The sequence below is a fragment of the Gelidibacter gilvus genome (assembly GCF_004115975.1).
Taxonomy (GTDB): domain Bacteria; phylum Bacteroidota; class Bacteroidia; order Flavobacteriales; family Flavobacteriaceae; genus Gelidibacter; species Gelidibacter gilvus.
In genome coordinates this window covers 230,685-288,355 of the sequence record NZ_SDDZ01000005.1, presented here as the reverse complement: position 1 = coordinate 288,355, position 57,671 = coordinate 230,685, and the positions used below count along the sequence as shown (strand labels likewise).

Annotated in this window: 44 protein-coding genes (1 of these 44 only partly in view); 41 read left to right on the top strand and 3 right to left on the bottom strand. The window is 39.2% G+C overall.

Annotation, left to right across the window (positions count from 1 at the left end; translation table 11 throughout):
- Positions 1-1,219: 1,219 nt before the first annotated feature.
- The 18 genes from ESZ48_RS11050 (at position 1,220) to ESZ48_RS10965 (ending at position 18,282) form a co-directional block, all read left to right on the top strand.
- Positions 1,220-3,019, top strand: a complete 1,800-nt coding sequence (locus ESZ48_RS11050) for a cbb3-type cytochrome c oxidase subunit I (protein WP_129017542.1) — start codon at positions 1,220-1,222, stop codon at positions 3,017-3,019.
- 13 nt (positions 3,020-3,032) lie between these two features.
- The gene (locus tag ESZ48_RS11045; RefSeq protein WP_129017541.1) at positions 3,033-4,040 is read left to right on the top strand and encodes a cbb3-type cytochrome c oxidase subunit II; all 1,008 of its coding nucleotides are present in this window, start codon (positions 3,033-3,035) and stop codon (positions 4,038-4,040) included.
- A 3-nt stretch (positions 4,041-4,043) separates the two neighbouring features.
- Positions 4,044-4,313 carry a hypothetical protein gene (locus tag ESZ48_RS11040; RefSeq protein WP_129017540.1) on the top strand — a complete coding sequence of 90 codons (270 nt, stop codon included), beginning with the start codon at positions 4,044-4,046 and terminating at the stop codon, positions 4,311-4,313.
- Positions 4,314-4,317: 4 nt separating this feature from the next.
- Positions 4,318-4,740: a cytochrome C gene (locus ESZ48_RS11035; RefSeq protein WP_129017539.1), complete on the top strand. Its 423-nt coding sequence runs from the start codon at positions 4,318-4,320 to the stop codon at positions 4,738-4,740.
- Between the two features lie 2 nt (positions 4,741-4,742).
- Positions 4,743-5,132: a group III truncated hemoglobin gene (locus tag ESZ48_RS11030; protein ID WP_129017538.1), complete on the top strand. Its 390-nt coding sequence runs from the start codon at positions 4,743-4,745 to the stop codon at positions 5,130-5,132.
- A gap of 232 nt (positions 5,133-5,364) precedes the next feature.
- Positions 5,365-5,709: a cupin domain-containing protein gene (locus tag ESZ48_RS11025; RefSeq protein ID WP_129017537.1), complete on the top strand. Its 345-nt coding sequence runs from the start codon at positions 5,365-5,367 to the stop codon at positions 5,707-5,709.
- 136 nt (positions 5,710-5,845) lie between these two features.
- The gene (locus tag ESZ48_RS11020) at positions 5,846-6,262 is read left to right on the top strand and encodes an OsmC family protein (protein ID WP_129017536.1); all 417 of its coding nucleotides are present in this window, start codon (positions 5,846-5,848) and stop codon (positions 6,260-6,262) included.
- 25 nt (positions 6,263-6,287) lie between these two features.
- Entirely contained in the window at positions 6,288-6,932 is a 645-nt protein-coding gene (locus tag ESZ48_RS19735) for a carboxymuconolactone decarboxylase family protein (RefSeq protein WP_317127988.1), read from the top strand.
- 101 nt (positions 6,933-7,033) lie between these two features.
- Positions 7,034-7,360 carry a 2Fe-2S iron-sulfur cluster-binding protein gene (locus ESZ48_RS11010; protein WP_129017535.1) on the top strand — a complete coding sequence of 109 codons (327 nt, stop codon included), beginning with the start codon at positions 7,034-7,036 and terminating at the stop codon, positions 7,358-7,360.
- A gap of 566 nt (positions 7,361-7,926) precedes the next feature.
- Positions 7,927-8,397, top strand: coding sequence for a plastocyanin/azurin family copper-binding protein (locus ESZ48_RS11005; protein WP_129017534.1), 471 nt, complete (start codon positions 7,927-7,929; stop codon positions 8,395-8,397).
- Positions 8,398-8,648: 251 nt separating this feature from the next.
- Entirely contained in the window at positions 8,649-9,185 is a 537-nt protein-coding gene (locus ESZ48_RS11000) for a DUF4142 domain-containing protein (RefSeq protein ID WP_129017533.1), read from the top strand.
- 10 nt (positions 9,186-9,195) lie between these two features.
- Positions 9,196-9,594, top strand: coding sequence for a plastocyanin/azurin family copper-binding protein (locus tag ESZ48_RS10995; protein ID WP_129017532.1), 399 nt, complete (start codon positions 9,196-9,198; stop codon positions 9,592-9,594).
- Positions 9,595-9,975: 381 nt separating this feature from the next.
- Entirely contained in the window at positions 9,976-10,455 is a 480-nt protein-coding gene (locus ESZ48_RS10990; protein ID WP_129017531.1) for a carboxymuconolactone decarboxylase family protein, read from the top strand.
- Between the two features lie 2 nt (positions 10,456-10,457).
- The gene (locus ESZ48_RS10985; RefSeq protein WP_129017530.1) at positions 10,458-11,174 is read left to right on the top strand and encodes an SDR family oxidoreductase; all 717 of its coding nucleotides are present in this window, start codon (positions 10,458-10,460) and stop codon (positions 11,172-11,174) included.
- Positions 11,175-11,581: 407 nt separating this feature from the next.
- Positions 11,582-14,848, top strand: coding sequence for a SusC/RagA family TonB-linked outer membrane protein (locus ESZ48_RS10980; protein ID WP_129017529.1), 3,267 nt, complete (start codon positions 11,582-11,584; stop codon positions 14,846-14,848).
- A gap of 11 nt (positions 14,849-14,859) precedes the next feature.
- Entirely contained in the window at positions 14,860-16,362 is a 1,503-nt protein-coding gene (locus ESZ48_RS10975) for a RagB/SusD family nutrient uptake outer membrane protein (RefSeq protein ID WP_129017528.1), read from the top strand.
- Positions 16,363-16,840: 478 nt separating this feature from the next.
- On the top strand, positions 16,841-17,746 hold the full coding sequence (locus ESZ48_RS10970; RefSeq protein WP_129017527.1) for a dihydrodipicolinate synthase family protein: 906 nt from the start codon (positions 16,841-16,843) through the stop codon (positions 17,744-17,746).
- 77 nt (positions 17,747-17,823) lie between these two features.
- A complete protein-coding gene (locus tag ESZ48_RS10965) occupies positions 17,824-18,282 on the top strand; it encodes a YhcH/YjgK/YiaL family protein (RefSeq protein WP_129017526.1) in 459 nt (152 codons plus the stop codon).
- On the opposite strand, the gene ESZ48_RS10960 is transcribed toward ESZ48_RS10965, so the two are convergent.
- On the bottom strand, positions 18,263-18,982 hold the full coding sequence (locus tag ESZ48_RS10960; RefSeq protein WP_129017525.1) for a FadR/GntR family transcriptional regulator: 720 nt from the start codon (positions 18,980-18,982) through the stop codon (positions 18,263-18,265). The two genes, ESZ48_RS10965 and ESZ48_RS10960, sit on opposite strands and share 20 nt — an antisense overlap.
- Positions 18,983-19,112: 130 nt before the next feature.
- Between ESZ48_RS10960 and ESZ48_RS10955 the strand changes: the two genes are divergently transcribed.
- From ESZ48_RS10955 to ESZ48_RS10905, 11 genes are all read left to right on the top strand, one after another.
- Complete coding sequence (locus ESZ48_RS10955) at positions 19,113-20,279, top strand: AGE family epimerase/isomerase (protein ID WP_129017524.1); 1,167 nt, start codon at positions 19,113-19,115, stop codon at positions 20,277-20,279.
- Positions 20,280-20,281: 2 nt separating this feature from the next.
- Entirely contained in the window at positions 20,282-21,055 is a 774-nt protein-coding gene (locus tag ESZ48_RS10950) for a creatininase family protein (protein ID WP_129017523.1), read from the top strand.
- Positions 21,056-21,075: 20 nt separating this feature from the next.
- Positions 21,076-22,200, top strand: coding sequence for a sialidase family protein (locus ESZ48_RS10945; RefSeq protein WP_129017522.1), 1,125 nt, complete (start codon positions 21,076-21,078; stop codon positions 22,198-22,200).
- Positions 22,201-22,341: 141 nt separating this feature from the next.
- On the top strand, positions 22,342-22,743 hold the full coding sequence (locus ESZ48_RS10940) for a CidA/LrgA family protein (RefSeq protein ID WP_223266422.1): 402 nt from the start codon (positions 22,342-22,344) through the stop codon (positions 22,741-22,743).
- Positions 22,736-23,431, top strand: a complete 696-nt coding sequence (locus tag ESZ48_RS10935) for an LrgB family protein (protein ID WP_129017521.1) — start codon at positions 22,736-22,738, stop codon at positions 23,429-23,431. Before ESZ48_RS10940 ends, ESZ48_RS10935 begins: the two co-directional genes overlap by 8 nt.
- A gap of 33 nt (positions 23,432-23,464) precedes the next feature.
- Positions 23,465-25,555, top strand: coding sequence for a GDSL-type esterase/lipase family protein (locus ESZ48_RS10930; RefSeq protein WP_129017520.1), 2,091 nt, complete (start codon positions 23,465-23,467; stop codon positions 25,553-25,555).
- Between the two features lie 16 nt (positions 25,556-25,571).
- Positions 25,572-26,753, top strand: a complete 1,182-nt coding sequence (locus tag ESZ48_RS10925; protein ID WP_129017519.1) for a glycoside hydrolase family 27 protein — start codon at positions 25,572-25,574, stop codon at positions 26,751-26,753.
- Between the two features lie 99 nt (positions 26,754-26,852).
- Positions 26,853-29,156: a family 20 glycosylhydrolase gene (locus ESZ48_RS10920; protein WP_223266421.1), complete on the top strand. Its 2,304-nt coding sequence runs from the start codon at positions 26,853-26,855 to the stop codon at positions 29,154-29,156.
- A gap of 38 nt (positions 29,157-29,194) precedes the next feature.
- A complete protein-coding gene (locus ESZ48_RS10915) occupies positions 29,195-30,337 on the top strand; it encodes a sialate O-acetylesterase (RefSeq protein ID WP_190246238.1) in 1,143 nt (380 codons plus the stop codon).
- 211 nt (positions 30,338-30,548) lie between these two features.
- Positions 30,549-33,668, top strand: coding sequence for a SusC/RagA family TonB-linked outer membrane protein (locus ESZ48_RS10910; RefSeq protein WP_129017516.1), 3,120 nt, complete (start codon positions 30,549-30,551; stop codon positions 33,666-33,668).
- A gap of 44 nt (positions 33,669-33,712) precedes the next feature.
- Entirely contained in the window at positions 33,713-35,626 is a 1,914-nt protein-coding gene (locus ESZ48_RS10905; RefSeq protein ID WP_129017515.1) for a SusD/RagB family nutrient-binding outer membrane lipoprotein, read from the top strand.
- Positions 35,627-36,330: 704 nt separating this feature from the next.
- Here ESZ48_RS10905 and ESZ48_RS10900 read toward each other — a convergent pair.
- Both ESZ48_RS10900 and ESZ48_RS10895 read right to left on the bottom strand, forming a co-directional pair.
- On the bottom strand, positions 36,331-37,041 hold the full coding sequence (locus tag ESZ48_RS10900; RefSeq protein WP_129017514.1) for a LytR/AlgR family response regulator transcription factor: 711 nt from the start codon (positions 37,039-37,041) through the stop codon (positions 36,331-36,333).
- 39 nt (positions 37,042-37,080) lie between these two features.
- Positions 37,081-38,151, bottom strand: a complete 1,071-nt coding sequence (locus ESZ48_RS10895; protein ID WP_129017513.1) for a sensor histidine kinase — start codon at positions 38,149-38,151, stop codon at positions 37,081-37,083.
- Between the two features lie 207 nt (positions 38,152-38,358).
- Between ESZ48_RS10895 and ESZ48_RS10890 the strand changes: the two genes are divergently transcribed.
- The 12 genes from ESZ48_RS10890 to ESZ48_RS10835 all read left to right on the top strand — a co-directional run.
- Positions 38,359-40,629 (top strand): GH92 family glycosyl hydrolase, encoded by a 2,271-nt coding sequence (locus ESZ48_RS10890; RefSeq protein WP_129017554.1) that lies wholly within the window; start codon positions 38,359-38,361, stop codon positions 40,627-40,629.
- Between the two features lie 6 nt (positions 40,630-40,635).
- The gene (locus ESZ48_RS10885; protein WP_129017512.1) at positions 40,636-42,513 is read left to right on the top strand and encodes a sodium:solute symporter family protein; all 1,878 of its coding nucleotides are present in this window, start codon (positions 40,636-40,638) and stop codon (positions 42,511-42,513) included.
- A gap of 156 nt (positions 42,514-42,669) precedes the next feature.
- The gene (locus tag ESZ48_RS10880) at positions 42,670-43,635 is read left to right on the top strand and encodes a glycoside hydrolase family 130 protein (RefSeq protein ID WP_129017511.1); all 966 of its coding nucleotides are present in this window, start codon (positions 42,670-42,672) and stop codon (positions 43,633-43,635) included.
- Between the two features lie 312 nt (positions 43,636-43,947).
- Positions 43,948-45,009, top strand: coding sequence for a carbohydrate-binding family 9-like protein (locus ESZ48_RS10875; RefSeq protein WP_129017510.1), 1,062 nt, complete (start codon positions 43,948-43,950; stop codon positions 45,007-45,009).
- An 88-nt stretch (positions 45,010-45,097) separates the two neighbouring features.
- Complete coding sequence (locus ESZ48_RS10870; protein WP_129017509.1) at positions 45,098-46,264, top strand: glycoside hydrolase family 18 protein; 1,167 nt, start codon at positions 45,098-45,100, stop codon at positions 46,262-46,264.
- Positions 46,265-46,288: 24 nt separating this feature from the next.
- Positions 46,289-47,404, top strand: coding sequence for a family 10 glycosylhydrolase (locus tag ESZ48_RS10865; RefSeq protein WP_129017508.1), 1,116 nt, complete (start codon positions 46,289-46,291; stop codon positions 47,402-47,404).
- A 6-nt stretch (positions 47,405-47,410) separates the two neighbouring features.
- Complete coding sequence (locus ESZ48_RS10860) at positions 47,411-49,657, top strand: GH92 family glycosyl hydrolase (protein ID WP_129017507.1); 2,247 nt, start codon at positions 47,411-47,413, stop codon at positions 49,655-49,657.
- A 12-nt stretch (positions 49,658-49,669) separates the two neighbouring features.
- Positions 49,670-50,689 (top strand): isoaspartyl peptidase/L-asparaginase family protein, encoded by a 1,020-nt coding sequence (locus ESZ48_RS10855; protein ID WP_129017506.1) that lies wholly within the window; start codon positions 49,670-49,672, stop codon positions 50,687-50,689.
- A 357-nt stretch (positions 50,690-51,046) separates the two neighbouring features.
- On the top strand, positions 51,047-53,380 hold the full coding sequence (locus tag ESZ48_RS10850) for a glycoside hydrolase family 20 protein (protein WP_129017505.1): 2,334 nt from the start codon (positions 51,047-51,049) through the stop codon (positions 53,378-53,380).
- Positions 53,381-53,382: 2 nt separating this feature from the next.
- Positions 53,383-54,729 (top strand): alpha-L-fucosidase, encoded by a 1,347-nt coding sequence (locus tag ESZ48_RS10845; protein WP_129017504.1) that lies wholly within the window; start codon positions 53,383-53,385, stop codon positions 54,727-54,729.
- A gap of 215 nt (positions 54,730-54,944) precedes the next feature.
- Complete coding sequence (locus ESZ48_RS10840) at positions 54,945-57,278, top strand: GH92 family glycosyl hydrolase (protein WP_129017503.1); 2,334 nt, start codon at positions 54,945-54,947, stop codon at positions 57,276-57,278.
- A gap of 20 nt (positions 57,279-57,298) precedes the next feature.
- Positions 57,299-57,671: the start of a GH92 family glycosyl hydrolase gene (locus ESZ48_RS10835; RefSeq protein WP_223266420.1), read on the top strand. It continues 1,829 nt past the right edge of the window; 373 of the gene's 2,202 nt are visible here — the first part of the coding sequence; it begins with the start codon at positions 57,299-57,301; its stop codon lies off the right edge, out of view.

The window sequence follows — 57,671 nt, the reverse complement described above, 5'->3', positions numbered from 1 at the left end:
GGAGACGAGAAGTTTACCCTGAGCTAGGTCGAAGGGAGTCTCCCCACCTGTACAGATTAAAGAAGCTTCAACAAATGTTGAGGCTTTTTTTGTGGACATATGTTATGATCCGTACTGGGGAGACGAGAAGTTTACCCTGAGCTAGGTCGAAGGGAGCCTCCCCACCTGTACAGAAACTGAAGCTTCTCTTTTTAGAGGGGCTTTTTTTTTTGAAGTAGGTTCGTTAGATTTAGTATCTATTTAAAGGTTAAAATGGATCAATTTCATTGTGGCTGCTAGTTTCTATAAATGTTTTAGTCACGAACCTGCACGTCCGTCCAGGCAGGTACAAGAATAATTTTGTGTTTTTTTGATATTCTTTACCAGTTGTTTCACGAAGGAGACTTTCAATCTGCCAATATTAAACCATGGATTTACAATCCATAAGGGTTTATTTTGAAAGGTAATATTACTGTTTAATTCTTCTTCAAAACCATGAATATTTATGGTGGTTACTTCTAGATTTACGGTTATTTGATCTTAAATAGCATATCTCTACAGAGATATAGTGATGACAAATAATAGGCTGTTTTTCTATTTAAAAAGTGATTACATCAAGACATCATTGCTGGGCAGTCTTTTTTAACTTTCAAATTCTTCTTAAGTCGTGCTTGTGTTATGCTTGGTTCGGTTGGAGATTATATTGGGAATAACTGGAAATATAAAAATCTTTATTTAATATCGGATAAATTTGTCTGATATGAATTCCGCACGTATATTTGTATAAAATTATGTAGATAAATTTGTTGACTTGCCACTGGGTAAAATGAAGTGCTAGCATTCGCATTTCAGAATGATATTTAAATCTGCAAAAATTGCAGACAACCATGGAATCCTTTATGGTTGTTTTGCGTAAAATGACCTTCATGTTTAAGATGGCGGAGTAGCCTCTTAAATATACCTTTTCCAAAGGCAAGAAACGCCTGGTAGAAGGTAAAATATAATACTTATTAATATTGATTTCTCCTCATGCGCATGCATATGGCCGCGGCTTTGTGTGTTTGCAGTCGGTCCGGTTCATCATGAGCCTTGGCTGTTAGGTCTTGGCTTTGCGTGCCGAAGGTCGAACCAATATGAATTCAGGATGATCTTGCTGTTTAATTGGCAATTCTTCTTTTGGGAGGTGGACATTTTGAACGGTTGAACTATTAAATGATAAAAAAGCAATAAATAAAACTTTATGAAAAATTGTAAGATAGGAATCTTGTTGTTTTTAATGGCAATCCCAAATTTAATAAGTGCCCAAGAGAAGATCACCACAGATAATTGGCTTTCCAGTCCCGGAATTATTGGGACTTTCATCTTGATAGCCATTGTGATGATTGTTGCCATCATCATATTATTCATAAAATTAAATGGCTATATCGATACGATGAAACGTCGTCAACTCGATAAAAACCGAATGGCTTTTGATGATGAATTGGTAGCGATGGATGGGGCAGATATTGATGCCATCCTTGAAAAACGTAAGGCGGCCTTAACCTATAAGTTAAAAGGGAACGAGCTATCTGGAGACAATGCAGCCATTGATGACAAAGGTTTGATCCAGCGTGTGGAAAAGGATCCGAACAATGCGTTTTTTGATGAAAAGAAAAAGACTTCGCTAAGTCTTGAAACACCTCAAGAATTAAAGAAAATAGTCATTTATTATATTGGAGCAGCGGCTTTCTGGCTCGTGCTGGGCACTTTGATCGGGCAGTACTTAGGAATGAAGTTCCTTTGGCCTGAAATGGACCACCAATCTTGGTTAAGTTTTGGTCGTTTGCGTCCCGTCCACACCAACATGGTGTTTTGGGGATGGTCATCTCTAGCGATGATCGGTCTTGGTTATTTCGTGATTGCCCGGACTTCAAACAATAAAATATACAATTATAATTGGGCGTGGTACGGCTGGCGACTTATCAATCTTACTGTGCTATTGGGAAGTTTATTTCTGATGGCAGGTATCAATAACGGTGGCGGTGAATATAGAGAGTATATCTGGCCGGTGATGTTGCTGTTTGCCATTGGCTTAATAATCACCTTTTATAATTTCTATAAAACCGTCGCCACACGAAAAATATCAGAAATATACATCTCCAATTGGTTTATACTGGCAGCGCTTATCTGGACCATTGTTTTGGCCACCATTGGCTATTTACCATTTTATCAAGATGGGTTGGGCGAAACTGTCATCCAAGGCTATTATATGCACCAAGGTGTTGGGATGTGGTTTATGACGTTTACATTAGGTTTGATTTATTATTACTTGCCATCGGCTTTGAACAAGCCTATTTATTCCTATTCTTTAGGTGTTTTGGCGTTTTGGACCCAGATGCTTTTCTATACCATGATTGGGACCCATCACTTTGTGTTCAGTCCTTTGCCGTGGTGGTTACAAACCATTGCCATTGTGTTTAGTGCAGGAATGGTAATTCCGGTTGTGGCAGGAACTACCAACTTTTTAATGACCATGAAAGGAAGTTGGAGCCATATCTCAAAAAGTTATGTGTTGCCCTTCTTTTTGGTGGGGACCATATTCTACTTTGTAGGCTCTATGCAAGGAAGTGTACAGGCCTTCCGATTCACCAATTTTGTCTGGCACTTTACCGATTTTAACGTGGCCCATTCCCACATGACCATGTACGGCATTATTGCTTTTTTCTTGTGGGCTTGTATTTATGCCATCTTACCAAAATTGACCGGAAGGGAACCCGCACAGGTATTTGTCGGTGCCCATTTTTGGCTCGCATTTATCGGTCTTTTTGCCTATATGATGTCACTTATGGCCGGAGGAACCTTCAAGGGTTTAAGTTGGATCGATGGGGAACCATTTATTGAGTCGGTCATCCTAATGAAACCTTATTGGGTCTGGCGTGCCGTTGGTGGGTCGCTCATGTTTGTGTCCCATTTGGTATTCGCTTATAATTTTTACTATATGGTAAAAGGCTATACCAAAAAACCGTCTGTAACACAAAAAGTAGAAGAAATAACTGTTTAATAAAACGTATAACATGCTTAATTTTCATAAAGAACATAAAAACTTAGTGCTTACGGCGGGCGGTGTGTTTATTGCCTTAAGTATTCTTATCGCCATATTGCCAGCGTTTCAGATGCAGGGTACAGAACCAATTCCCGATGAGCAACCATTGACGGCCAACGAACGGGAAGGACTTCACGTTTATGTTGCTGAAAACTGTATGGCTTGCCACACCCAACAGGTGCGTAATATTGAAATGGACAAGGTATGGGGCGATCGACCCTCAATTCCGTCCGACTATTTTTATAGTAAAAAACGGATGGATGTTTGGAGGCAATCGCCATCAATTTTAGGAAGTGAACGTACAGGACCGGACCTTACCAATATTGGGAAACGTCAACCTAGCGAAGATTGGCATTTACTGCATTTGTTCAATCCAAGAGCAGTGGTTCCGGCATCGGTCATGCCATCCTATCCATGGCTTTTTAGAGAAGTGGATAGCGCTTATATGCCAAAAGATGCTAAGGTGGTCGCTGTTCCTAAACAGTATTTCAATAAACCGGGTAAAAAAATAATAGCCTCTTATGATGCTTTGCGTTTGGTTGATTATTTAAAATACCTCAAGCAAACCGATATGCCAAGTGGTGATATAAATGATTTTATTCCTGCGTTGAAAAAAATCCAGGCGGCAAGAACGGAAGGTGGAGCGCAATCCTTGGATGGTGCAAAACTATATTCTCAAGTTTGCGCGGCCTGCCATCAAGATACGGGAAATGGTATTGTTGGCGCCTTTCCGTCTTTGGTTGGAAGCTCAATTGTGAACGATGACAATACGGAAACACTCATTAAGATTGTCATACAAGGGTATAATGCACGTACGGATTATGGCGTTATGCCACCCTTTGGCGACCAACTTACCGATGCAGAAATTGCAGCCATCCTCACCCATGAACGAAGTAGTTGGGGTAATGATGCGGCTCCGGTCACGGAAGACGATGTGGCAAAAGTGAGACAATATGTTGAAATGGAACTAAATAAATAAGCGATGAAAAAGAGATTTTTATTATTTACTTGGCTGTTTTTCTTGGGACAGTTTATCACATTCGCTTGCGATCTTTGCAAGGAGAATCAGCCCAAGGGATTTGAGAACATTACCCATGGCACCGGACCATCGGGAGATTTGGATTATTACATTATTTGGGGCGCTGTAATTATTGTTGCGTTTACGCTTTTCTACAGCATTAAATATCTTATCAACCCGAAAGAAAATAATCCTGATCATATAAAGAACATTGTTAGAAACGAAGGATTTTAAGATTATGGAAGACAACAGGAACATCACCGTTTTTTTGGACGACGATCCGAAACCGTTCGCATCATTTGCGCCACCGGTGAAAATTGTATTGGATACGACCAAAATCCCCGATGGAAAACATACGTTAAAGATCGTTGCAAAATCCTCGAATAATGTGGAGGGCGTTCGTGAAATTCCTTTTATAGTGCGAAATGGGCCGGAAATCTCAGTTTTGGGATTAAAGGAGAACGAAACTGTAGACGCTCAAATACCCATTACGATAAATGCCTATGGCAGTGAGACCTCCGAATTTTTTATCATTCGTGGTTCGGAAACGCCAAAAGCGATACCTGCTTGGGTATGGGCGCTTTTGATCATCGTTTTTGCTTTTGGTTTGTTTTATCTGATTATGTACTGGAATGCGGATCTTTATAAATCGTTCGTTTAGGGATGGAGAACGCTATTTTACACCTTGATGACATAAAAATTTTGGTAGATTCTTTCTACGACAAAGTGCGGCAAGATGCATTGCTTGCGCCAATTTTTAATCGAGTGATTCAAGACCGATGGCCAGAACATCTGGAAATAATGTACACGTTTTGGCAAACTGTTTTACTGGGCGAACATACCTATACGGGCAGTCCCTTTCCGCCACACGCAAACCTGCCGGTAACAAAAGCGCATTTTGACCGCTGGTTGGAACTGTTTTTTAACACCATCCATGAAAATTTTGAAGGTGAAAAAGCAGAAGAAGCCAAATGGCGTGCTTCAAAAATGGCCGAAATATTTCAATTCAAAATCGACAGATACCAACAAACTGGTTCGAGACCGCTGTTGTAATGCCACGAAATAATCGATGGATTTAAATTGTTTTATTGACTAAAATAGCGATATCTTTTAAGAAAACTTTAATTCGGATAGTTTTGTCCTACTTAAAAATAAATGTAACTTTACCGTAGGAGTTCAGAGTTCAGAATTAATATTTTAAATAGAACACTCCCGTAATAATTAGTAAGCATAAAACGAGAAACAAGAAACCACAAACAAAAAACTACAAACAAAAAAACCACATATGAAAACAGCATCATTAATAAACAACATTCAATACCACGAAACGCGACCAACCATTCAAGTGTTGTTAGATACAGAAAACGGCAAGGAAATTAGGATCGCTTTTAAGAAAGACCAAGTCATGAAAGAGCACAAAACGCCCTTTGCCATCGTGGTTGAGATTTTTGAAGGTTGTATTGATTTTGGCGTTAACGGAGAAGTACACACCTTGAATAGAGGCGATTTGATTTCACTTAGCGGTGGCGTGCCTCATGATCTAACGGCAGTTAAGGATAGCATCGTTAGATTGAGCTTAAACAAAGGCGATAGTGCCCAGCGTGTGGAAGATGTGGTTAAGGGGTCATAATAATAGAACATAGAATCAAGAACCAAGAATCAAGACAGAATAACCTGCGAGAATTAGAGGACATAAAAAAGGAATAAGCCTCCCTTTTGACAGGCAGAAAATAAAGAATAAGAATAAACAATAAAAATTAAATATCATGAAACGGACCGCTAATGCCGTATGGAACGGCTCTTTAAAAGAAGGAGAAGGAAAAATAACCACTCAAAGCAAGGTATTGGATAAGGCACAATATTGTTTCAATTCCAGATTTGGAGATGGCAAGAGTACTAATCCAGACGAATTACTTGCAGCCGCTCATGCGGGATGCTTTGCGATGGCTTTAAGTCTTATTTTAGGAAAAGAAGGCTATACGCCAGACGCGCTTGACGTGTCTTCAGTAGTGACCATGGATGCTGATAAATTAGAACTTACCGAATCTCATTTAACGCTCAAAGCCAAAATTCCGAATATCAAACAGGATAAATTCATGGAATGTGCCAATGCCGCCAAAGACAATTGCCCGGTGAGCAAAGCCCTGAGTTTAAAGATCACCATGGATGCACAACTTCAATAGTTTAACACTACTAATACATTAGAGAATGAGCAATGCAACAGAGTTAGCCCATAAAAAAGCAGATTTAGCACCTAAACAAATAGAAGCCTGGCGGAATTTCAGCAAAACGGTTTTTGAGGCCGGTGCTTTGGATGAAAAAACGAAACAATTAATTGCGGTTGCCGTGGCACACGTTACGCAATGTCCGTATTGCATTAAAGCGCATACCCCGCAAGCCATGCGTAAAGGCGCCACCAAAGAGGAAATCATGGAAGCTATTTGGGTAGCCGCTGCAGGCAGGGCAAGTGGAGCATACACACATGCGAGTATTGCCGTAGACGCCATGGAAGGCAACGCCGAAGCAGGACTATATCCAACTTCGACTCCAGAAATGGCTAGGAAAAAAGCAGATCTGGCTCCGAAACAGGTGGAGGCGTGGCGACCTTTCAGTAATGCTGTATTTACTGCAGGTGCTCTTGACGAAAAAACAAAGCAGCTGATTGCTTTGGGAGTTTCACATGTCACGCAATGTGCGAATTGTATAAAAGGCCACACTAAAACCGCAAAATTGAAAGGCGCTACTAATGAACAAATGATGGAAGCCATTTGGGTCGCTGCTGAAATGCGTGCTGGTGCAGCTTATGCCCACGCCTCTATTGCGATGGAAGAAATGTTAAATCTAGATCAGTAAATAAATAGATAAAACCCATTTTGCAAATGACCAAAACGATGTCTTCTATTTTATGAAGCATCTGTAATGATAAAAACCTTAGTGTTTAAATAATAGAGCTTATGGTATCAGAACGCTATGTCCTTACCTATATCAATGAGTTTGATGAAGAATGCAAGGCACAATTCGAGACCAACGAATATCACAGCTTAATGGAACTGCTTTTTGATAAATACTTTGAAGATTGGGGCGACTGCAAGGGCAGGGCTTGGTGCGGAACCTGTCATATACAAATTTTGGAAGGCCATCTTTCTGAATCCATGGATGCTGACGAAAGGAACACACTATCGAAAATTTCAGATGCCTCAGAAAAAAGTCGCTTGGCCTGCCAAATTCCAGTCAATGCAAAACTGCATAATTTGGTTTTTAAGATCATGGACCGTACCTAAATGTGAGTTTTTTCTTTAAGGTTTGTCACTCGTTGTCGTTTTATTTAAGTGAGCTTACGCATTTAAGAATTGTATATTATTTTGTAAGATAAGTTGCATCTGAAAAAATATACAATCTTATATGCCTTGCGAATGGATCACCTTACAGAAAGACTAAAAGAATATTCATGATGCGCTGCGAACCTTATGTTAAATATTGTATAAAGAGCTGTTTTTAATTCCGATAAATGTCTCCGAGATGGAAATTATTATTTACCTTTATATAGGATTTACATCTTTTCTAAAAGATAAATAAACCATGGTTGGGCTTTATCTGGTACGATAAAACAAGACTTACCTCTTTAGCTTAATAGATTTATTAAAAACAAAAATACCGAGAAAGCTCTTTTCAAGGTAGATTTAAGCATAGCCTCGTCGCAAATACTCTAAAGCGATTATATGCTGAAGACTGGACCGTCTTAATCTTCCGGTCGAAAAGAAATTTGCGTTTACAATTTTTAAAATCTTTCAAGTATTAGTCCTTTTGGATGTTGATCCGAAAATCAATTTTATAAAATTCTTAAATCATGAAAAATTTAAAAAATCACCCGAAAACGGCATTCGTAATGCTCAGCATTTTATTTTTATTTATTTCAGCGAACGTCCTTGCCCAAAGTACAAAAGTTGTTGCCATGAAAGGAACTGATCAACTTAAGTTTTCTGTTCAAAACATTCAGGCCACACCTGGGCAAAAGATTACCGTCAAATTAACCAATGACAGTAAATTTCCTGCTGCTGCAATGTCACACAACTTTGTGTTGCTGAAAGAGTCCACAGACGTAGAGGCTTTTGATAAAGCAGGACTTAAGCACGCCGACAACGGTTATATTGATCCGAAATTGAAAGATCAAATCATTGCCCATACAGGTATGGCCGGTGGAGGACAAACCGTAGAGGTGACTTTTAATGCGCCTAAAAAACCTGGAAAATACATATATATCTGTACGTTTCCCGGACACTATGGCGGTGGTATGAAGGGGACGCTTACAGTGAAGTAAAAAGTCGGTTATAGATGATTGGGATGATTTTGAGTGAATTCATTCAGTAATTATAATCTTGTGATTTGAAATCATCATAAGGCTGTCTAAGACTTTAAGCATCATCATCAATATCATCATCATTGAAAGAAAAATCATTTATGGCAGAATTTTAGCCAATCAATAGGTCGCCGAGCGATTGTATTTTTTTTAATTGAACAAGCGATCCAGTTAAGCAGTAATGAATGTATTATTAATTAAAACAAAATATTATGAAAACAATTAAGTTTACCTCAGTGGCGCTTCTCTTTGTTGCAGCCATGATTTCAACGCCGATTATGGCACAGAACGCAATCACCCCAGAACTTACCGATCCTGAAATTGCTTCGGTTGCCGTTACGGCCAACCAGATTGATGTGGATTATGGGAACATCGCCTTAAATAAAACGCAAAATGAAGATGCTCGTAAATTTGCACAAACGATGATTGCCGACCACACCTCCATTATTGATCAGGCCGTAGCTCTGGCAAATAAATTAGGGGTAACACCTAAAGACAATGCCGTTACTCAAAGTTTGACCGCAGGTGCCGAAAAAATGAAAAACGAATTAAATGGCAAAACTGGGACAGTATTTGACAAAGCTTATATAGACAATGAAGTGAGCTATCACGAAGCGGTTATTTCTACCATCAAAAATGTGCTGATTCCACAAACACAAAATGCAGAATTAAAAGACTTGTTGCAGAGTGTGATGCCATTATTGGAACATCATTTGGAAATGGCAAAAATGGCACAATCCAAACTGTAAAACGCACATCATGAAAATCCGAAGACTATGGAACGTGTTACTCTTGTGTTCAATTGGAGTAGTGTTTGTCATGCACAGTTCTTTCGTTGAAACTAAAACGGAAGAAGGTCATTTGAGTTCGAGCACTTTATTGCCGATTGATCAGGGCAAGGTTTTTAAGGTTGTGGATACCATAATCATTAAAAATATGGTATTTACTCCTAGTGAGCTGCACGTTCGTAAAGGAGAAACAGTACTCTGGATAAATAATGATATCGTAGCCCATAATGTGACGGATTTTCCTGAGGATAAATGGACCTCCGGTACTCTGGCAAGGCACGGAGCATGGGAAATGAAGATAGACGAAACCTTCGATTATTATTGCAGTATCCATCCCACCATGAAAGGAAAGATCATTGTGGATCCCTAAACAGATTGGGATAACGATCGGTTTTTTTATGGCAGCTTAATGCGACCTTTTTCTGCAAAAATCGGAAAGGGTCGTTTTTTGTGAGAACATAAATCCAAACGGAACATAAGATAAAAATGAGATGGTTATCCTCTTAGTAATATTGGCAGGAAATCAGTCAATGTCATTGCTCTATTTCAGTGTTCACTATATTTTGTAAGCATTCCGTTTATTTAAATGGTTTTTTTCCATCGATGTTGTAAATTTAGTCAGCCATTTATGACACCAATAATGTCGTGACAATGAGGTATGAGGTTTTCAGAAACAATAGTCAACTTCTTCTTTCCTGCAAAAAATATTATAGTAGAAAACTTAGTTATAAACTACATAATCTAAACAGTCATGAAAAAACGATTGGATTACCAAACCGTAGCCCCCGAAGCTTTAAAAGGAATGCTGGAATTGGAAAAGTATGTGGCTGGTTCTGGATTGGAACACAGTCTATATGAACTGGTCAAACTGCGTGCCTCACAAATAAACGGGTGCGCCTATTGCCTGGATATGCATAGTAAGGATGCGCGCAAAGCCGGGGAAACCGAGCAGCGTATTTACGCTTTATCTGCTTGGAAGGAAACGCCGTTTTATACAGGACGCGAACGTGCTGCACTGGCTTGGACGGAAGCCATGACCCTCATTTCTCAAAACGAGATGTCAGATGCCTTATATCAAGAGGTTACCGAACATTTTAGTGACAAAGATGTTGTGGCCTTAACCATGGCCATTGTTGCCATCAATGGTTGGAACCGATTGGCCATTGGCTTTCGGGTAGAGCCAGGAAGCTATAATCCGAATAAAACCGTATCATCTTCATTAAAAACTTAACTATGGATCTTCATAATAAAACGGCAATAGTAACGGGAGCAAGCGGTGGGCTTGGTGCCGCAATTTCAGAAACTTTAATTCAGAATGGAACAAAGGTCTATGGTCTTGCGCGCAATACACAGGCACTTCATACACTACAAAAAAGGTTGGGAGCCCAATTTATCCCTGTTCCATTGGATATTTCCAATTATGAAGCAGTAAAAAGTTGGGTCAGCGAGACGTTTTCAGAAAACAATGGCCCCGATATTCTTATAAATAATGCTGGAGCGGGTTCGTTTGGTAAAATAGACGAGATGCCAACGGAAGAATGGGCTGCCATGATCAATACCAACTTAAATGGACTGTATTATATCACTTCTCAAGTAGCCAGTCTGCTGAAAAAGAAAAAAGAAGGGTCTCATATTATAAATATTGGTTCCATTTTAGGAAGTATGGGCAGGGCAGAAGGTGCTGCTTATTGCGCTACAAAATATGGCGTTCAAGGATTCACCGATGCGCTGTTTAAGGAACTTCGGTTTTTTAATATCAAAGTCACCTGCTTTAATCCTGGTTCTATCGATACCCATTTTTTTGAAAGCTCAGGCATCGCGGCACATACAAATATGTTACAACCTCATGATTTGGCAAATACTGTGGTGCACCTTCTACAGACGCCGGACAATATGCTGATTAGCGATATTACGATTCGTCCGTTAAACCCTAAGGATCCTGAAAAATAACCAAGGGGGATAGTTCTCGTTATTTTTTTCTTCACCTAATACAATGCTGGTCTATGGCTTGTACTTCTAAAGCTGTTTTTGGTTTCAGGCAAAATTTGGAATCAGTAGGCATTTCAATTTCACATGCTTCGGTTAAATAGGTCACTTTAAAGACTTACCCAAAGATCTTGAATTTATTTTAAAATTTTCGAGGATTTCCATATTGACAAAATAAAGTGCCGTATGCTTAACAATTCGGGCTTTTACTGCAGTTTCTCAAGTAAATGAGCAAATTTTAACGCTTCACGTTAAAACTTTCTTAAATAAATTCTTTGTTAGATGAAATTAAATTAATAATATTGCATTATGTATAACATAATACTTTTAGACATTAACGATCCAATTTTAACTAATTCAAATTGTTTAATATGAGAAAAAGAGATTCCAATATCATTTATATGATATTTATTTTGCTTTTTGCTTTGCCAACTTTAAGTTTTGGCCAGGAGAAAGCAATCACGGGAACGGTAATTTCATCCGGAGATCAATTGCCGTTGGCTGGAGCCACGGTCATTATTAAAGGAACGAGTACCGGAGTTACCACAGACTTTGATGGGGTTTATTCCATTAATGCAAATACGGGAGCTGTTCTTGTATTTAGTTTTGTGGGGTTCAAAACGAATGAAGTTACTGTAGCCAACCAGACCACAATTAATGTATCGTTAACAGAAGATACTGCAATGTTGGACGAAATTGTTATTACAGGTTATGGTAAACAGAGCAGATCGCAATTGACCACGTCAGTTTCAAAGCTGGATACGCAAATTTTAGAAACGTCAACCCGTTCTAACGTAGCAACGGCCCTTCAAGGAACAATTGCAGGTTTAAGAGTAACAAACCAGACTGGTCAACCAGGTTCTACACCACAAATCATTTTGCGTGGAGGTACTACTTTTGACGGTAAAGGTGAACCATTAATACTAATAGATGGTATTCCGGGCTCATTTTATGCTTTAAACTCAGACGACATTGAGTCCATTGAAGTATTGAAGGATGCTGCTGCAACCGCCATTTATGGAGCAAGGTCTGCCAATGGTGTTATTTTGGTAACTACCAAATCAGGCAAGGTTGGGAAATCTTCTATCAATTACCGCTATAAATACAGCTCTAACCACGAAAGAAACGACCAAAAATATCTTGGTGCTAAAGATCATATCAACTATAACAGACAAGCTATCGGTTGGTACCGACAAGCTGTAGGCGATCCAAATGCTTTTGGAGCATTTTTAACGGGAGCAAATAGTATGGGAACTGGTAACAATGCCACCAACGATCCTTTTACCACACAAATTTTATCATCAGCCAATAGCTATCTATTGAATCAACCAGGATGGCAATCTATTCCAGATATATTAAATCCAAGTCAGGAAATTTTATTTTATGACGCTACGGAAATCGCCGATCGTATTTATCAAAATAGTTCTTCAAAAGATCATTATTTGTCTTTTGATGGTGGAAACGAGAATGGAACCTATTACTTAGGTTTGGGAGCATTGGATAACGACGGTTTGACTCTAGGTTCTGGATTTCAAAGATACTCGGGCAAATTTACTGGTTCTTATAAAATCATGGATAACTTTAAAGTTAATTCAAGTATTTTGTACTCACACTCCAGCCTAAACAGAGGACCTTTAGGAGGCGATGATACTGTGTTTAGACGGTTTCAAGGTCAAGCACCAACGTCAAGAACTTACGATAGTAATGCTGATGGTACTTGGTCAGATCAATATGCACCGGGTCAAAATCAAGGGTTTGGAAACCCACTTTATTACCAAGATAAATTTATCAGAGAAAACTTAGAGCAGCGTTTGTCGGCCTCTGTTGGGATTGACTGGGAACTTTTTAAAGACTTGACCTTATCCATCACAGGAAGCCACTTTGCAGTGAACAATCATTATGAGAATTTCAATAAAGCTTACCGCACCGGAAGCAATACAAGTGTATTGAGAACGACGCGTGAAGCATCGGTAGAACTTCAAAGAACTCTAAGAAATCAATTGACTGGGACTTTAAATTATATGAAAAAATTTGGAGACCATAACTTTAATGTCTTGGTCGGTGCAGAGTATTTTAAGGACAACTATTTTAATAGCAAAGCTGGCACCAGAATTTCTCCGTCAGATTTAATTTATACGCTCAACGTCGCAGCAGAAGCAGATGGTGTTCCGTCTAGTTTTGAAACAGAATATGTGATTGTGTCCACATTTGGACGTGTGCTATATGACTATGATGACCGCTATTTATTTGGTTTTACTTATAGATATGATGGATCTTCAAGATTAGGAAATAATAAATCCGACTTTTTCCCGGGAGTTTCTGCGGGATGGAATGTACACAACGAAGAGTTTTTTAAGGGTTCTTCAATTAACAATATTATAACTAGATTGAAACCAAGATTAAGTTATGGAGTCAACGGTAACCAGGATGTATTAACGAATTATGGTGTTTATGGAATTTACGGGCAAGATCCAAATGTTCCTTATATCTACAATGGTCAAACTGGATATGCTAAAACACTTTTGCCAACGCCAGATTTGGTATGGGAAAAATCAACCACCTTGAACGTTGGATTGGATGTGTCGTTTTTTGATAATAGACTTTCTATAATTGCCGATGTGTATTCGAGAGACATTAAAGATAAATTGGCCAATTTGACCTTGCCTTACTATACTGGATTTAGTAGTATCCTAACAAATAACGGAACCATCAGAAACAAAGGTTTTGAGATGCAGATAAATGGAGATATTATTAGAAATAATGATTTAACCTGGAATGTGGGGACTACTTTTTCAGTCAATAAAAATTATGTCATCAATCTTCCTGAAAATGATAACCCTTTAAACAGACAAGGTGGTACACTCATTTGGAATCCAGCAACTGGCCAGGAAGAATGGGTAGGTGGTTATCAAGAAGGCCAACGATCAGGTCATGATTTGGTAGTGGCTTTTGAACAGCAAGGTATTTACGCCACTCAGGCGGAAGCCGATGCTGATAATGGCATTACAGACAGTTATATGCCAGTCGCAAGCCGCAACAAACGCTGGGCTGGAGATGTGAAGTGGAAAGATCAAAACGGCGATGGGGTTATTGATGGTCTCGACAGAAAAGTGATCGGACGAACTACTCCTGATTTTGTTGGAGGGATCACCACGAGTCTAAAATATAAAGGCTTTAATCTATTTGTGAAAACAGATTTTGCAACCGGACATTTAGTATGGAACCATATCAACAATAAAGGCTACGGTCAAACCCAAGGTAACTTGGCCCAACCAGTAGTAGTTGGAGATTCTTGGACGCCAACCAATACCAATACCGATTGGCCTCGTTTTGTTTTCGTTAACGGAACAAAGAACGTATGGAGAGGTGCGGAAGATTTTGCTGGTCTTCAGAACTATGGAAACGAAAAATTCTGGGAAAAAGGAGACTACTTAGCATTGCGTGAAGTCACCCTGAGCTATGACTTACCAACTGAATATTTTAAAGGTGTTTTTCAGAGATTCAGCATCTTCGCAACGGGTACTAACCTACATTACTTTAAGAGTATGACCGGTGATACACCTGAAATCGGTGGGGTACAGTTTGGAGCATTCCCAGTGCCAAGAACATTTACATTAGGTCTTAACGTAACGTTTTAAATTTTTAGAAAATGAAAAAGTATATATACATATTGATAGTTGTAATGACCTTCAGTGCGTGTTCGGACGTACTTGAATTGACAAGTCCAAGCGAATTAACGGCACAAGGATTTTGGAGTACTGAAGAAGGTGCTAAAACTGCACAAACAGGCTTGTATGCCAATATAAGAGCATCAGCAAGTAACTTATGGTTACTAGGAGAGATGAGAAGTGATATTTGGGGAGGACGTACTTTTGAGTCGCCTTTTAACGAAAACTTGATCGAATCCAATATAACGGTTTCCACAGCCCCATTTGGTGGCTGGGGTGGGCTCTATCTTAGAATTCATAGAGTTAATGATTTTATTGTGAATGTGCCAGATGTACCATTCACTAACGAATCTCAAAAGAGTCATTTAATGGGCCAAGCTTACGGATTAAGAGCTTTTTATTATTACACCCTTTTAAAAACATGGGGCGCTGTGCCAATTATTTTAGAGCCATTCGAGGAAATAGACCCTGCTGGTCTAAGTAAGCCAAGATCACCTCAAGCCGACGTCATGGCGCAAATCAAGTCTGATTTGGCAGCGTCTTTAAGCGCATTCGGATCGGATGATAGCTTTTGGGAAGGTAAAAAAATATTTTGGTCAAAAGCGGCAACTTTAGCACTTAAAGGTGATGTTTATATTTGGTCTGGAAATTTACTTGGAGGTGGCACTGCTGATTTTACCGAGGCCAAAACGGCTTTACAGCAAATCGCTTCCTTTGGAATAAGCTTGGAGCCTAGTCTTTCAACATTGTGGGGTGTAGATAATGAAGGCAATAGCGAATTTATTTTTGCCTTAGATTATAAACAAGATGAAGCTGAGAATTTTTATAATAGTTTGACGGGTAGAAGTACAGAAGTCAATCCACAATTTAATGACGCAGGCCAAGCGATGACCAATTTTATTATTGATGGTGCTAACCGCTATGGACAGTCTGAAAAAACCATTTTGTTGTTAGATGATAATAGGGACAGTAGAAAAGATGCCTCTTTTATCAGATTGTATACTGACAACAATGGCGGCTTAGGATATCCTAATTATAACGCGAACAAATACTTTGGTTCCATATTTAATAAGTTTTTTGGAAGAGTAGATGGTTCAACACGTATTTTTGAAAATAACCTTCCTTTATATAGATATGCAGATGTGCTCTTATTATTGGCAGAAGCGAAAAATTTCTTAGGTGAAGATCCTTCAGGAGAGATTAACCAAATTCGCGCAAGAGCTTTAGGAACAAATTATACTATTGCAGATGCCTACGTTAACAGCACACCAACAGCCAACGCCAACGCTATTTTAAATGAGCGTTACAAAGAATTTATTGGAGAAGGTAAAAGATGGTGGGATTTACGACGCGCTGGAAATAGTTTTGTCTTTGATAACATTAGTTTTTTAAATCCTGGTGATGAGTATAAATTAATTTTACCGATTACCCAGGATATGATTGGAAGAAACCCATTGTTGGACCAATCTCCGGGTTATAATTAAGTTGAGTGAATTTGTTAGAGTTAGCCGAAAAAGAGGGTTTTGTTAAAAAACTCAACCCTCTTTTTTTTTAGTGAAACCCAAAACTCAAAAGCGAAGCGCATTGAGTTTTGATGGTTGAACTAATCCCGCTTTTTAGCGGGATCTAAACCCCTGTCTGCCGACAGGCAGGCAAAACTCAAAAGCGAAGCGCATTGGGTTTTGATGGTTGAACTAATCCCGCTTTTTAGCGGGATCTGAACCCCTGTCTGCCGACAGGCAGGCAAAACCCACAACCGAAGCGCATTGAGTTTTGATGGTTGAACTAATCCCGCCTTTTGGCGGGATCCAAACCCCTGTCTGCGGACAGGCAGGCAAAACCCACAACCGAAGCGCATTGAGTTTTGATGGTGGAACTAATCCCAATCGCGATTGCTATCGGAATAACAAGTTTTACTAATTTCACCAATTTTAAAATAAAATCTACGACAAATTAGAAAATATGAAGATAAAGAATTTAATAGCAGCTACTTATGCGCCTTTGCACCCTGATGGTTCATTAAACACAAGTATCATCTCGGAGTATAGTAAGTTTTTGGTCAGAAATAAAGTCGCGGGCGTCTTTATGAATGGCTCCACTGGAGATTTTGTATCATTATCTACAGAAGAACGGAAAGAAATAACCACAGCTTGGTCTCAAAATAAAACGTCAGATCTTTATCTCATCGATCACGTTGGCGACCCAAGTTTGAAAGTGTCCATGGACTTGGCAACCCACGCCGCTGATAAGGTGGATGCCATAGCGGTTTTGGCACCGTATTACTTTAAACTGAACACTATAGAAAAGTTGGTTCACTATTGTAAGGAGGTCGCCGCATGTGCACCTAACTTACCGTTTTACTACTACCATATTCCAGTTTTAAGTGGTGCGAACTTAAATATGCTCGACTTTCTAAAAGTGGCATCCAAAGAAATCCCGAATTTGGAAGGTATCAAGTTCACCAATAACAATTTAATTGATTTCATGCATTGCAAACATTTTGAAGATGGAAAGTTCAATATCCTATTCGGATTTGACGAGATTTTCCTTGCGAGTTTGCCATTGGGAGCAGATGGATGGGTAGGAAGTACTTACAATCACATGGCACCTTTATACTATAAAATAAAAACATTGTTTGAAGCGGGGAAAATGACCGAAGCAGCAGAATTACAAAGAAAAGCCATTCGTTTTGTTGAAATTTTGGATGCCCACGGCGGGTTTAACGGCGTTGCAAAAGGCTTTATGAAAACCTTTGGGATTGACTGTGGACCGAGCAGATTTCCGCATACAACTTTAGGAGACGATGCTTACAATGGCATTAAAAAAGAATTGGATGCCCTAGGATTATTAGAGCATTTGAGTGGTTAGTAGCAGTTTTTAACTTTGAAAGAAACCAAGCTTGAATTAATATTTGAGCTTGGTTTTTTATCTTAAAACATAGTATTATGATACTTGACAAAATTGAAAATGCAAACCTTTATAAAGGCATCCATCCTGGGATTGAAAAGGCTTTAAATTATATTGAAAAAACCAATTTCAATGATTTGCCTATGGGCAAACACGAGATTGAAGGACATAATCTTTTTGTCATTTTTAAGGAGTACTTGACCAAAAAAGTAGGTGGGGATCTTTTGGAATCACATCGTGAATATATTGATGTTCAATATATTGTTGAAGGTGTCGAGCAGATGGGGGTCACGATGCATACCGGTCAAGCGCCTAAAAAAGAGTATGATGCTGTTGACGACTATATGTTGTTTGATGAACGGTATGACATTATTACGGTGAATAAAGGCATGTTCGCTATCTTTTTTCCAGACGATATTCACATGCCGGATATCACTACTGGCGAGCCTTCAAATGTGAAAAAAGCAGTATTTAAGGTTAAAATTCAGCATTCTTAAGCACCCTGTCAAAATGGGGTTCTAAGTGTCGCGCCAATCCCTTTCTGAATTTTTCCTTATTTCCTTCTTTAAGATAGTTCAACAGTTCACGATGCGTTACAAATTTCTTTTTGTACATATACGTTTTAGCATCATCCAATTTGTGGTCATGAACATACTGAAAAACCGGAAGCAAGATGTTTTGAAGTCTGTGTAGGGTTTTATTTCCCGACATCTCGTAGAGCTTACCATGAAAGGCAACCTCGTTTTTCAGGCTAAAAACGTGAGATTCTGTTTTGCCTTTTTCCATTTGGTCAACAATTTCACCAAGCTCCACGAGGTCTTCGTCTGTTTTTCGTGCAAAAACCAAATCGACCATGCCCATTTCCATAATTAAACGCAGCTCAAAAATATCCTTTAAGGTATCATCACCCACCAAATTGGTCTCCATTATTTTTGCGAAATTTTCAATAAAATCGGGCTGTGAAAGGACCATGCCTTTGTGTTTTTTGGAATCGATGATCCCAATGGTGCGAAGTCTGGTCAATGCTTCCCTAACCACCGTCCGGCTCACCCCAAGTGCCTCAGCAAACTCCATCTCTTTCGGGATTGTGTCGCCCACTTCAAGCTTGTTGGATTTGATATATTCTGTAATACTTATTTCTACCTTGTCAACTAAACTTAAATTGGTTAACGGTTTGAGGCCTACGCGGTTTTTCATGCTAATTTAATTTGTGCAAATGTAATTTATAATTCTAATTTCATTAAGTTTGTATTATGTATAACATATTACGTAAATATAATTGTTTACGAGAATAAAATGCGTTTAATTTTTAAGAAATATTATTTAAATGAAATATGCATCACTCTACAAAAATACACTTCTAAATGATATTGTTCCATTTTGGGAAAAAAACGCCATCGATTTAGAACATGGCGGCTATTTTACCTGCTTGGATAAAAATGGGAAAGTTTATGACACGGATAAGTTCATGTGGCTCCAAGGCCGACAGGCTTGGACATTTTCCATGCTTTATAATACCGTTGAAAAGAATGAGAATTGGTTGAAGATTGCCAAACATGGCATTGATTTTATTATCGAACATGGTATGGATAAGGATGGCAACTTCTATTTCTCAACTACAAAAGAAGGAAAACCTTTAGTGCAGCCTTATAATATTTTTTCTGATTGTTTTGCGGCTATGGCTTTTAGCCAGTACGCCATTGCTTCTGGTGATAAAGATGTGAAGGCACTCGCCAAGCAGACCTATCTCAATATTTTGAAGAAGAAGGATAATCCGAAAGGATCTTATGAAAAATCGACCGGAGAAAGACCCTTAAAAAGTTTTTCCCTACCAATGATTTTATCTAATTTAGTATTGGAACTTGAAGGTGTTTTAGATGAAGATGAGGTTAATAAAACCATCGATTTCAGTATTAATGAAGTCATGAATGTCTTTTTGGATAAAAAATCGGGTCTTATCTATGAATTTGTCCGTCCTGATGGCTCACACGAGGATAGTTTTAATGGACGTTTATTAAATCCGGGCCATGGCATTGAGGCCATGTGGTTTATGATTGATATTGGCGTTAGAAGAAAAGATTCCAAACTTATTGAAAAGGCTGCAGATACCATTCTGCGGATTTTAGAATATAGTTGGGATGAAAAACATGGAGGTATTTTTTATTTCATGGATGCCCTTGGGAAGCCGCCACAACAATTGGAATGGGATCAAAAACTCTGGTGGGTGCATTTGGAAGCCTTGGTGGCATTGGCTAAAGCTTATGAACACACAGGAAGAAAAGAGCTTATGGAGTGGTATGAAAAAGTTCATAACTATGCTTGGTCAAATTTTTCAGACCCTGAAAACGGCGAATGGTTTGGCTATTTAAACAGACAAGGTGACGTATTGTTAGATTTGAAAGGTGGGAAATGGAAAGGCTGTTTCCACGTTCCAAGAGCAATGTACCAATGTTGGAAAACTTTTGAACGTATAGAAAATAAATCAAATCAGTAAAAATGAAAAAAGCCTTAAGACCGTACGTTTTGGCAGAAACCAACTGGAAATCAGTTAAGGAAACAATTTTTACTGTTGCCGTTTTACCTTGGGGCGCTACTGAAGCCCACAATTATCATCTACCGTATGCCACTGATAATTTTCAAGCAGAATATGTCGCTATTGCCGCTGCAGAAAAAGCTTGGAACAAAAAGGCGAAAGTCATCGTATTGCCAACCATTCCTTTTGGTGTCAATACAGGTCAAATGGATATTTCGTTATGTATGAATATGAACCCCAGCACACAATATGCGGTTTTAAAAGATATTGTTGAGGTTTTAAACGTGCATGACATTAGGAAATTAGTCATTATCAATTCCCACGGGGGCAACAATTTTAAACAAATGATCCGGGAATTAAGTTTAGAATTTCCAAAAGTTTTTGTGTGTTCAATTAATTGGTGGCAAGCGGCCAATGCATCTGCTTATTTTGATGAACCGGGAGATCACGCCGGAGAATTAGAAACCTCTGCCATGCAACATATTGCACCGCATTTGGTGATGCCCTTGGATCAAGCAGGAGATGGAAGTGCAAAACAATTTAAAATCAAAGGTCTTAAAGAAGGTTGGGTGAGTGCACAACGCCAATGGACACATGTCACTGAAGATACAGGTGTGGGAAACCCAAAGCTGGCCACCAAAGATAAGGGCGCAGCATTTTTAGAAGTGGTGACCCAAAATGTGGCTGAATTTTTTGAAGAATTGCATCATGCAGACCTTTATAATATGTACGAATAAATAATTTAAAGTCTATAAATATGAAAAACCTAATCGTAGTACTCATTTCAGTATTCCTTCTTAATTGCGGTATAAAGACCCAAAATACAGCTGCCACCGATGGAGCACCGGTATTTCAAGATTTGTTCAATACCTCTATGACTGAGGGCGTAGAATGTTACCGCATCCCGGCCATCATAACCGCTCCAAATGGCGATGTTATCGCAGCTATTGACGAGCGTGTTCCAGGTTGTGGCGATTTAAAATGGAGTAGAGACATCAATATTATCATAAGACGAAGCGCTGACAATGGTAAAACTTGGTCCAATATAGAAACGGTAGTGGATTTCCCTGATGGACAATCGGCGTCCGATCCTTCCTTGATCGTAGATCACGTGACCAATGAAATCTTCCTGTTCTACAATTTTATGAATTTGGACACCGAAAAAGATATTTATTATCTACACGTTGTAAAAAGTGCCGATAACGGTAAAACTTGGAGCAAGCCCGAAGATATCACCTCTCAAATTGCAAAACCTGAATGGCATAAGGACTTCAAATTCATTACGTCGGGTAGAGGCATTCAAACCCGTTCAGGAAAATTATTGCACACTATGGTGAATTTAAATAGCGGACTGCATTTGTTTGGAAGTGATGACCACGGTAAAACTTGGTATTTTATTGACACGCCTATCCAGCCTGCAGATGAATCAAAAGTCATCCAGCTTGCTGATGGAAGCTTAATGATCAATGCAAGAGTCAACGGAAAAGGCATGCGTTATGTGCACACCTCAACTGATGAAGGCAAAACATGGACCACTAAAGAGGCGCCAGAATTAATTGATCCAGGATGTAATGCCAGTATCATTCGATACACAGATACAAAAGATGGTTACGACAAAAACAGACTTCTTTTTTCAAATGCCAAATCTGAAAAAGGTCGGGTCAATATGACGGTACGCGTTAGTTACGATGAAGGTAAAACTTGGACCGAAGGTAAAACCATTTACGAGGGTTCATCAGCCTATTCAGACATGACCATTCTTGCTAATGGCGATATCGGTTTGTTTTTTGAACAAGACGAGTACACAAAAAATCCGTTTGTAAGCTTTTCTTTGGATTGGTTAACGGATGGCAAGGATAGTTATAAGAAAGCTAAAAAATAAGTTCTGAAATCTGGACCTTTTTAGACCTGACAGGTTTTTACCTGTCCGCCGAAGGAGGAAAACCTGTCAGGTCTAATCATTCCCAAACCAGATGAATCCAAATCAAAATTAATCTATACTTGAAAATCTCAAAAGTTTCAAATGACTATTAAATCATTTAAGGTTAATTTCAAAAATAAGCGTGTACTCCATACAGGTATAAAATTGCTCAAAGCTTTCTTGATCTTGTTTTTATTCCTTGGATTGGGGGAATTGATAAAATATTTTATTGAAATCCCTATCCCTGGGAATATTCTGGGAATGGTTTTGATTTTTATTGCGTTGAAATTGAAACTCATAAAACTGGAATGGGTAAAACCAGCCTCTGATACCTTATTGAACTATTTGGTGTTGTTTTTTATTCCTTTCGGTGTTGGACTCATGTCTTATTTTGATTTTATAAATTTGTATTGGGTCATTTTGTGTGTTGCTGCGGGATTAAGTACGTTGATTACTTTATATGTGACCGCGCTCATTCAACAAAAACTAGAGAAACATGACTGAGCTCTATAAACTTCCAGTTTTTGGGATTGTCATTACTTTAATAGCTTTTTTTAGCGCACGAACTTTAAGAACAAAAATAAAATTTGTTCTATTTAATCCAGTTTTAGTAGCTATAGCCCTCATTATTTTGTTCTTGGTGGTCATGGACATTAGTTTTGACGATTACAACAAGGGCGGAAAGGTTTTGAGTTTTTTCTTGGGACCATCCATTGTGGCGCTTGGCGTTTTGTTTTTTGAGAAATACCAATTGATCAAACACAATATCTATCCTTTTTTATTGGCAGTTTGTTGTGGCGGAATCATAAGTATTTTCTCGGTGTCATTAATTACAGTGGTCATGAACGCTCCTGATGTCATCATCAAATCGATCGTCCCACTGTCCGTTACAACACCTATTGCCATTGAAATAACGAAGATTACACAAGGTATTCCATCCATAACGGCCGGGGTTGTGATTGCGGTGGGTATTTTTGGAAATGCCTTCGGTCCGGGGTTTTTAAAACTTGTGGGGATTAAAAGCGAGACCGCAATGGGGACTGCTTTAGGAACAGCAGCCCATGGCATCGGAACCGCTCGAGCGTTGGAAGTAGGCCATTTGTCCGGGGCTTATAGCGGATTGGCCATGTGCGTCAATGGTATCCTGACCACGCTGATTGCGCCGTATGTCGTAATTTGGATCTTAGGATGAATTTAGGAATCCCATTTATAATACCGTTTTAAAATGAAGTCAACTTTAAAAGTTCTCCAGATTTTGCTCCTCTCCTTGATGTTGCTTTTTTCGGCATCAATCCATTCGCAAAATAAAATAAAAGTCGCCTGCGTAGGAGATAGTGTCACTTTTGGTGCTGGCATTCAAGATCCGGAAGAACATAGTTATCCGGCGCAACTGCAACTGTTATTGGGCACCGATTATGAGGTTGGTAATTTTGGACATTCTGGTGCGACCATGTTAAGAAACGGTCATAAATCCTATTGGGATACAACGGAATTTAAGAAATCTCAAGACTTTGCGCCCAATATCGTCATCATCCATTTAGGCTTGAATGATCAAGGGAATAATAACTGGCCAAATCATAAAGATGAATTTGAACAGGACTACCTCGATATGATTGCTGTTTATAAAAGTCTGCCTTCAAAACCAAAAGTCATCATTTGTAAAATGACCCCTACTTTTTCTGGGCATCATTGGTTTGAAGAAGGCATGCGCGAAAATTTTAAGGAAATTCAGTCGAAAATTGAAACTATTGCTAAAAAGGCATCTGTCGACTTGATTGATTTACACGAGCCTTTATATCGGTTTCCGGAATATTTCCCTGATAATTTACATCCCACTAAAGAAGGCGCACAGATTATCGCCAGTAAAGTGTTTAGTGCAATTACTGGAGATTATGGCGATTTAAATCTGCCGTTGCTTTATGGCGATAACATGGTGCTACAAAGACATGATACCATTAGTTTTAATGGAACCGCCAATTATAATGACACCGTAACCGTTCAATTTAACAACGACACGAAATTGGTAAAAGCCGATTTTAATGGCCAGTGGAATCTGAGTTTTCCGCCTATGGAAGCTGGCGGTCCTTATCCGTTGAAATTTTCCACACCTACCAAATCCGTTGAAATAGAAAACGTATATCTGGGTGAGGTTTGGCTCGCTTCGGGACAGTCCAACATGGATTTTATGGTACGCGATATGGAAAGTGCCGCTACCGTACTAAAAGATTCTTTAAATGATCAGGTGTTTTTGTTTTCTATGGACGGAAAAACACTGTCAGGAGAGAAGTTTAGCGCCGATGAACTTAAAAATTGCAATGCGGCAGATTATTTTGAATCTTCCGGATGGACCACTTCCAATGCGAAGGATCTCGAAAGCTTTTCAGCTGTGGCCTATGCCTTTGGGTATACACTTCAGAAAAAATTGAATGTTCCCGTGGGAATTATTTGTAATGCCATTGGCGGTTCCCCTACACAAAGTTGGATCAGTAGGGAATCTATGGAAAAGCAACATGAAACTGTTAATCTGCTAAATGATATGCGTTTAAATCCGATGGTAGATACTTGGGTTGCTGAAAGAATTGAGCTCAATATGGAAGATCATTCCAAAACTAAAATCAAAGCTAGGCATCCTTATCAGCCCACCATTTTATTTGACGCGGGGGTGATGCCCATCAGGGATTATAACATTAAAGGTCTGATTTGGTATCAAGGAGAATCCAATGCCGACCACATGGATCTGCACTCAAAACTTTTTAAAATGTTGGTCGCCGATTGGCGTAGTCATTTTCAGAATGAAAATCTGCCATTTTATTACGTTCAATTAAGCAGTCTTAACAGATCAACTTGGGGGCGTTTTCGGGATTCGCAAAGACGCTTGTTGGACATTCCAAATACGGGAATGGCGGTGAGCTATGATGTTGGCAATGAAAAAGACGTACATCCAATAAAAAAGTGGATTGTTGGGCAGCGTTTATCAAAAATAGCACTTCATAACGATTATAATTTTGAGATTGGCTATTCTGGACCGCTTTTGGATTTTGTGAACGTCATTGGCAACACGCTTGAAGTTCATTTTAAATATGGCGAAGGTTTAAAAGCGCTAAACAGTCCATCAGTAAAAGATGTTTTTATCGCCAACGCCGATAAAGTATTTGTGCCTGCCCAAACAAAAATAGTAAATGGAACTTTACAGGTATGGTCACCAGAAATTAAAAATCCCAGATACGTAAAATATGGGTATACGCCTTTTTCGAATGGAAATTTAGTCAATAGTTATGGCTTGCCTGCATCAACATTTTCAAATTGTATAGAATAAATAAAAAATCAATGTTATGAAAACAAACCTCCTCTTTCTCTTGGTCGCGTTCTTTTTCTCTAAGGAAATGGCCGCTCAAAAATTCGATAATTTGGCAATGACGCCGCCCATGGGTTGGAATAGCTGGAACAGTTTTCAATGCGACGGCGTGAATGAAACCGTTATAAAGGAAATGGCAGATGCTATGATTACCAGCGGATTTAAGGACGTTGGCTATGAGTATATCGTGATCGACGATTGTTGGCAAATAGGCCGTGATGAAAATGGGTATATCCTAGTGGATAAAGAAAAATTTCCGTCGGGGATAAAAAGCTTGGTGGCTTATGTCCATTCAAAAGGCTTGAAATTTGGAATCTATTCTGATGCGGGAACTAAAACTTGTGCTGGCCGACCGGGAAGTAAAGGTTTTGAACGTCAGGATGCTGAAACTTACGCAAAATGGGATGTTGATTATTTAAAGTACGATTGGTGCTTTACAGAAGGCCAAGATGCCATAACTTCCTATACATTGATGAGGGATGAGCTTTTTAAAGCAGGGCGGCCAATTGTTTTTAGCATTTGCGAGTGGGGCGAAAATAAACCTTGGGAATGGGCAAAAGATGTAGGTCACCTTTGGAGAACGACTTTGGATATTGATATGGAAGCTAGATACGATGGTAATATTTGGGGCAATCTTTATGGATGGTCAGACTTGGTGGATATGCAGGTAGGTTTGGAAAAATATGCGGGTCCTGGACATTGGAACGATCCGGATATGTTGGCCGTTGGGAATAACAATATGCCAGAAAATGAAGCCAGGGCACATTTCAGTATGTGGTGCATGTTGGCAGCGCCTTTAATGGCGGGCAACGATTTGAGAGACATGACTGAAATTGATCAAAAAATCTTAACCAATAAAGAACTGATTGCCATAAATCAAGATGTTTTGGGCAAGCAAGGGTTTAAGATTGAAGATTTTGGCAACTTTGAAATTTGGCAAAAGCCATTGGCCAATGGAGATATGGCGATTTGCTTTTTTAATAGAGAAATTACAAATAAAAATTTTGAAATTAATTGGGCTAACATCAAGATCAAGGATTTTGAAGGCGACTATAAATTAAAAGATCTTTGGACGAATGAGGTTGTTGGTTCTACGGATGCTTCAATGACGATAGATGTGCCATCTCGTGATGTGATCGTTTTCAGATTGTCAAAATAACAGCACTAAAGCCAAGCAAGATCTAACAGGTTTTCCTCCTTCGGCGGACAGGTTAAACCTGTGAGGTCTACAGAATCAGTAAATTAAAATCTTATGAAATTGGGTCCTATAAAAAACAATTTTAAATCGGTCATTTATTTTATGACTTTGAACCTCTTGTTTGTTTTCAATGGGTATGCAAATCCTCTCGAAAATAAATACCCCATCATTCCCGGACCACAAGAAATAAGTTACGGCAAGGGAGAATTGACTTTCAAAACCATTCATATGGGTAGGTCCGATTTTAAAAACGAATCCGATCTTTTGAGGACATTCTTCAAAAATGAGGGTATGAAGGAATCCTTAAAAGGGTTGAATATTCAAATTATAAAAGAACATCTTTCGGTCGATAATCCTGATGAAGCTTATAGATTGAGTATTGATAACGACATCAAAATTTGGGCAACTACAGAAAGAGGCGCCTACTACGCTATAAAAACACTCCAACAAATATTTAGAAAGCACGCTAAAGAAGGCGTATTCCCAAAGTTAGAAATCACCGATTGGCCCGCATTTAAAATCCGTGGGTTCATGCACGACACTGGGCGGAATTTTCAATCGGTGGCCCAACTGAAAGAGCAAATTGAAGTCATTTCCCAATACAAATACAATGTGTTCCATTGGCACTTAACCGATGATCCAGGATGGCGATTGGAAAGTAAGTTGTATCCGCAGTTGCAATCTGAAGATGCCACGTCTCGAGGTAAAGGGAAATTTTATACTCAAGAAGACTTTAAGGATATCGTTGCATTTTGTAAAGCACGTCATATCACGGTCATTCCAGAATTTGATATCCCTGGACATTCCGAAGCGTTTAGGAAAGCCATGGGTTTTGAATCGATGAAAGATGAAAGGGCATTGCCTACGCTATTGAATTTGTTTGATGAGTTGTGTACGTTGGTGAGTGCTGAAGACATGCCATATATCCATATTGGCACGGATGAGGTTAGGAACCGCGAAGAATATGTGGAAGACGGATTTGTAAAACAGATCATGGACCGCGTAAAATCTCATGATAGAGAACTCATCGTTTGGATGGAAGGCATTGACGTAAAGGGAGATTCTACATCTATCAATCAGCTTTGGGCGCAATTTAATCCCCGAGAAGGGCATCGTTTTATAGATTCACGCGCCAATTATATCAACCATTTGGATCCTTTTGCAGGGATGTCGCGATTGTTTTTTCAGCAACCCTGCCGACAACCAAAAGGCGATGCATTGGCATTAGGTGGGATATTATGTGCATGGCCTGATAATAATGTGGCCAATGAACGTGATATCTTGAAACAGAACCCGATTTACCCTTCTATCGTTTTTTATGCCGATGCGATTTGGAAAGGAAGAAAGGAGAATAAATTGGACTATTGGGCAAAATTACCCCCAGTAAATACCACCGATCTTCAGGAATTCAAAGCTTTTGAAGACAAGGTCATCGTCCATCGGGATCTCTTTTTTAAAGGCAAGGAATTTCCGTATATCAGACAAACGGATATCCAATGGAACGTGATTGGTCCATTCCCAAATCATAACGATGTGTCACTGAATTTCCCTGTTGAAGATTCTTTGGTTGCAGCGTATGCTATTGATGGGAAAAATTACAAATGGTCTGAGCCTAAAGTTGGCGGCACGCTTCATCTGAAACACTTTTTTGGTTTTCCGGCATTGACCACTGAAAAAACCGGTACTTTTTATGCAACTACTGAGATCTATTCGCCCGATGATCGTGTTCAAGATTTTTGGGTTGGTTTTCAAGGCTGGTCGAGATCTGGCGGACGACGTGTAGGCCCTTTTCCAGATCAAGGCCAATGGCATACTACCAATCCGAAAATCTGGGTCAACAATCTTGAAATAGCACCTCCGGTTTGGAAACAACCTAATTTAGGAACCAAAACAGATGAAATTCCGTTTATCGACGAAGATTATTTTTACCGATCGCCCACAAAAATCCAGCTTAAAAAAGGGTGGAATACCGTATTGTTGAAAATTCCACAGGATGACAATTCCTGGAAATGGATGTTTACCTGCGTGCCGGTCGATATCAAAAACAATGAGGTAAAAGAAGTCAGCGACTTGATTTTTAGACCAATGTTCAATGTAGTTCCCAAGGTAACTCTTAAATCTTTTCCTAAAGATTATCAACTTTACGCAAGAGATAAGAACAATAAAGCGCGCATTGAAATCTCTGGAACTGTAGAATCTTCAGTGGATAGCTTAATCACAAAAGTACATGGTGTTAAAGACATGCAGATTAGAAGTGCTATTGCGGTAAATGGGCCGTTTTCCATGCCAATAGAAATTGAAGCCCTAAAACACAATTATACGATTGAGTTGTTCGTAAAAAAAAAGATGAGACCGAAGTCCTGATTAAAACCGCAACCCACGTCACGGCAGGAGATGTTTATGTGATTAGCGGACAGTCCAATGCTTGGGCTATAGATTATAACCATGCCTATAATGATGACGATTTACCTGCTGATGCGCAATGGGTACGCACCATTGGAGCGATGCATGTGTATAATAAATCGGCTATATACCCAGAAGCCACAAACACCAATTGGTATTTGGCACGTGGCAAAGCACCCGATGTTCGTGGTGGTACCCAACTTGTGGGCAATGGCATGATTGGTGTTTTGGGACTGAATATCGGTATGAATTTGATCGCTTCAGAAGGCGTGCCCATCGCCATTATTAACGGCGCTGGAGGTGGTGGTGCTATTTCTTTTTATCAAAAAACAAAAAATGTCGATTTAGATAGTCCTTATGGGCGTTTGCACTACCGATTGGAAGCTTCGGGTTTTAAAAATAAAATCAAAGCTTTTATTTGGAACCAAGGTGAAGGGAATGCTGACGATTCGGTTTTAGACTATCAAACGTCATTGAACCAATTGTATAAGGATTTTAAAACCGATTATACCTTTGAGAAATTTTATCTGATCCAAACACCTCCCGGTTGCAACTCCAAAAATGGCCATCAAAACGTTAGAGAAGCCCAAAGGCAGTTTGCTAAAACCCAAGAAAAGGTAAAGATACTAACCCGACATGGCTTTCCGTCAAATCCAAAATCAGAAAACGGAACTTACTTTTTATCAGACGGATGTCATTATCATGCCGTCGGTTATGAAATATTGGGGAAATGGATTTCTAATATGGCAAAAAATGATTTTTACGGGGCATTAGTCGATTTTGAGGCGCCTCAATTAATTGGTGTCACATTGGAATCTTCTACATCTTTAGTTATTGAATTTGATAAGCCTATCGCCATTCAACCAGAACTTATAATAGGGGAAATTAAGTATGATTTAAAAGATTATGCCTTCGCCATAAATAATAAAAGAACCACTGCCATTTCCAATTTAGAAATCGATCCGAAAAACCCAAAACAACTTCGTTTAAATTTTTCAAAACAAACAATTTACAAAGGTGATACGCTTACTTATATTTTGACAGATAATTATCCGGAATCTTCCATCCCGTATCAAGGACCTTGGCTTACAGATTTTTCTACTGGAGTGGGAGCGATCGGATTTACAGAAGTGGTAAAATAGTCGAAAAATTTCGCTATTTTTAAGGTCAATTCGGCGTGTTGATTTTACTGGAATTCAAAGTATAATTTAACTCAAATTTGGCGAAATAATCCATACTACAAGGTTATATGACGCCCTACTCCTTTCTAGAAACGTCATTAGTCGAAAATATTTAAATTTGACCTTAATTTTACATTCATTTAAGAAATCAAATTAAACTTATAATAAAATTATGACAAAAAAGGTACTTAAATTACTGTTTGTGTTTGGTATTCTATGCACTTATGGTATGCAGGCGCAAACAACGGTAAAAGGAGTTGTTGTTGACGCTGCAAGCAGTTTGGGACTTCCGGGAGTTAGTGTCCTTGTTAAAGGAACTACCACAGGGGTAACAACAGATTTTGATGGTAATTACAGCATTAACGTACCAAGTGAGGGCACTTTGCATTTCTCTTACGTGGGCTTTACTACACAAGAGATTGCTGTTAATGGTCGGAGCACGATTAACGTTTCTCTCGTAGAAGATGTGAGTCAATTGGACGAAGTGGTAGTTACTGCACTTGGGATTAAAAGAGAACGTAAATCTTTAGGATATTCCGTTCAAGAGGTAAAAGGTGAGTCTTTAACTGAGACAAGAGAGACCAACGTAGCCAACGCACTATCTGGTAAAGTGGCCGGTATTCAGGTTATTAAAGGAAGTAATGGTCCTGCCAGTTCTTCAAAAATTGTTCTTAGGGGAAATAGCTCGCTTACTGGCGACAACCAACCGTTGATTGTTGTTGATGGTGTTCCTATGGATAACTTCACAGGAGCTGACAACAACGACTTCTGGAACCCTTCACCAGATATGGGGAATGGTTTGGGAGATTTAAATTCTGAAGATATTGAAACCATGACGGTTCTAAAAGGCGCTTCTGCGGCGGCCCTATATGGTTCACGTGCAGGTAACGGTGTTATTTTGATTACCACCAAAACAGGTAAATCAAGAAAAGGATTAGGAATTACTTTTTCTGCAACTACAGGTTTTGAAAGATTATTTATAGAACCAGAACTTCAGAGCCAATTTGGTCAAGGTGATTTGGGAGTGTATAATGAACGAAGCAAATTAAGTTGGGGTCCTAAAATTGAAGGCCAATCAGTTGTTGATTGGGAAGGTAAACCTACAACTTTAAGAGCATATGATAACCTTGGAAACTTTTATGATGGTGGATTTAATCAAACTTATAGCTTATCATTCCAACAGCAGGTATCAGATGGAACCTCATTATACACGTCTGCTAGTTATTTAAATGACGATAGTAATATTCCAGGATCAACATTAGAAAGATTGAATTTAACCACGAGAGCGGTTACAAAATTCGGCGAGTCTAAAAAATGGACTTCAGATGTGAAAGTTCAGTACATCAATACAAAAGCTGGTAACAGACCTTTGAACGGAAATAATAACAATAACGCTTTCGGTACGGTAGCTCAAATGCCAAGATCAGTAGATATTACTCAATTTAGAAATACTACGGATGAATTCGGTAAAATGAGATGGTTCGTTTCTGAAAATGCTGAGAACCCTTACTGGTCTGCTGAAAATAGATTGAGTAATGATGCAAGAGATCGTTTCTTACTGAATGGATCTATTAAATATGATATTACAGATTGGTTGAGCGCTGAAGCAAGAGCTGGTGCTGACATTTATACAACTACTACCGAATCGAAATTATACTCTGGAAGCCCAGGAAATAATACGGGAATGTATAGTTTTGGAAAGGAATCCTTTATTGAGAAAAACTTCAGTTTCTTATTGATGGCTGCTCAAGACAATATCGTTGGAAAGTTTGGTGGTTCTGCAACCCTTGGTGGGAATATCATGGGAAGAAGCTCTAATTATATTAGTGGAAGTTCTGGAGAACTTGTGGTGCCTAACTTATTCTCATTGAATAATGGTGTCAATAACCCAAACGTAAATCAAGGTTCAACAGAACGTAGAACCAACTCCTTATATGGAACATTCCAAATCAACTATGATGGGTTCTTATTTGTTGATTTTACAGGACGTAACGATTGGTCTTCTACATTAAGTAAAGAAAACAGATCGTTTTTCTACCCTTCTATCAGTACGTCATTCGTGGTTACTGATATGATCAGAAAAGCAGGCTCTGAGTTGCCAGGTTGGTTAACCTTCGGTAAAATTAGAGCGTCTTACGCAACTGTAGGTAATGACCTTGGACCTTACCAACTTTATAACAGCTATTGGATTGGTAATAACGCTAATGGAAATACAACTGCAGGAACAAATAATACACTCTTTAACCCTGATTTAAAAAGTGAGTTGATCAAATCGCAAGAAGTTGGTTTTGAAGCACGATTCTTCAACAACCGATTAGGATTGGATTTTGCTTGGTACAAATCTAACGCCACCAACCAATTAATTGCATTGCCATTAGATCCATTGAGTGGTTATAACTCTAAGATGGTTAATGCCGGAGATGTTCAAAACAAAGGTGTTGAGTTATCCATCAACGGAAGAATATTTGACAATCCTGATGGTTTCAGTTGGGATGCCAATATTAATTATTCCAAAAACAAAAATACTATTGAAAGGTTAGCGGATGATGTTACCCAATTTGGATTGGGCGGATATGACAACTTAGCAGTATTAGCTGTTGAAGGCGGTGGATATGGTGAAATTTGGGGTACTAAGTTCTCAAGAGTTGAAGATCAAGCAAGTCCTCTATTTGGTAAAATTATCACTGATGGAGGTGGATTGCCAGTTGCTACCAGTGAGAAATTTAAACTAGGAGATCAACAGCCAGATTATATGATTGGTTTTACAAATAACTTTACATACAAAAGCCTTTCTTTCGGATTTCAGATTGATGCGCGTGTCGGAGGAGAGATTTTCTCAGGTACCAACCGTGCACTTCAAGAGGCTGGAACCGCTGCAATAACTGTTGTGAATGGTGAAAGAGCTGACATTATTGTTGATGGTGCGGTTAGTGATGGAAGTGGCGGTTACGTTGCTAATACAACTGGTGTTTCTCCAAGACTTTACTGGGAACGTATCACTAACGCCTCAGGAAACTTAGGAATAAATGAAGCCAATATTTACGATGCAACCAACGTAAGGTTAAGAAACATCAATATTAACTATTCGATTCCAAAAGAATGGTTAGGAGATTCTGGGATTCAAAATCTTAAATTAGGACTTTCTGCGAACAACGTATGGATGATGAAAAGTCACTTAAATGGCGTTGATCCGGAGTCGGTTTTTGCAACTGGTACTAATGCTACAGGGTTTGAATATCTTTCACCTCCAACAACAAGCAGCGTGTTTTTAAACCTATCTTTAAGTTTCTAAAATTAATGTATCTATTAAGTTACAAAAATTATAATATATAAGTTATGAAAAAAATATTTAATAAAACAAGCTTAGTTGGTGGAGTGCTGTTAGCGTTTCTATCCTGCTCTGAGTTTGAAGAAATAAACGTAGACCCTGTGGCGGCGAGTGCCGACCAGGTACAAATAGAGTATTTTATTAATAATTCTATTGGTAGTGCACAAATGGATCCACATATATCAGAACGTATGTTTGCTCTGTATTGGGATCGTGTAGGTGGAATGGCAAGGCCTGCTGGATTAGCTGTAGGTAGTCCAAACGATGGTTGGTCAAGTGACTATTACAATGGTTATGTGTCTTCTTGGTTGAGAACTATTAACGCAGGTATCAAAGTTGCAGATCAACAAATAGAATCCGGAACTGCCAGAGAGCATGTTCCAAATCTTAGGCAAGTTGCAAGAATTTGGCGTGCCTACATCATGAGTGAAATGTCTGACAACTTTGGACCTATTCCAATTGATGGATTTCAAGGAGTTAACCCTGAGTATACAGATGTAAAATCGGTGTACTACTATATGCTTGCAGAATTAGAAGAAGCTACCAATGCGTTAAATCTTGAGGTTTCAGCTCCAGACGATGCTTTGAAAAAATTGGATCCAGCGTATTCATATGATTATTCAAAATGGAAAAAGTATGGAAATTCTTTAAGAATGCGTTTAGCAATGCGTTTGTCAGAAGTAGATCCTGCTAAAGCACAATCTGAGTTTGAAGATGCTGCATCTGGTGTATATATTACGGATGCAAGTGATAATTTTGCAGTCGAAGAAGTGCCAGGATGGAATGAATTCACAGGTGTTATGACAAGAGAGTGGAATGCCTTTGAATTGTCTGCAACACTTAACAATTTAATGATTGGATTGGGTGGTGTGCCTTCTGCAGATGTGTTATCGGCAGATAAACATGGTTATATTAAGCCAGCAAATTACATGGGACTTAAATTTGATAATCATTTCACATCTAAAACAAATGATCCATCTGCAGGGTTCTTCTTTGATGGTTTGCACAATACGATTGATCCAAGAGCTTATGACTTGTATGCAATTCCTGGCGATTTTTCAAACCCAGAATTCAATGGATACCCTTCTTGGGATAATGACGCAGAAACTACCAAAAGAACATTAATAGATGCCGCTGGTGGTGTGGTCAAAGAACTTGAATCAGCATATACTTGGAACGCATACCCTGGTGGTGATTGGGGCGATAAAGGATCTGTAAACAGAGTGCGCGGTCATATTGGTGCGTTACCACGTTTAGTGAATAAGTATAGAAATAGTAGTAACGAAAGAATCTTCTTTGCGTCATGGGAATCACACTTCCTAATTGCTGAAGCAGCTGTTAGAGGTTGGGCAGTACCTGTGAGTGGCCAAGTGGCTTATGAGCAAGGGATTTCTGATAGTTTTGCTTATAATGGTGTATCAAGCCAATTAAGCGATTATTTGACTTCAGAGGACTATAATAGAGCTGGAACTTCAGTAAGTTGGGGGCATGTTGCTGAGCCATCTGCAACAGTTGCAATGACTTATAAAGATGGTTATACCGGTGCTGCAGGTACCCACAATATGAAATATGCTGAAAACACAATCTATAAAAACGGGAATGTTAAAAATGATCTTTTGACAAAGATTATTACTCAAAAGTTTATCGCACAAACGCCATGGTTACCATTGGAAACTTGGAACGATCGTAGAAGACTTGGGTTGCCATTCTTTGAAAACCCAGCAGTTGAAAAGCCTTTAACTAATATGCCGGCCTTAACTGATGGAAATTATATGACCAGTAGCATTAAGTTCTTTGCTCAAAGGTTAAAATACCCAGCTAACTTCGGTAGCAATATCCCAGGTGGATATGCGCAAGCTGTTGATAAATTAGGAGGTCCTGATGATGTTTTTACGCCATTATGGTGGGCAAAACAGCAATAGGAAAGTAAATTTTCATTTTTTCATTTTTATGTTTAGTCAGAAGGGAGCACTTTTATAAGTGCTCCTTTTTATTTAGTGAAACCCAAAACCCAAAAGCGAAGCGCATTGGGTTTTGCTGGTTGAACTAATCCCGCCTTTTGGCGGGATCTTTAAATTCTTGTGATGTTTTTTATTTCCCGAAACCCAAAAGCGAAGCGCATTGGGTTTTGTTGGTTGAACTAATCCCGCCTTTTGGCGGGATCTTTAAATTCTTGTGATGTTTTTTATTTCCCGAAACCCAAAAGCGAAGCGCATTGGGTTTTGTTGGTTGAACTAATCCCGCCCTTTGGCGGGATCTCTAGATTCTTGTGATGTTTTTTATTTCCCAGAACCCAAAAGCGAAGCGGGGATTGGCGTGATCTTATAATTGAAAAATGATTTCTTTAAGATGTCTATTGCGCTTTGAATAATTCTCTGCTTCAAGTGAGGGTAGAAAAAAATGTTCATAAGTCAAAAGAATTAAATACATACGAATCGGATGTTCAGAAATGATTTGATGTTGAAGTATGACGTCAATAGTCCTTCTTTTAAAAATCATTCTTGTTCGGAATGGTAGGACTTTTTGGAAATGGTAAGTGTGTGTGCTTTTGTTCGGAAGGATCAGAGATCTCCGATATCCGAAGTGAGGCTATTATGTCTTAATACTTAATTCTTCGTACTTAATACTAAATCGAAGAATTTAAAATCTTGTCCTTGACTTCCTCAATATAAGATCTGCCAATAACATAACGCATCCCGTCAATTTCAATGCTATTACCTTCAACGGCATCTATTTTATTGATGGATATGGTGTAAGATCTGTGGATCCTTATAAAATCTGTAGTCGGTAATAGATTAGTGAAATCTGATAGTGTGCTATGGATCAAAAAGCGGCCATTGGTCGTGTTGATTTTTAAATAATCCTTTAAACTTTCCACCACTAATATTTCGTCTAGAAAGACTTTTTTCATCTTTTTCTTATCAATTTTGATGAAAAGGTAAGGGCGTGATTTACTCGTTTCTGCAGAAGGTTGATTGATATTCATTCGTCTATAAACCTTATTTAACGCATTCATGAACCTTGGGAATTCAATGGGCTTGACCAAATAATCGAGAACGTCAAGTTCATAGGTCTCAATGGCATATTCGGTATAGGCACTGGTAATGATTATTAAAGGAGGCTCTTTTAAGCTTTTGATAAAATTCAGGCCGTCCAAAACCGGCATGTTAATATCCAAGAAAATAACATCAACTTTATGGTGCTTTAAATAATTTAGTGCATCAATAGCGTTGTTGAAGGTATCGGCCAATTCGATGTCTTCAATTTTCTGTAAATAATTTTTAATTACATTAACAGCTAATGGCTCGTCGTCAATAATTAAACATTTTATTTTCATGTCTTTTGTTTTAGTACTAAGAGATTTTTAGGATAAAATCTAAGGCTGTAAGTCAGTCACTTTAATTTTAAGACTTACGGTAAAGATATGGTTGTCGTCATTTATCTTGAGTTCATAATCATTCTTATCATAACCTAAAGTCAATCTTTTTTTCACATTTTCTAAGCCTATGCCACTGGAATAATTGATGTCATTCTTATAGTCGGTTACAGCAGGCAAAGGATTGGTGATGGTAAAATAAAGAAATTCTTCTTCAATAGTGAAATCAATATCAACTTTAACGATGCCAATGTTCTTGCTAACACCATGCTTAAAGGCATTTTCTACAAAAGTGAGCAATAAAATAGGGGCTATTTCTTTGTCTTCGAGATCTCCTGAAATGGACATATTTATTTCAAGTAAATCGTCATGACGAATCTTTTCCAGATCTAGATAATTTTGAATGCAGATGATTTCTTTTTCCAAAGATTGACGTTTCGACTTGGTTTCATAAAGCAAATACCGCATTAATTCTGAAAGCCTTAAGATGATTTTGGACGTCTTGTTCGATTTTTCCAAAGCCAAAGAATGGATGTTATTTAGCGTATTGAAAAAAAAGTGCGGTGAAATCTGCGATTTTAAAAACAACAATTCGGTTTCCAATTGGTTTTTTTCAAGGTCGGTAACCCTTTTTTGTTCTTTTAAAAAGTCTAAAGTCACTTTAATGGCCGTCACAAATGTGATTACGTAAAGCTCCCCAATCATCATATCAACCGTATAGTTAAGGGTCAAATGATTTATAGGTTCAGGACCTTCCGGCCAAACATTGTTACTGATCAAAAGATAAGTGAGATTGAACTTGGCCAAAACCATGACATAGATGGCTGAGATAATTAGGATAACATAGGGGAGGTATTTTCTTTTAAACAAAAATTTTGGCATCAAGAAGTAAATATTAAAATAGCATAAAGCAATATGGATAGGAAAGCCTAAAAGGTTCGTTTTTAGTGAATATAGGTAGTCATTAAAATAGCTTCCCCAACGGAATGTGTTGAATAAAAAATAGACCACCCAGAAAATAATATGGTGCCAAATTGATATTTTATAGATGCGTTTGGAGGTAAAGTTCATTTAAATAAAAAATTTGATGATGTTCAGGAGAGTTAACGTGTTGTCCGTCTAAATTAATTTCAATTGTGGTTAAATTTATGAAAATTTATGGAGTGAACTCCATTTGAAAATTTTGTTTTTAATTGGTAAGATGAGAGGCTCCTGAAATCTAGTGCACATTGCCAGATCCTGAAAACACGATCCCTATTTGATAATTTGGAATATAATATAAGCATGAAAAACAAATACCTAATTATTCTCTCCACTTTTTTGATTTTAAGCTGTAATAAGCAACCTGAAACTGCAAAAAGCGAGACCGCAATTAACAGTTATGTAGATCCGTTTATCGGGACGGGTGGCCATGGTCATACTTATCCAGGTGCAACCGTGCCTTTTGGAATGTTGCAGGTAAGTCCAGTTAACGGCATCAGTGCTTGGGATTGGTGCTCAGGATATCATTATTCTGATGATACTGCCATTGGTTTCAGTCATTTGAGTTTGAGTGGAACAGGAATTGGCGATTTGGCAGATATTATTTTTATGCCCATCAATAAGGCCGTCGATTTAACCGTAAATCCAATCTCCAGAGATAGTATTGCTTATAGGTCTACCTACAATCATAACAACGAAACTGCATCACCTGGATATTACCAAGTCTTTTTGCAAGACCATGATATCAATGTAGAATTGACCACATCAGAAAGAACAGCGTATCATAAATACACTTTTAAAGAAGGCGATGAACAGTCGGTGGTTATTGACTTAGGTTTCGCCATTAACTGGGATAAAGCCGTAGCGACGTCGTTGAAAGTTGAAGACCGATACACCATAAGTGGCTACCGCCATAGTACAGGTTGGGCGCACAATCAGAAAGTGTTTTTCGTTGCGAAATTCTCAAAGCCAATTTCGGATTATAAGATCTATGTGGATGGAGAAGTTTTTCAAGAAGGCGAAAATGAAGGTATAAAGACTTCCGCTCAGCTGTTCTTTGATCCCGCCGAAAAAAGTGCCGAATTATTTGCCAAAGTGGCCTTGTCATCTGTAAGTATTGAAAATGCAAAAGACAATATGGGACTTGAAGGTTTTGATTTTGATAAAACTAAAGCTGACGCTGAAAAATTATGGGAATCAGCATTATCAACTATTGTTGTTGAGACACCAACCGATTCCTTAAAAACTATTTTCTACACGGCCCTTTACCATGCCCAATTGGCACCAGTGACCTTTAGCGATAAAAATGGCCAATTCCGAATGGAAAACGACAGCATTGTTACCGCCAAAAATTATACCGCCTATTCCACTTTGTCGCTTTGGGATACCTTTAGAGCAGAACATCCGCTTCTGACAATTATTGCCAAAGATCGGGTTTCTGATATGATCAACTCTATGCTGGCGTATTATGAGGTCAGAGACATATTACCTGTTTGGACTTTATATGGGAATGAAACAAATACCATGACCGGCTACCATTCTATTCCTGTGATAGTGGAAGCCTACAAAAAAGGCATTCGTGGTTTTGATGTTGAAAAAGCCTACGAAGCAATGAAAAACACCATGATGCAGGACGAACGCGGCTTGGATCATTATAAAAAATACGGCTATATTCCTTACAGTTTATTGGACGAATCCGTGACCATCACTTTAGAATACGCTTATGACGATTGGTGCGTGGCCGAAATGGCTAAGGAATTGGGGAAAGAAGAAGATTATCATTATTTCTTAAACCGATCAAAAGCCTACCAGCATTTATTTGATGTCGGATCCGGATTTATGCGTGGAAAATCGGTAGATGGCAAGTCATGGAACGAACCTTTTGATGCCAAACATTCCAACCACAGAGAACAAACTGATTATACCGAAGGTAACGCCTGGCAACACAGTTGGTTTGTGCCTCAAGATGTTGATGATCTGATCAAAATCCACGGCGGAAATGATGCCTTTACAAAACGACTGGAGCAATTATTTACGGAAAGCTCTGAAATTACAGGCGATAATATTTCCGTAGATATCACCGGACTTATCGGTCAATACGCACACGGAAATGAACCAAGCCATCATATTGCCTACATGTTCAACCATGCCAATCAGCCGTGGCGTACCCAATATTGGGCGCGCCATATTATGGACACCCAATACAACACCACGCCTAACGGCCTGAGTGGAAATGAGGACTGCGGACAAATGAGCGCATGGTACGTCTTGAGTTCAATAGGGTTGTATCCTATGAATCCGGCATCGGCAGAATACGAAATTGGAACGCCAATTTTTGAAAAAGCAACCGTTAAGCTTTCAGATAATAAGACCTTTGTCATAGAAGCAGAAAACGTTTCGGATAAAAACTTCTATATCCAATCCGCAACCTTAAATGGAAAAGCTTTTAATCAGACAAGAATCTCACACGAGACTATTTTAAAAGGTGGCACTTTACATTTTGTGATGGGCAACCAGCCCAATAAAAATTGGGGAGTAAACAACAGTTCACAACCATCCAATAACTAGCGGCAAATGGATATTATTGATGTATCAATTATTGCAGTCTATATTGTTTTAACCTTAGGCGTAGGAATTTGGATGTCTAAAAGAGCCTCCAAAGGCTTGGATTCCTATTTCTTGGGTGGCAATTCCATAAAATGGTACTATTTAGGATTGAGCAACGGCTCTGGGATGTTTGATATTTCTGGAACCGCCTTAATGGTAGGTTGGCTATTTCTTTATGGTACCAAGAGTTTTATGCTCATGTGGCTCTGGCCCATATGGAACCAGATTTTTATTATGATGTTTTTGGCCGTTTGGATCAGACGCTCAAATATCATGACCGGATCGGAATGGATCCTAACGCGTTTTGGCGATGATAAAGCCGGACGGGCGTCCCACAAAATTGTGGCGCTTTTTGCAGTTATTGCGTCCATTGGTTTTATTGCCTATTTCTTTGAAGGCGTGGGTAAATTCATGACCGTCATTTTACCTTGGGATCTGGCTTTGCATATTGGGACTTCAGAACTATTGACTTCTGAGCAATCTTATGCCTTAATCATTATATTCCTAACCACTATTTACACCATAAAAGGAGGGATGTTCTCCGTCGTGGCCACAGAGGTACTACAATATGGCATTATGGTTATTGCCGGAATTTTGATCGCTGCCTATTCATTTTTCGCGTTTACCGATATTGAAGTCACAAGCGTGCTTACTGATGAGTGGAAAAGTATTTTCTTTGGTTGGGAACTGGAAACCCATTGGAGTGATAAATACCAGGCGTTTAATGATTTGGTCGATTCAGAAGGGTATAAAATGTTTGGCGCTTTGATTGGCATGAGTCTTTTTAAAGGTTTTTTTGCCAGTATCGCTGGACCAACACCAAGTTTTGATATGCAGCGAATCCTCTCCACCAAAACGGTTAAAGAAGCAGCATATATGAGTGGTTTTACCAATCTCGTTCTCTTTATTCCTAGGTATTTACTAATTGGAGGCGTGGTCGTTATTGCTTTGGTAGTATTGGCTCCCGAGATGGCTGCAAATCCTAATTTAGCTTGGGCTGATTTGGAGATTTTACTGCCTCAAGTAGTTAATTTCCATGTTCCTGTTGGAATCAAAGGACTGCTTTTGGCTGGGTTATTGGCGGCTTTTATGTCCACTTTTTCTGCTTTCGTCAATGCTGGACCTGCGTATATAGTGAATGATATTTATAAAAAATATTTTAAGCCAAAAGCAACGGATAGACATTATATAAAAGCCAGTCATATTGCGTCTTTCGCCGTGGTTGGACTCGGTGTATTCATGGGCTTCTTCGCCGATTCCATCAACTCACTGACTTTATGGATTACCAGTTCTCTGTTTGGAGGTTACGTAGCGGCCAATTTCTTGAAATGGATTTGGTGGCGTTTCAATGGTTGGGGTTATTTTTGGGGCATGCTATCGGGGTTGATTATTGCCAGTCTGCAATTTTTATTAGATCAAAACAAAGGAAACTTTACAGAAGGCACACTACTTTATGATCTGTCCCATGTATCAGCCATATATTTATTTCCAGTCATCTTTGGGGTGTCGCTTATAGGTTCTTTCTTAGGAACCTATCTCACGAAACCAACAGATATGGATGTTCTGAAATCCTTCTATTCCAACGTCCATCCTTGGGGATTCTGGAAACCTGTTTTAAATGAATTAAAGAAAGATAACTCAGAAATTGAGCGTAATTCTCAATTTTGGCCGGATATGTTAAACTGTGCCATCGGTATTGTTTGGCAATCCAGCATGATTGTGCTGCCTATTTACTTTATTATCCGCGATTATCCTAAGGCATTTGTTTCTTTAGGCGTATTTTTGGTAACCTCGATAATCTTGAAGTTTACGTGGTTGGATAAGGTGAGGAAGATTCCGAATTAGGGGAGAAAGGGATTAGGAATGAGGAATTATTGGTGAGAGAGATTTGGCATAAAAGGAAGTATTAGGAACAAAAAATAATTTTTTTTTACAAAATAAGTTTAACCTAAACGTTTCCATTCCCCCTTTGGGGTTAGGGGGCCTAAAAATAAATAACATATGAGTACATTTCCTTGGCAAGATAAACCGGAAGGTTGCAAAGATGTAGTTTGGAGATATTCTGAGAATCCTATCATCAACAGATATGATATTCCATCCTCCAACAGTATTTTTAATAGTGCCGTGGTGCCTTTTGGTGATGGCTATGCTGGCGTTTTTAGATGTGATAACAAATCGGTGCAAATGAATATTTTTGCTGGTTTTAGTAAAAATGGAATCGATTGGGACATCAATCACGATCCAATCGTGATGCAAGCAGGAAATACAGAAATGATCGAATCCGATTACAAATATGACCCACGGGTTGTATGGATTGAAGACCGTTATTGGATTACTTGGTGTAATGGCTACCACGGACCAACCATCGGGATTGCCTATACCTACGATTTCAAGGAGTTTTTCCAGTGTGAAAATGCCTTTTTACCATTCAATAGAAATGGGGTTTTATTTCCTAAAAAGATCAACGGAAAGTACGCGATGTTAAGTCGCCCGAGTGATAATGGCCACACGCCATTTGGTGATATTTACATCAGCTACAGTCCGGATATGAAATATTGGGGAGAACACCGTTGTGTCATGAAAACCACTGCATTTGTTGACAGTGCTTGGCAATGTACCAAGATTGGTGCAGGTCCAATTCCTATCTTAACAGATGAAGGTTGGTTGATGATCTATCACGGCGTAATCAACACCTGTAACGGCTTCCGTTATGCAATGGGTGCCGCGCTTTTAGATGAACATCAACCCGATAAAGTAAAGTACAGAACCCAACCTTATTTATTGGGACCAGCAGAACTTTACGAAACAACAGGAGACGTACCCAACGTGGTGTTTCCTTGCGCAGCATTGCACGATATAGAAGAAGATAAATTAGCGATTTACTACGGTGCTGCAGATACTGTAGTCGCCATGGCATTTGGGAAATTGAGTGAAGTCGTCCAGTTTACAAAAGATAATAGTTTATAAGTTCATTAGACCTGCAAGGTTTTCAAAACCTTGTAGGTCTAAATATACTCGAAGGAAAACCTTGTAGGTATGAATTTAAATGAGGTCTAAACCATTTGCTCATTAAATAAAAAGCGTTGACTATGTTATTTTAGCCGAATTAAAGCAACGGCTTTGTAGACCGACGATAACAAAACAGAAAACGTTATAGCTCCAAAGGAGCGTCATCTTTGTAGCTAATGATAACAAAAACGACAAGATTATAGCTCCGTAGGAGCGACATCTTTGTAGCCCCAACGGGCGATATATCATGAATAAATAATAAAATATTCCATGTTTAAATTTATAACACCCCTGTTTTTCGGTATGTGCATGCTGACATTTGGGCAATCCAAAAACATTACAGTTCCCGAAAGTTACATCGCCTACCATACCAGCGAAGCTATAGACGTTGATGGAAGTGATGCTGATGCCTCGTGGAATAAAGTAGCGTGGACCAACCTCTTCATCGATATTGAAGGCATAAAAAAACCAACCTACGACACCCAAGTCAAAATGTTATGGGATGATACCTATTTCTATATTTTGGCGAAAATGGAAGAGCCACACGTTTGGGCAGACATCACCGAACACGACGCCATTATTTTCTACAACAACGATTTTGAAGTATTCATTGATCCCGATGGCGACACCCATAATTATTATGAAATCGAGGTTAATGCCATCAATACCGTATGGGACTTATTTGTCAACAAACCCTATCGTGAAAGCAATGTGGTTTTAAACGATTGGACCGCAACGGGGATGAAAACAGCCATCAACATCAATGGAACATTGAACAATCCGAAGGATACCGACAAAGGTTGGATGCTCGAGATGGCAATTCCTTGGGATGTTTTCAAAAAAGCTTATTTCGAAGAAAATGTGCCTAAAGATGATTTTTGGCGCGTTAATTTTTCAAGAGTGAACTGGGATCATCAAATCACCGATGGGAAATACGGTCGAAAAAAAGATGCCGAAGGTAATTATCTTCCAGAATACAATTGGGTTTGGTCCTCACAAGGCGTTATCAATATGCACGAACCTGAAAAGTGGGGCTATGTGTATTTCTCGTCCAAAGAAGCTGGCGGAAAAGATAGTTTTGAAATCCCCAACGATGAAAAAATCAAATGGGAAATGTACGAGGTGTTCCGTGCTCAAAAAAAACATTACGAAACGAATAAACAATGGGCAACTTCGGTTGATCAACTATCGTCATCCCCAATTGTTGTTGAAGGAAAAACCATCCGACCAAAAATTGAAATCCATAGTTTTGGATGGACCATTTCAGTAAAAAGTCCATTTACAGATAAAATACTGATTATAAAAGAGGATGGCGAATTTTTAAGTCAATAGATTAGTTAAAGACCTGTAAGGTTTCTACTTGTCCACCGAAGCTTAAGCGTAGGAGGAAAACCTGACAGGTCTGAAAAAGAATTATATTATGAGAGTGATCAAATACATTTTTTTAATCCCGCTTTTTTTCGCGTGCAACAATTCGTCTGAAAAAAAGGAAGAAACAAATCAAGAGGTCTCAAATCAGGAGCAAACCACTGCAAAAAGATCTGACGTAGATCTAAAAATCATTGGCTACGCAGCGGGCTACGAAGATTATGATTTTTCAAAAATTGATGCCACAAAACTCACGCATATCAATTTTGCCTTTGCCAATATTGTAGAAGGTAAAGCAGCCTTTGAATTGGAAACGGATGCGGCTAAAATCGCTACACTCATCGGTTTGAAATCCAAAAATCCAGATTTAAAAGTCCTGTATTCTGTGGGCGGTTGGGTTTGGTCTGATCAGTTTTCAACCATGGCAGCTTACGATGCATCACGAAAGAAGTTTGCAGAAAGCTGCGTGGAACTTCTAAAAAATCACGACTTCGATGGTGTCGATTTAGATTGGGAATATCCAGGGCAACGTGCAGAAGACAATGACTTCCGTCCATCCGATAAAGATAATTTCACTTTGCTTTTGGCTGAAATCCGTAAATCATTGGATGTACAAGGCGAAAAAGACAACACACATTACCTTTTAACTATTGCCACAGGAGCCGATCAAACTTATATCGATCATACCAATTTAGGAGAAGCACACAAGCATCTTGATTTTATAAATGTTATGGGTTACGACTTTTATCAAGGTTGGATGTTCCAAACGGGGCATCACGCTAATTTACACCCATCAGACAAAGAAAAATATGGCGGGAATAGTGGCGTTGAATCCATAGATAGACATATCGAAGCTGGTGTTCCGGTTGAAAAATTGGTTTTGGGCATTCCTTTTTATGGCAGACAATGGGAGAAGGTTGCACCTACTGAGGTTCCCTTATATGCATCGGCCAATCAAGGCGGATATATTATTTCCTATTGGGAAATACTTGAAAAATTAAAATCCGGAAAGCATGAAAAAATGTACGACGAATCTGCTAAAGCATCTTACCTCTGGAATCCTACCGATAATATTTTTATTTCTTATGATACACCTAAAGAAATCAAGTTAAAGGCAGAGTATATCAAAGAAAAAGGCTTGGGTGGCGTCATGTTTTGGGAATATAGTTTAGATAAAGATCAAGAGCTACTGAATACCCTTTTTGAATCCTTGTTTTAAAAGTTAGTATAAAAATCCACCGCCATGAAAACCAGACACCTCCTTTTTGCGACCTTACTTTTAACTGTAGTTGCCTGCAATCAAATGGAAAGAATACAGCAAAATCTTTCAGATGCTTCCGCATCTACCGATGGGTCTTTTAAATTCGGTACCTGGATCACTTCCAATAAAAATAAAGCTGATGCCGAGTATACCGCCGAATTTAAAAGATATAAGGAAGGTGGCATTGATGAGGTTCTGATAAACACCTCAACCGATGCTAAAGAACTCGAACGTTTGGTTCCGTTAGCAGCTAAAGAAGGTTTAAAAGTGCATGCGTGGATGTGGGCTGTTAATCGTCCAGGTGATACTGTTGCTCAAAAACACCCCGAATGGTATATGGTCAGCCGAGACGGTAAATCCTGTTTTGATACCCGTCCGTATGTCAATTACTACCAATGGTTATGCCCTACACGGACTGAATCTAGAAATCATATCTTAAGTTTGGTTGAGAAAATGGCCAAAGTAGAGGGCATTGAAAGTGTGCATTTGGATTATATCCGATTTCCCGATATTTTCTTACCCATCGGTTTACTTCCGAAATACGATTTAAAACAGGACACGGAAATGGCAGAATTCGATTTTTGCTATTGTGAGGTCTGCATTAGTGAATTCGAAAAAATCCATCATAAAAATCCGTTGGAGAGTGAAAATACGGCGATCGATATGGAATGGAAGAATTTTAGGTTGAATGCCATCCGTAATTTGGTAAATGAGGCTTATGATATCGTTCATAAACACAATAAAAAATTGACGGCTGCGGTTTTCCCTTATCCTGAAATGGCAGATCATATGGTGCGGCAACGTTGGGATAAATGGAATATTGATGAAGTTTATCCGATGATTTACCACGGATTTTATAACGAGGAAATTGATTGGATCGGTTATGCCACCAAACAAGGCGTCACGGATTTGGAACCTAAAAATGTCGGATTGAATACGGGCGTTTTTCTACCACCATTTACATCTGCGGAAGAATTAAAAGAAGCCATTCATTACGCAAAAGACAACGGAGCAAAAGGCGTGACCTTCTTTGATGGACCGCAATTAACCGATGCTTATCTGCAAACCATTAGGGAAACGAAAGAAAGCTTTAAATAAGTAAAAATGAAGAAATTTGGTTTTATAACGCTGTTTTTTGCGATGTTCTTGCTTCAATGCAAAGAGTCAGCAGAGGTGTCAAACCAAGTTAAATTAACCAGTTTTGTCAATCCGTTTATTGGAACTGACGGTCCTGGAAATACTTATCCAGGCGCGACTGTTCCTTTTGGTATGGTGCAATTAAGTCCTGATATTGGGATTTCGGGATGGGATCGGATCGCGGGTTATTTTTATCAAGATTCCATTATTACCGGATTTTCACACATGCATTTATCCGGAACAGGCGCCGGCGATCTCTACGATATATTAGTGATGCCTACCAACAGCCGATTTTCAGAACGCATAGAAGCCAATCACTTTAAACCTTTTTCGAGTTTTTCACATGAAAAGGAATCTGCATCTCCTGGCTATTATACGGTCGATTTATTGGATTATGGCATTAAAGCAGAATTGACCGCCACCGAAAGAACCGGCATTCATAGATATACTTTTCCTAAAGACGACAGCACACAAATTCACATCGATTTAGGCTATTCCTTAAATTGGGACAGTCCTACTGAAACCCATTTTAATGTGGTTGACGACACCACCATTGAAGGCTATCGGAAATCTACAGGTTGGGCAAAAGACCAACGGGTTTATTTTGTTATTAAACTTTCAAAACCTTTCAAATCCTATCAACTATTTAAAAATGATTCGTTAGCGAAGTCGCCAGTTACTGGAAAGAATACTAAAATTATTTTAGACTATAGCACTGAAGAAGGCGACCAAATCATTTTAAAAACAGGATTATCTACCGCAACTATTGAAGGCGCTTATAAATCTTTGGAAGAGGAAGCACCACATTTTGATTTTGATGAAATAAGGAATCAAGCTGAACACAAATGGGAAACCCAGCTCAATAAAATCAACATTACCATTGCTGACGATACCAAAAAGCGTATTTTTTATACGATGCTGTACCAATCCATGTTGGCGCCCACTTTATTAAGTGACCTTAATGGCGATTATAAAGGCGCCAATGATAGTATCATGAACGCCAAAGGTTTTGATAGATACGATACGTTTTCGCTATGGGATACGTATCGCGCGGCACATCCATTATACACCATCATGCATCCCAATCGAGTGTCGGACATGGTCAATTCCATGCTGGCCCATTATAAAGAAACAGGTCTTTTACCAGTTTGGTCCATGCAAGGGAACGAAACCAATATGATGATTGGCTACCACGCCGTTCCCGTAATTGTTGATGCCTATTTTAAAGGGATTAAAGATTTTGATGTCGATTTAGCTTACCAAGCGTGTATCGCGAGTGCTACAGATACTTCCAGACAAATTGATGAGTACATGGCTTTGGGTTATGTACCAGCAGGTGACCAGGAAGACGATTGGTCGGTTTCCAAAACTTTGGAATATGCTTATGACGATTGGTGTATTGCACAATTCGCAAAAGCCTTGGGAAAAACAGACGATTATAATAGCTTTATAAAACGTTCGGAAAATTGGCAAAATGTCTATAATACCAACAGCACTTTTATGCATCCAAAATTGAAAGATGGCACTTTTATTTCAGATTTTGATCCGAAAGATTATTCCTCATATTTCTGTGAAAGTAATGCATGGCAATATTTCTGGTCGGTTCAGCACAATATAGAAGGTCTTGCCGAACGTGTTGGAGGAAACGACGTATTTGAAAGGAAACTCGATTCGATGTTTACTTTAAACCCGCTGGCAGAAGACGTATTACCTATTTTCAGTACGGGAATGATCGGTCAATATGCGCATGGTAATGAGCCAAGTCACCACGTTGCCTATTTGTACAATTATATTGAAAAGCCGTGGAAGACACAAAAACTGGTTCGTGAGATTTTAGAAACTCAATATCAGAATGAACCAAGCGGACATTGTGGCAATGAAGACTGCGGACAAATGTCGTCATGGTACGTGTTTAGTGCCTTGGGCTTTTATCCGATGAATCCTGCACAAGGCGTTTATGCCATTGGATCACCACTTATCGATGCAGCAACCGTCAATTTAGAAAACGGAAAAACCTTCACGGTAAAAGCATTGAACAATAATAAAGGCAATGTTTACATTCAAACCATTTCTTTAAATGGCGAAGATGTAGATCGGAATTATATCACACATAAAGAGATTATGGCGGGCGGAGAATTGGTGTTTACCATGGGAAATACACCCAATAAGCGTACTAAAAATTCTATGGCGCCCTCGTCCAAATTATACAATTAAAAAAAGCACTGAATGTCAGACAGAAGAAATTTTATTAAAAAAGCAGCCTTAGGAACTATTGGAGTTACTGCAGTGCTGAGTTGTAATAATTTAACCAGTAAAGAACCGACGGTCGCTGCCACTGTGCCAAATAGAAAAGCAGTGAAACCATTGGTGATTTCCACTTGGAACCACGGTTTACCGGCCAACGAGGAAACTTGGAAGCAATTAAAAAACGGAAAATCGGCTTTGGATGCCATTGAGGCGGGCATGAAAATCCCTGAAGCAGATCCAGAGGTGAGAAGTGTAGGTTACGGCGGTTTTCCTGATAGAGACGGAAAAGTAACTTTAGATGCCTGTATCATGGATCATAATAGCGATTGTGGAGCTGTATCATTTTTACAAGGCATCAAACATCCTATTTCTGTAGCGAAAAAAGTATTGCAAAACACACCCCACGTCATGTTATCTGGAGAGGGTGCCCTTCAGTTTGCATTATCTGAAGGCTTTAAAGAAGAAAATTTACTGACCCCAGAATCAGAAAAAGACTGGAAAGAATGGATGGAAGAATCCAAATATAAACCCGTCATCAACATTGAAAATCACGATACGATTTCGATGTTGGTCATTGATGAAGACGGGAATATTTCAGGAGGTTGTACCACAAGTGGTGCGGCTTGGAAAATGCACGGTCGTGTAGGCGATTCGCCAATTATCGGTGCAGGTTTGTTTCTAGACAATGAAGTAGGCGCAGCTGCCGCCACAGGTTTGGGCGAAGCGGTGATTAGAACTGCAGGAAGTGCCATGGTGGTGGAATTGATGCGTCAAGGGAAATCGCCACTTGAAGCCTGCAAGGAAATCGTAGAACGAATTTATAACAAGCATAAAAACCATAAGGACATGGAATATTTGCAAGTTGGATTTATCGCCCTGAACAAAAATGGCGAGCATGCTGGTTACAGTTTGCGTTCTGGATTCAACTACGCCATATACGATGAAGCCAACGGCAATCGCATGGAAGATGCCACATTTAAAATGGCTGAGGAGGAATAAGAAGCCTCACCCGGAACTGCCGAAAAAGCAGTTCCGACCTCTCCGAAGCCCGCCTGAATGTCAAGGGCAGAGAGAGAGTTTATTAGAGCGTACAATTAAACTACGGATGGGCTAGGATAGGATGAGCGATATTTTTGTAGCATTGAAATAGTGGATTATCAAAAGCTCCAGAGGAGCGACCTATTAATAGCAATAAATAGGTGAGTATTATTATCCCCATCGGGGCGACATCCTTGTAGTATTGAAATAACGAATTATTAATAGCTCCTTAGGAGTGACATCTTTGTAGCATAAATTAGGTAAGGTTGTAAGCCCCATCGGGGCGACATCTCTGCACAATAAATTAAAATTATGAAAATGAATGTATTTAAAAACTTGGTAGTGCTGATTCTCATAGTCATTACTGCGTCCTGCCAAGAAAAAAAAGAGACTAAAGTCTTTACAAAAGCTGATATTGCCATCATCCCCAAACCAGTAAGCTTGCAATTGGGAAATGGCGTTTTTGAGTTTAATGACCAAACGCAATTTGTGATTTCCGATGCTTCGCAAAAAGAAATCTTTTCCACCTTATCGGATAAATTTAAAAGTGCCGCAGGATGGACTTTGGGAATTTCAGAAAAGGCACCTCAAACAAATTTTATCGAGTTTGTTGTTGATGAAAATTTAAATGATGAGGCCTACGAGCTGGTTGTGAATTCTAAAAAAATCACCATAAAAGCAAAGACCTATTCAGGATTTTTATATGGATTGGAATCGATCAGGCAATTATTGCCAACCCAAATTGAAAGTAAGGACCTTGTAAAAAATACCGACTGGATCATTCCAAATCTGACCATAAAAGATGAGCCTCGTTTTAAATGGAGAGGTCTGCATTTGGATGTCGCGCGTCATTTTTTCGAAAAGGAATATATTCTACAAACCATCGATATGTTGGCCATGCACAAAATGAACGTGTTTCATTTTCATTTAGTGGACGATCAGGGTTGGCGAATTGAAATTAAAAAATATCCAAAACTTACTGAAATCGGTGGATTCAGAAACGATCAAGAAGATTCCCACTGGGATGGCCGTCGTGTGACAACACCGGAAGATGATGCCACTTACGGCGGATTCTATACCCAAGAAGACATCAAGGAAATTGTAGCCTATGCCCAATCAAAAGGCGTAAGAGTGGTGCCTGAAATTGAAATGCCGGCCCACGTAATGAGTGCCATTGCAGCCTATCCGGAATTGTCCTGTTTTGAAACACCTATTGGTGTGCCATCGGGTGGGGTTTGGCCAATCACAGAAATTTATTGTGCAGGAAAGGAATCGACTTTTGAGTTTTTGGAAAACGTCCTGTTGGAAGTTATGGAATTGTTTCCATCGGAATATATCCATGTTGGTGGTGATGAGGCTACAAAAACCAATTGGGAAAAATGTCCACATTGTCAAAAACGAATGAAAGATGAAGGTTTGGCCAGCGTGGATGAATTACAGAGCTATTTTATCAAAAGAATGGAACGTTTTATTGCTTCACACGATAGAAAGCTGATCGGGTGGGATGAAATTTTAGAAGGTGGTTTGGCTCCAGAGGCTACGGTGATGAGCTGGAGAGGTTTTGAAGGCGGTATTGAAGCAGCAGACCAAGGCCATGATGTGGTTATGACGCCCACCTCTTATATGTATTTTGATTATTATCAAGGGCCACAAAATGAGGAGCCTTTAGCATGGGGTGGTTATATTCCTTTAAGCAAGGTTTACGAATTTGACCCTGTTGTAGAAACGATGACACCGGAGCAGGCCAAACACGTTTTGGGCGGCCAGGCCAATGTATGGTCGGAGCAAATTAAAACGGCAGCACATTCTCAATACATGATCTATCCAAGATTGGCGGCATTGTCTGAAGCCGTTTGGAGTCCTAAGGAATCAAGAGATTGGGACGATTTTTCAAAACGAATCTTAACACTTTTCGAACGTTATGAGTATTTAGATATCAATTACGCGAAGAGTGCTTACCTGGTCATGGCCGACGTACAAATAGATATGGATACCAAAGAAGCGTCTGTTAGCTTGAAAAATGAATTTACCGATGCAGATATTCGCTATTCATTAAATGAAGACCAACTTTCAGACCAGGCGATAAAATACACCGAACCTTTAAAAATAGATAAGACCACAACCATCCATGCGTCATTGTTTAAAGAAGACAAAGCGGTTGGCGTGCCGTTTAACACGACGGTCGCATTTCATAAAGCCGTAGGTAAAAAGGTGACGTTTAAAGAAGTTTATGACGATCGTTACCAAGGTGATGGCGAGTTTGGGATGGTCAATACCTTACGAGGCACCAAAAACTTCCAAGATGGCCGTTGGCAAGCGTGGTTGGGCAAAGGGATGGAAGCCGTGGTAGACTTGGGCGAGGAGATGCCCATTCATGAAGTGCTTGTAGGCACCTTAGAAAATCAAGGCCCTGGAATTTATTTCCCAACTGCCGTAAGCGTCTATGTTTCTAACGATGGTAAAACGTTTAAAAATGTAGGCGTTGAAAAAAGAGCATTTGCTAAAAATCCGGCATCCGATTTAAAAGATTTTAAAATATCTTTTGAAGAGCAATCGGTAAGGTATGTAAAAGTAGTTGCTGAAAGTCTGGAAAAACTTCCTGGAGCTGTTGGTGGTGTATGGTTATTTGTTGATGAAATTATAATTAATTAGATATGAGATATTTTAAAATTGTAGCAGTCCTATGTTTCTTAGTGGCCAATCAAGCTACGGCACAAGAAAAGCTAACAAAAGAAGAACGTTTGGAGTGGTTTCAAGATGCTAAACTCGGCATTTTTATGCACTGGGGTTATTATGGCGTCAATGGCATTGGTGAGTCCTGGTCGTTGTATCATAAGCAAATTACCTATGACGATTATATGGCGCAAGGGAAGAAGTTCACCGCCAAAAATTACGACCCAGAGGCTTGGGCAAAATTGTTCAAGAAAGTTGGGGCGCGTTATGCGGTCTTGACCACAAAACATCATGACGGGGTGGCCTTATGGGATACCAAAGTCAGTAAACTTAATGTTGTGGAAAAAACACCGGCAAAACGCGATTTGGTAGGTCCATTGGTGGATGCTTTAAGAAAAGAAGATTTAAAAGTTGGGTTGTACTATTCGTTGATCGATTGGTCGCATCCTGATTATGACGTGGTGTTTCCACGACCTGATACCCGAAAGAATTATCCGCAGAAAAATCAAAATCAATTGTCACCATGGCAAAGGTTTCTTAAATTTAATCATGATCAGTTAAAAGAGTTGAGCACGCAATATAAACCAGATTTATATTGGTTTGATGGCGATTGGGAACAATCAAGTGAAGCCTGGCAAGCGGAATCCTTAAAAGATACTTTGTTGGCATGGAACCCGAAAGTGATTGTCAATTCCAGATTGAAAACTTATGGTGATTACAGCACCCCAGAACAAGGCGTGCCCATTGTAAGACCTGATGGCGCATGGGAATTTTGTATGACGATGAATGATAATTGGGGGAATTTCCCATCAGATACCAATTACAAGCCCGTATCACAAATCATCAGGACTTTTGTTGAGGTGATTGCTTCTGGCGGGAATTTGTTATTAAACATCGGGCCAAAACCTGACGGTACTATTGGCGACATGGAAATGGAACGTTTGGAAGCTTTGGGCGACTGGGTGAGAAAACACGAGTTGGCAGTTTTCAATTCTAAAGCAGGTTTGCCTTACGGGCATTTTTATGGACCGACACTATTGAACAAAGACGAGACCAAAATTTATTTGGCATTATTTGATACCCCTAATAATTACATCTCATTAAAAGGGATTCAAAATAAAGTAAAATCCATCAAAGTTGTTGGAAACGGTCAAGAACTCAGTTTTGAAAGAAATGGTGGTGCTGCGTGGAATAATATTCCTGGAATTTTAAGAATTGAAGTGCCTCAAGTAAAGAATTTGGATGCCAATGTGACTATTTTAGAAGTTGAGTTGGAAGATCCTTTGAAATTATACCGAGGTCATGGACAGGCGGTGGAGTTGAATTAGAAAAAGTAGAATCAAGACTGCTTACTTCGACTGCGCTCAGCACAAGTCGCTAATAGAACCAAGAATCAAGACTTAGGACTTAAAGACATTTGACTTTCTTTGTTTTGGAAGAAACGTATTTTGAAATGATAGACATTTCGCCCTACGTCTTACGCCAAAGAGTCCTAAGTCAATAGCTGAAGATGAAATTGTCGGCACTTTAAACTGACTAAATAATGTCAAAAATGATGGTTAAATATTCATTGGTGTTTTTGCTTGCTTTCATATTTGGTAATGCACATATAGAGGCACAAAACAACGCCTACATCGCCAGTAAGGATTTGGTGGATTTTGTAAACCCTTTAATGGGAACAGATTCATCCTTTGATTTATCCAATGGAAACACCTATCCCGCCATTGCCACGCCTTGGGGCATGAATTTTTGGACACCAATGACCTCTAAAATGGGCGATGGTTGGACTTATAAATACCGTGAAAACAAGATCCACGGTATTAAACAGACCCATCAACCAAGTCCGTGGGTAAATGATTATGCAGCCTTCTCATTGATGGCGGTGACGGGCGATTTAAAATTTCAAGAAGATGATCGGGAATCTTGGTTTTCGCATAAGGCAGAAACTGTAACGCCTTATCATTACTCGGTGTATTTAGCCGATTATGATGTGGTGGCTGAGATCACTCCTACAGAAAGAGCGGCCAGTTTTAAATTCACCTTTCCAGAATCTGAAAACTCCTATATCATCCTCGATGCTTTTAATAAAGGATCCATGGTGAAAATCATTCCGGAAGAGCGTAAAATCATTGGCTATGCGAGGAATAATCATGGTGGAGTTCCAGAGAATTTCCATAATTATTTTATTGCCGTATTTGATACGGACTTTAAAATCAATCACACTTGGAAAGATGGTTGGCAATTAGTGGAAAATTCGACCAATAGCAAAGGCGACCATGTGGGTGCCATCATCGGATTTAAAACGAAAAGGGGAGATGTCGTTCATGTGAAAGTGGCATCATCGTTTATAAGTCCTGAACAAGCACAATTGAATCTCTTGAGAGAAATTGGAACTGATTCATTTGAAAATACCAAGGAAAAAGCAAAACACGCTTGGGAAACCGAATTGAATAAAATTCAAATTGAAGATGATCATATCGATAATCTAAGAACTTTCTACTCGTCTTTATATCGCGTGTTGTTGTTTCCAAGGAAGTTTTATGAGTATGATGTGAATGATAACGTCATGCATTATAGTCCGTATAATGGTGAAGTCTTACCGGGCTATATGTTTACCGATAACGGATTTTGGGATACCTTCAGAGCAGTTTTTCCATTTTTTAATATGATGTATCCGGAGCTCAACGGCAAGATTATGGAAGGCTTGGCCAATACCTATAAAGAATCGGGGTGGCTGCCAGAATGGGCAAGTCCGGGCCATCGTGATGTGATGATAGGTTCCAATTCAGCGCCTATTATTGCAGATGCCTATCTAAAAGGTGCCAAAGATATGGATGCTGAGGTGTTGTTGGAAGCGGTTTTGAAAAACGCTACCATGCCTGATGGACGTCCCGTAAATTCCGTAGGAAGAGCGGGATTGACTTATTACAATCAATTAGGCTACGTGCCTTACGATGTGGATATCAACGAAAATGCCGCAAGAACTTTAGAATATGCTTACGCCGATTTCACCATTGCCCAGATGGCAGAAAAAATGGGTCAACCGAAACTCGCTAAAAAATACTACAAGCAATCCCTAAATTATAAACACCTGTTCGATCCTTCAACCAATTGGATGCGAGGAAAAAACAAGGATGGTAGTTTCCAAAGTCCGTTCAATCCTTTAAAATGGGGCGATGCGTTTACGGAAGGTAATAGCTTACACTATACTTGGTCTGTATTTCATGACATCCAAGGTCTGATCGATTTAATGGGTGGGAAAGATCAATTTGTTGGTAAATTGGATGAGGTTTTTGAAATGCCACCAAAATTTGATGATTCCTATTACGGATTTACCATTCATGAAATTAGAGAAATGCAAATCGTGAATATGGGGAATTATGCGCATGGCAACCAACCCATTCAACACATGATCTATCTGTATAATTACGCCAATCAACCGTATAAAGCACAGGAAAAAGTCCGGGATGTGATGTCAAAATTGTATTCAGCCACGCCTGATGGGTATTGCGGTGATGAAGATAACGGACAAACATCCGCATGGTATGTGTTCAGTACTTTGGGCTTTTATCCGGTGACACCTGGTGTTGATGAATATGTCATTGGAAGTCCGTTGTTTAAAAAAGTAACTCTGCATTTGGAAAACGGAAACACCTTTGAAATCACTGCCAAAAACAATTCAGAAGCCAATATTTATATTCAGAGTGCTGAATTAAATGGAAAACCTTATAACCATACCTTTTTAAAATCTGATGCACTCCAGAATGGAGGACGATTAGAATTTAATATGGGCAATACGCCAAGTAAAACGTGGGCAACTGCTACTGATAGTGTGCCGTTTTCCTTAAGCACCTCAAAAAACAAACCTAAAAAATGAAACAATTTAGATCATTCCTTATGCTCATAATTTTTTGTGGCAATTTTATAGTTGTCGCACAAGAAGAGCCCGCCGATTATGTGAATCCAATTATTGGCACCTCCAATTATGGCGCTACTTATCCTGGTCCCATTGCTCCAAGAGGCATGGCAAGCATCAGTCCATTCAATGTTGCTGGTCCACAAAACTTGCCTTTGGAAAAAGACAGTCAGTGGCTGTCCAATCCGTATGTGCATGAAAATACGTTTTTAACGGGGTTCAGTCATATCAATTTAAGTGGCGTAGGCTGCCCAGAATTAGGTGTTTTACTGCTGATGCCAACCACGGGCGATCTGGAAACGGATCATTTAAAATATGGTTCCACCTATAAAAACGAACTGGCCAAGGCTGGCT

Excerpts from the sequence above, each read along its gene's own strand:
- ESZ48_RS10930 (WP_129017520.1), top strand. The coding sequence starts at position 23,465 with ATGAAGTCAACTTTAAAAGTTCTCCAGATTTTGCTCCTCTCCTTGATG.
- ESZ48_RS10885 (WP_129017512.1), top strand. The coding sequence starts at position 40,636 with ATGGATATTATTGATGTATCAATTATTGCAGTCTATATTGTTTTAACC.
- ESZ48_RS10995 (WP_129017532.1), top strand. The coding sequence starts at position 9,196 with ATGAAAATCCGAAGACTATGGAACGTGTTACTCTTGTGTTCAATTGGA.
- ESZ48_RS11020 (WP_129017536.1), top strand. The coding sequence starts at position 5,846 with ATGAAACGGACCGCTAATGCCGTATGGAACGGCTCTTTAAAAGAAGGA.
- ESZ48_RS10975 (WP_129017528.1), top strand. The coding sequence starts at position 14,860 with ATGAAAAAGTATATATACATATTGATAGTTGTAATGACCTTCAGTGCG.
- ESZ48_RS10865 (WP_129017508.1), top strand. The coding sequence starts at position 46,289 with ATGAAAACCAGACACCTCCTTTTTGCGACCTTACTTTTAACTGTAGTT.
- ESZ48_RS10945 (WP_129017522.1), top strand. The coding sequence starts at position 21,076 with ATGAAAAACCTAATCGTAGTACTCATTTCAGTATTCCTTCTTAATTGC.
- ESZ48_RS10925 (WP_129017519.1), top strand. The coding sequence starts at position 25,572 with ATGAAAACAAACCTCCTCTTTCTCTTGGTCGCGTTCTTTTTCTCTAAG.
- ESZ48_RS10895 (WP_129017513.1), bottom strand. The coding sequence starts at position 38,151 with ATGAACTTTACCTCCAAACGCATCTATAAAATATCAATTTGGCACCAT.
- ESZ48_RS11025 (WP_129017537.1), top strand. The coding sequence starts at position 5,365 with ATGAAAACAGCATCATTAATAAACAACATTCAATACCACGAAACGCGA.
- ESZ48_RS11030 (WP_129017538.1), top strand. The coding sequence starts at position 4,743 with ATGGAGAACGCTATTTTACACCTTGATGACATAAAAATTTTGGTAGAT.
- ESZ48_RS10960 (WP_129017525.1), bottom strand. The coding sequence starts at position 18,982 with ATGAAAAACCGCGTAGGCCTCAAACCGTTAACCAATTTAAGTTTAGTT.
- ESZ48_RS10940 (WP_223266422.1), top strand. The coding sequence starts at position 22,342 with ATGACTATTAAATCATTTAAGGTTAATTTCAAAAATAAGCGTGTACTC.
- ESZ48_RS10990 (WP_129017531.1), top strand. The coding sequence starts at position 9,976 with ATGAAAAAACGATTGGATTACCAAACCGTAGCCCCCGAAGCTTTAAAA.
- ESZ48_RS10910 (WP_129017516.1), top strand. The coding sequence starts at position 30,549 with ATGACAAAAAAGGTACTTAAATTACTGTTTGTGTTTGGTATTCTATGC.
- ESZ48_RS11010 (WP_129017535.1), top strand. The coding sequence starts at position 7,034 with ATGGTATCAGAACGCTATGTCCTTACCTATATCAATGAGTTTGATGAA.
- ESZ48_RS10875 (WP_129017510.1), top strand. The coding sequence starts at position 43,948 with ATGTTTAAATTTATAACACCCCTGTTTTTCGGTATGTGCATGCTGACA.
- ESZ48_RS10950 (WP_129017523.1), top strand. The coding sequence starts at position 20,282 with ATGAAAAAAGCCTTAAGACCGTACGTTTTGGCAGAAACCAACTGGAAA.
- ESZ48_RS10850 (WP_129017505.1), top strand. The coding sequence starts at position 51,047 with ATGAATGTATTTAAAAACTTGGTAGTGCTGATTCTCATAGTCATTACT.
- ESZ48_RS10965 (WP_129017526.1), top strand. The coding sequence starts at position 17,824 with ATGATACTTGACAAAATTGAAAATGCAAACCTTTATAAAGGCATCCAT.
- ESZ48_RS19735 (WP_317127988.1), top strand. The coding sequence starts at position 6,288 with ATGAGCAATGCAACAGAGTTAGCCCATAAAAAAGCAGATTTAGCACCT.
- ESZ48_RS10840 (WP_129017503.1), top strand. The coding sequence starts at position 54,945 with ATGTCAAAAATGATGGTTAAATATTCATTGGTGTTTTTGCTTGCTTTC.
- ESZ48_RS10985 (WP_129017530.1), top strand. The coding sequence starts at position 10,458 with ATGGATCTTCATAATAAAACGGCAATAGTAACGGGAGCAAGCGGTGGG.
- ESZ48_RS10935 (WP_129017521.1), top strand. The coding sequence starts at position 22,736 with ATGACTGAGCTCTATAAACTTCCAGTTTTTGGGATTGTCATTACTTTA.
- ESZ48_RS10905 (WP_129017515.1), top strand. The coding sequence starts at position 33,713 with ATGAAAAAAATATTTAATAAAACAAGCTTAGTTGGTGGAGTGCTGTTA.
- ESZ48_RS11000 (WP_129017533.1), top strand. The coding sequence starts at position 8,649 with ATGAAAACAATTAAGTTTACCTCAGTGGCGCTTCTCTTTGTTGCAGCC.
- ESZ48_RS10955 (WP_129017524.1), top strand. The coding sequence starts at position 19,113 with ATGAAATATGCATCACTCTACAAAAATACACTTCTAAATGATATTGTT.
- ESZ48_RS11040 (WP_129017540.1), top strand. The coding sequence starts at position 4,044 with ATGAAAAAGAGATTTTTATTATTTACTTGGCTGTTTTTCTTGGGACAG.
- ESZ48_RS10970 (WP_129017527.1), top strand. The coding sequence starts at position 16,841 with ATGAAGATAAAGAATTTAATAGCAGCTACTTATGCGCCTTTGCACCCT.
- ESZ48_RS10900 (WP_129017514.1), bottom strand. The coding sequence starts at position 37,041 with ATGAAAATAAAATGTTTAATTATTGACGACGAGCCATTAGCTGTTAAT.
- ESZ48_RS10860 (WP_129017507.1), top strand. The coding sequence starts at position 47,411 with ATGAAGAAATTTGGTTTTATAACGCTGTTTTTTGCGATGTTCTTGCTT.
- ESZ48_RS11005 (WP_129017534.1), top strand. The coding sequence starts at position 7,927 with ATGAAAAATTTAAAAAATCACCCGAAAACGGCATTCGTAATGCTCAGC.
- ESZ48_RS10880 (WP_129017511.1), top strand. The coding sequence starts at position 42,670 with ATGAGTACATTTCCTTGGCAAGATAAACCGGAAGGTTGCAAAGATGTA.
- ESZ48_RS10845 (WP_129017504.1), top strand. The coding sequence starts at position 53,383 with ATGAGATATTTTAAAATTGTAGCAGTCCTATGTTTCTTAGTGGCCAAT.
- ESZ48_RS10855 (WP_129017506.1), top strand. The coding sequence starts at position 49,670 with ATGTCAGACAGAAGAAATTTTATTAAAAAAGCAGCCTTAGGAACTATT.
- ESZ48_RS11035 (WP_129017539.1), top strand. The coding sequence starts at position 4,318 with ATGGAAGACAACAGGAACATCACCGTTTTTTTGGACGACGATCCGAAA.
- ESZ48_RS11050 (WP_129017542.1), top strand. The coding sequence starts at position 1,220 with ATGAAAAATTGTAAGATAGGAATCTTGTTGTTTTTAATGGCAATCCCA.
- ESZ48_RS11045 (WP_129017541.1), top strand. The coding sequence starts at position 3,033 with ATGCTTAATTTTCATAAAGAACATAAAAACTTAGTGCTTACGGCGGGC.
- ESZ48_RS10870 (WP_129017509.1), top strand. The coding sequence starts at position 45,098 with ATGAGAGTGATCAAATACATTTTTTTAATCCCGCTTTTTTTCGCGTGC.
- ESZ48_RS10980 (WP_129017529.1), top strand. The coding sequence starts at position 11,582 with ATGAGAAAAAGAGATTCCAATATCATTTATATGATATTTATTTTGCTT.